We start from the raw sequence: 57,671 nt of genomic DNA, 5'->3' as shown, positions 1-57,671 counted from the left end.
GAACCAGGCATTACATCGACATCCTTCATCAGGACGGAAGAGGCGACCCGCACGCTCATCCAATCGCTTTTGTCACAACGAACGAAAGTGCGTCCTATCTCTTCGAAAGATCTAGACATGTTGACGCCAAGACGGTTAGTGTCGGACAACATCAACATGTTTCATCGAGGTAACCGGCGGCGCGGTTAGCTCAATCGTCTGAGAGCCACGGCTCGGCCGGGGAGGCCCGTCTCCCCAGGTCGGCGTGCCCGCAGACCGTCCTGGCGGGGCCAGCCCGCGCCAGGCCCGTACCGACGTCGGTCCCGGCCAACCCCCGGGCGAGGCGACCGGCGGCCCCTCCGGTGCGGGTCCGACCTCGTCCGCGTCCACCTACCCCCGATCCGACACCCCCACACGCCAGCCCTGACAGGCCGCCAGCCGCAGCACCGGACCCACCATCGTGGATCACACCGGGGTGCGGTCTGCCGCCATGTCACCCGTCGATCCACGCGAGCCCCCACGGGTCGTCGACGTTCATGCCAGACTCGCGAAAGGTGTGTTCGACATGCCAGCTTTTCCTGTGCGAAGCGGCCCGCCACGGCGTCCGCGGCTGCTCGCCCGGCTCGCCACGGGCCGGTCGGGCCGACCGATGAGGATGCTCGCGGCACTGGCCGTCCTGCTCACCGGCTCGGTGCTCGTCGCCGTACCGGCCGGCGCCCGCCCCGTGGACCCCGAGCCAATCGCACCGATCGGTCTCCGATCGGACCGCCAACTACAGGCCCAGGTGCTCACCTGGACGGCCGGCAACAGTACGCAGTCCTACACCTCCGCGCCCACCACGGCGGTCGCGGGACCGGCAACGCTCATCTTCGAGAACAGCGCCGCGACCGGCAACACCACCGGCATGCAGCACACCCTCACGTTCGACACCGGTAACCCGGAGTACAACAACGACGTCAACGTGAACATCCTGGCCGACCCGTTCGATGCCAACCAGGGCCGGTGGACCGTCGACGTGACGCTGACGCCCGGCACCTACCGGTACTTCTGTGCGATCCCCGGGCACGGGATGATGACCGGCACCTTCGTCGTCACCGGCGGCGGCGAGGACACCACCCCGCCGACGGTCGCCGCGCAGGTCACCGGTGAGCAGGACGAGAACGGCGCCTACGTCGGCTCCGCCACGGTGACCCTGTCGGCCACCGACAGCGGATCGGGCGTCGGCCGGATCGAGTACTCGCTGGACGGCGGGGCGTACGGCACCTACTCCGGCCCGGTCACGGTGAGCGCCTACGGGCAGCACACGGTGACGTACCGGGCCACCGACGTGGCGGGCAACACCTCCCCGGTGGGATCGACCGCCTTCGAGGTGGTGCGGCCGTCGAGTCCGGACACCACCGCACCGACGGTGACCGCCGCCGTCACCGGCGAACAGGACGAGAACGACGCGTACGTCGGCACGGCCACCGTCACGCTGAGCGCCACCGACACCGAGTCCGGCGTCGACAAGGTCGAGTACTCGCTGGACGGCGGGCAGTACGCCACCTACACCGCCCCGGTCACGGTCAGCACCGTCGGCCAGCACACGGTGACCTACCGGGCCACCGACGTCGCCGGCAACACCTCACCGGTGCAGTCGGCCGCCTTCCAGGTGGTCGCGCCGCCGAACCCGGACACCACCGCGCCGACGGTGACCGCCGCCGTCACCGGCGAACAGAACGAGGACGACGAGTACCTCGGCATGGCCACCGTCACGTTGACCGCCAGCGACACCGAGTCCGGCGTCGACAAGGTCGAGTACTCGCTGAACGGCCAGGCGTACGCCACCTACACCGCACCGGTGATGGTGCACCAGCCGGGCCAGCACACGGTCAACTACCGGGCCACCGACAAGGCCGGCAACACCTCGGCACCGCAGTCCGTCGCGTTCGAGGTGGCCGACACGTCCACCCCGGACACCACGGCGCCGACCGTGACCGGCGGGGTCACCGGCGACCGCGACGACAACGGCGGCTACCTCGGGTCGGCCACGGTGACCGTCACCGCCACCGACACCGAGTCGGGCGTCGACAAGATCGAATACTCGCTGGACGGCGGGCAGTACGCCGCCTACACCGCGCCGGTGACCGTCAACCAGGCCGGTGAGCACACGGTCAGCTACCGGGCCACCGACAAGGCCGGCAACACCTCGGCACCGCAGTCCGTCACCTTCCGGGTGGTCGCGCGGCCGGACGACAGCACCCCGCCGACCGCGACCGCCGCCGTCGCCGGCAACCGGGACGGCACCGGGGCGTACGTCGGTGCGGCCACGGTCACCGTCACCGCCACCGACGCCGGATCGGGCGTCGACAAGGTCGAGTACTCGCTCGACGGCCAGCCGTACGCCGCCTACACCGCACCGGTGACCGTCAACCAGCCCGGTGAGCACACCGTCAGCTACCGGGCCACCGACGTCGCCGGCAACACCTCCACCCCCGGATCGGTCTCCTTCCGGGTGGTCCAGCCGCCGGCCGCCGACAACACCGCACCCACGGTGACCGCCGCGATCACCGGGCAGCAGGACGGAAGCTGGGCGTACGTCGGCAGCGCCACCATCGTGCTGACCGCCACCGACACCGGCTCCGGCGTCTTCCGGGTCGAGTACGCCCTCGACGGGCGCGGCTACGTCGTCTACTCCGGCCCGCTGACGGTGAACACCCCGGGTGCACACACGGTCAGCTACCGGGCCACCGACCGGGCCGGCAACGTCTCCGGCACCGCGTCGACCACCTTCACGGTGGTGGAGAGCCGACCGCCGGCACCCGCCTGCCTGGTCACCGACACCCGGCCGACGGTCTGGACCGGCACGCTGGACAGCGGTGTCGCCAACCGGGTCGTCGAGGGCCGCTGCTCGATCAACAACCTGATCGAGGACGAGCGGGCCTGGCCCACCCACGCCGAGTTCGTGGACCACGTCACGGCGATCGCCGAGCGGCTGCACGTCCGCGGCCAGCTCCAGCTCAAGGAGAGGAACGCCCTGGTACGCACGGCCCGCGAGTCCGGCGTCGGCAGGTCCGAAGCACAGCAGGGCTACCAGCCGATCCTCGACCGCACCAACGCCTCGTTCAAGCTGTGGGAGCAGGTCGGCGCGGGCGGCTTCCGGCGCAACGCCGACGGGTCGATCACCAGCCGGTCCGTCGACGGGCTCGGCATGCTCTGGTTCCCGGTCCGCAGCTACGGCGACTTCTCGCTGAAGCTCCAGTGGCGCGACGACGCCCCCGGTGACGGTCGGGCCAACAGCGGCGTCTTCGTCCGCTTCCCGCAGGTGCACCAGCACCCGCAGGAGTCCCGCCCCGAGTGGGTGGCCATCAAGTACGGCCACGAGCTGCAGATCTTCGACCGGACCGACGGCGACCAGTACAAGAGCGGCTCCGTGTACGGGTTCGACCGGGTCGACCTCGACGGCGCGCAGGTCACCCCCAAGGGCACCTGGAACGACTACGAGATCCGGGTCGTCGGCCAGCACTACTCGGTGTTCCGGAACGGCGAGCTGATCAACGAGTACGTGAACGTACCGGGCGCGGTCTTCGACCCGCCGCGGGCGGACGACCCGGGCGGCGCCGGGCGCCAGAACGCGACCGGCTACGTCGGCCTGCAGAACCACGGTGCCAGCGACATCGTCAGTTTCCGCAACGTCAGGGTCGCCCCGCTGCCGCTGACAACCCAGTGACGCCGGCCTCGCACGCCGTCCGGTTCCCGCCCACCAGCGCCATCGGTGCTGGCCGAGCGATTGGATAGCACGTTGGACAAGGAAACGAACGACATCGGCGAGGTCGTACTCTCGCCGACCGCCGGCGGGCCCGAGCCCCGCCCGGTGTCGCGGGGCCGGCTCTTCGGCACCAGCGCCGGCCGGGCCGTACTGGTCGCCGCCGTCATGCTGGTGACCTCCGTCGGCGCGGGCGGGCTGGCCCTGGCCGGCGGTACCACCGCCCGGCCGGCCGAGCGGGCGGTCGAGGCGGCCCTCGCCGCCCGGTCGGCGGAACGCCCGGAGGGCTGTGTCACGCCGGACCGCCGGCTGAACCTGTACGCGGTCGAGCTGCCCAAGGACCCGGTGACCAACCAGGTCCGGCTCGGCTACGGCCTCACTCCGCAGACGGCCTCCTACCCGGGGCCGACGATGGAGATGATCGAGGGCGAGTGCCTGGCGATCACCCTGCACAACCAGGTGCCGGCGGCGACCCTGGAGCAGTTGCGCACCGATCCCGCGCATCCGATCGGCGTCTCGCTGCACGTGCACGGGGTCAAGTACACCCAGATGTCCGACGGCACGACGCACAGCAACTCGTTCGTGCCGCCGGGCGGGTCGCGGACGTACATCTGGTTCGCCAAGCCGCGCACCGCGACCTCGCCGGGCACCGCCGGCTACTGGTGGTACCACGACCACGTGGTCGGCGGGCCGCACGGCACCCAGGGCCTGCGCTCCGGGCTCTTCGGCGGCCTCGTGGTTCGCCGGCAGGGCGACGTACGGCCGGACCGCACCTACGTGACCGCCTTCGGCGACCGGCAGACCATCAACCTGCGGCGCAGCGCGGAGGCGGACACCTGTGACCCGGTGAACCCGGTGCCCGGCCCGACCTGCATCGTCGCCAAGATCGGCGAGCGGGTCGAGTTCATCGTGATCGGCCTCGGCGACGACATGCACACGTTCCACGTGCACGGGCACTCCTGGGCGGACACCCGGACCGGCGTGGTCGAGGGCACCAACCGGGCCCTGATCGACTCGATCCCGGTGATCGACAACAAGACGCTCGGCCCGGGTGACACCTTCGGCGTGCAGTTCGTCGCGGGTGACTCGGTGGGACCGGGCCGCTGGATGCTGCACTGCCACATGCAGTTCCACTCCGACCTGGGCATGTCCACCTGGATGCACGTACTCGACGAGAACGGGCAGATGCCGCCGCACGCCGGCAACCACGCGCCGGCCGCGCCGGCCAAGGGCGCGGCGGCGGCACCGGCCGCCGCGCACACCAACCACCGCTGACCGAGGACATCCCGGCCCACCCGACCCCGACCCCTGCCATCGCCTGAAGGACTTCCCGCACCCCCTCACGGAGGAGAGAAATGGCTCACCGACGCCATCTTTTCCCGCTGTCCCGATCGGTCGGGCGGCATCGCCCCGACCCCGTCGCCCTACCGTCCCCCGCGTTCGATTCCGCTTCCCGGCCCCGGCGGCGCGGCGCCGTGCCGTTCCGCCGCACGGTCGCCCTCGTCTCCGGCGCCGTCCTCACGCTCGGCCTGCTCAGCGCGCCGGTCGCCGCCGCCCCGGACGAGAGCGTCGGCGGAGTCGCGCCGGCCTGGGGCGCCAACGCGGTGAACGTCCTGGTCTTCCACGGCCCGGCGGCGTCCCAGGAGGACCCGGTCACCAGGGCCGTCACCACGATCCGGCAGCTCGGCAACGAGAACGGCTTCAACGTCCACGTCTCCAGCGACCCGACGGTCTTCACCGCCGACAACCTGGACCGCTACCGCAGCGTGGTGTTCCTGTCGGCCAACGGGGTGGTGCTGAACGACGCCCAGGAAGCGGCCTTCCAGGCGTACGTCAAGGGGGGTGGCGGGTTCCTCGGCATCCACGACGCGGCCCGCGCGCAGCCCGGCTCCGAGTGGTTCACCGGTCTGATCGGCACCCGTCCGGCGGCGACCCTGCCGAACGCGGAGGAGATCGAGAGCGTCACCGCCAGCGGCAACAACCCGCCGAACGAGATCGTCGAGAACCTGATCGACGGTGCGACCGGGACGAAGTGGCTGACCCGTACCCCGAGCGGCTGGGTGGTGGCCAAGCTCGCCGCCCCGAAGGCGATCGCGCAGTACGCGCTGACCTCGGCGAACGACTTCGCCGGCCGCGACCCGAGGGACTGGACCCTACAGGGGTCGGCCGACGGCGAGAGCTGGACGGACCTGGACCGCCGGACCGGGGAGACCTTCTCGGGACGGTTCCAGACCAAGCAGTACACCTTCACCAACACCCAGCCGTACCAGTACTACCGGCTGAACATCACCGCGAACAGCGGTGAGCCGCTGATCCAGCTCGCCGAGCTGTGGCTGATCGGCCCGGACGCGGGACCGGCGCCGGAGAGCCGGGTGCAGCAGGCCGTCGTCGACCTGGTCGACCGGCAGCACCCGGCGAACAAGGGCCTGCCGCTGAGCTGGACCCGCTCCGACCAGTGGATGAACTGGGACCCGAGCCCGGTCGGCCGGGTGCACACCGTCGCCCAGGTCAAGGAGAACACCTACCAGGCGGGGCTGGGCGGCAACGGCGCGTTCCACCCGATCTCCTGGTGCCGGGACTACGACGGCGGCCGGTCGTTCTACACCGGGATGGGTCGCACCGAGGCCAGCTACACCACCGACACGCGGTTCCGCAGCCACCTGCTCGGCGCGTTGCAGTGGACGACCGGCGTGGTCCGGGGCGACTGCCAGGCGACCATCGCCGCGAACTACCGGGTCGAGCGGCTGACCACCACCAACCAGTCCGGCCAGCTCGACCAGATCGGTGAGCCGCACGGCCTGACCATCGCCCCCGACGGCAAGGTCTTCTACATCGGCAAGGCCGCCTGCGCCACCGGGCCGGTCGCCGACTGGGCCAACCCGAACGTGGGTCTGGGCTGCGGCACCATCCACCAGTGGGACCCGAAGACCAAGCAGGTCAAGCTGCTGACCACGCTCAAGGTGATGGGCAACCGGGGCAGCGGCAGCGAGCTGGTGAAGAACGAGGAGGGCCTGGTCGGCATCACCCTCGACCCGAAGTTCGCGGAGAACGGCTGGTTCTACGCGTACTGGATGCCGCACGAGTCGATCGACCGGGAACGGCGGGTCGGTCAGCGTACGGTCTCCCGGTTCACCTACGACCACGCACAGCAGACGATCGACCAGGGTACCCGCAAGGACCTGCTGCACTGGGACACCCAGATCCACAGCTGCTGCCACGCCGGTGGCGGGATGGCCTTCGACGAGTCCGGCAACCTCTACATCGGCAGCGGTGACAGCAACTCCTCCGGCGGGTCGAACGGCTACTCCGGGAACAACTGGACCCAGGAGTACGCGGGCATCTCGTTCCAGGACGCCCGGCGTACCTCCGGCAACACGAACGACCTGAACGGCAAGATCCTCCGCATCCACCCCGAGGCGGACGGCACCTACACGATCCCGGACGGCAACCTCTTCACCGGCCAGGAGCAGGGCGGCGGCAAGGCCCGCCCGGAGATCTACGTGATGGGCGTCCGCAACATCGCCCGGATCGCCTGGGACCCGGTCAACGACTGGCTCACCGCCGCGTGGGTCGGCCCGGACGCCGGTGCCCCGGACCCGAACCTCGGTCCGGCAAAGTACGAGACCGCCACCATCATCACCTCGGCGGGCAACCACGGCTGGCCGTACTGCATGGGTAACCGGCAGCCGTACCGGGACCGCAGCAACACCGACGCCAACGTGCTGACCGGCTGGTACGACTGCGACAACCCGAAGAACGAATCGCCGCGCAACACCGGTCTGGTCAACCTGCCGCCGGTGCGGGACAACATGATCTGGTACTCGCCGCAGGGTGGCGGACCGGTCTTCCCGAAGCGGACCGACGGCAGCGGGCTGCCGACGTACAAGGCCGAGGACTCGACCTTCACGCAGCCGTACCTGAGCGGTGGCGGGCAGGCCATCATGGACGGTCCGACCTACCAGCGCGAGAACGTCGACGTGAACAGCGGCGTCGCGTGGCCGGCGTACTGGGACAACAAGTGGTTCATCGGTGACCAGTCGAACGCCAACAACCGGATCGCGGTCACCGTGAACCCGGACACGGTCCGGGAGGCGGGTGCGCCGGCCTTCGCCGAGGACCTGCGCGCCATCATCCCGGGCGGCAACGGCACCACCCAGCTCCAGTCCTGGATGGACGCGAAGTTCGGCCCGGACGGCGCGCTCTACATGCTCGACTACGCGGGCGGCTTCTTCAGCCTGCACCAGAACCAGAAGCTGATCCGGATCACGTACCAGGGCGGGCAGGCCACCCCGAACCCGAGCCTGGCCACGGCCCGGTCGGTGACGCCGAGCCAGCCCCGGACCATCGGGTTCTCCGCCGCGAAGGTCGGCGGGGTGGCCTGGGAGTGGGACTTCGGCGACGGTAGCAAGCTGTCGCACCAGGCCCACCCGACGCACACCTACAAGCGGTACGGCACCTTCCAGGCGACGGTGAAGGTGACCTACGCCGACGGTGAGGTCGTGACCGGCAAGGTCGACGTGACCGCGGGCTGTACCGCCGCCGACGCCCGGCCGACCGTCTGGATGCTGGACAGCGACACCGGGGTGGCCAACCGGCAGACCGGTGGCGGCTGCACCATCAACGACCTGATCGACGACGAGACCACCTGGCCGAACCGGGCCTCGTTCGTCACCCACCTCGACGAGGTGCTGGCCGAACTGACCGCGGCACACGTGATCGACAACCGCGAGACGCGGGCGCTGCGCCAGGCCGGTCGGCAGTCCCCGATCGGCGCCACCAGCGGGTACCAGCCGATCTTCGACGGTTCGGCGAAGTCGCTCGCCGGCTGGCGGCAGGCACCCGGCGGGTCGTTCGGACTCCGGCCCGACGGCTCGATCCGCAGCTCCGGCGGCCTCGGCATGCTGTGGTACGCGGACCAGCAGCTCGCCAACTACTCGATCAGGGTGCAGTTCCGGGACATCTCGCCGGACAACGTGCGGGCCAACAGCGGGATCTTCGTCCGGTTCCCGGACCCGAGGACGCCGCTGGAACAGCGTCCGCCGGGCAGTTGCGGGACGGTCGGATCGGCCCGCAGCTCGCAGGCCTGGGTCGCGATCTACTGCGGTCACGAGATCCAGATCTACGACGGCGAGACCGGCGAGCCGCAGAAGACCGGCTCGGTCTACAACTTCGCGCCGAACACTTTGGACAAGGCCGGCGTGACGCCGAAGAACCAGTGGAACGACTACGAGGTGCGGGTGATCGGCCAGCACTACACCATGGTTCGTAACGGTGTGGTGATCGCCGAGTTCGACAACACGCCCGGCAAGCAGTCGTCCCGTGCGGGCGACCCGCCGACCGACCTCCGCCAGTTCCTGAGTGGTTTCGTCGGGTTGCAGAACCACGGCAACAGCGACGTGATCGAGTTCCGCAACGTCAGGGTCCGACAGCTCTGAGCAATTGGGTGCCGGGTACGGGCGTGTGGCCCGTACCCGGCACCGCACCATCCTGAGGTCCGGCGTCCATGTGGGCGCCGGACCTCACCTCGTTACGGCGTCCCTCGCGGATGAGCTATCCGGTCGCCGGGATGGTGCGGTAGAGCAGGTGGTTGTCGCTGGTGCTGGCGAAGAGGTACCCGTACGCCGACGCCAGGCCGGTGACGTTGTAGGCACGACGGAGGTAGGTCCACGAGGCCACCGGTGCCGGCGGACGTAGCCAGAGGTTGTTGTCGGTGGTCGCACCGTACAGGTTGGTGGCGCTGGCGCCGAGTGCCCGTACTCCGACCGCCGACCCGATCTGCCGCCAGTTGATGTCGGCGGGCGTGAGGTCGCGGTCCCAGAGCAGGCCGTCGGAGGTCACCGCGTAGAGCTTGCCGCCGAGGAGGGTCATCGTGGTGACGTTGTAGGCATGTCCGATGGCGGTCCACGGCACGTTCCACGGCTCCAGCCCCCGCACGACCAACTGGTTGCCCGTGGTGGCCGCGTAGAGCTGGGTCGTGGTGCCGGCCAGCGCCCGTACCCCGGACGCCTGACCGATGTGGGTCCAGACGCTGTCCTGCGGCACCGGGTCACGTACCCAGAGCTTGTCGTCGTTGGTGACCGCGTACAGCCGGCCGGCGGCGCTGGCCATCGCGCGTACACCGTTCGCGTGCCCGGCACGCCGGAAGTCGCCGTCGGTGTAGCAGGTGGTGTACGTCGCCGTGAACGCTCCGCTGCCGTTGCCGGGAATGTTGTCGTTCGTACGCAACTGCAACGGCACGATCGTGCTGCCCGTGTTGGTGACCGTGCCGTACTGGCCGATGTAGCTCCAGCCGCCGTTGGCCCTGGCCAGCAGGCTGTACTCGCGGGCACCCGGCAGCGGGTAGGCCGACGACGCGGAGGTGTTGAACCAGCCCTCGGGGCCGTTGGTTCCGGTGAGCCAGACACCGGCCCAGATCGCGCCGCCGCCGGTGAGCTGGACGCTCTGGCCGGGTTCGAGATACGTGCCGGTGGTGACGCCGTAGCTGTTCTCGGGCACGGGCTGCTGGTGCAGGGTGCACAGCCGCTGGCTCGCCGTCACCGGCCCACCCAAGCCGACGACCGCGAGCCCGGCGGCGAGCGTGGCGACCGCGAGGCCGGCCGCCGCGAGCCGGCACCTGTTCCCGAAGTGGACCGACGATCGGTGTGACATCACACTCTCCTCCTGGTCGGTGGGGACGCACCCCGGCCATGCCGTGCTCGGCGCGGGTGGGCTGTCAGGCCCGGTCACGGAACATGTCCGGGCCCGCGCCACCGGCGGTTCTTGGTCACCCGGCCCAGAACGGCAGCGTGCACATCGCGCAAGCACCGGCGTGTCGACGAACCGCCGTCAGCCCAGTTGCAGCCGGCCCGCGACCGCCGTCGCCGCACCCAGCACCGCCGCGGTGGTCCAGAGCGCCCGGCGCGGCCCGTCGGTGCGCAGCAGTGCCGCGACCCCGGCGAGCAGTCCGAGCCCGAGCAGGTACGCCAGGTGCCACATCTCCTGCCCGAGCGGCTGCCGGGGCAGCATCCCCTCGTGCACCGCGAACCACGCCGGCCACAGCGCGAACCAGATCCGGCCGCGTGTCAGGTCCGTCGTGGTGACCGGGTACAGCGCGATCGTGCCGAACCACACCACGAGCACGACCAGCGGCAGCGCGCCCGGCCAGGGCAGCCAGCGGGCCACCGCGATACCCAGCAGCCCGGCACCGAGCACCAGCGCCGGCAACTGGAGGTACTCCAGTGCCGTGCGCTGGTACACCGCCTCGTTGCGCACCACGGTGTGCGGGGTGGCGGAGAAGCCGAGCGCCAGCAGCACAGCGGCGGCGCCGAACCCGCCCACGACCGGGCCGCGCACCAGTCCCAGCATCGCGGCCACCACCCGTTGTCGGTCGTCGACCGGTGCGCCGTCCAGCGGCTCGCGGACCCGGGAACGGAAGGTGGCGGCGGTGACCCGGTTGGCGACCACGATCGTCGCCGGGGCGTAGACGAGGAGCAGGCTCAGGGTGACGAGGAGGTACGCCTGGTTGGCGGGCGGACCGCCCTCGTCGTTGACGAGCACCGCCGTGCCGAACGCCACCATGTACAGCATCGCGACCGGGTACCCGGGATGGCGCACCATCCGGCGCGCCTCCACCGCGCCGAGCCGCCACGCGGCCCGAGTGAGCGGCCCTGTCCCGGGTACGGTCATCGAGCCGCCTCCTTCCCCGCCCGGCCGCCACGCATCGCGGTTTTCAGCCGGTCTGCCGCCAGCCCGCGACCGCCGTCGCCGCACCCAGCACCGCCGCCGTGGTCCAGAGCGCCCGACGCGGCCCGTCGGTGCGCAGCAGCGCCGCGACCCCGGCGAGCAGTCCGAGCCCGAGCAGGTACGCCAGGTGCCACATCTCCTGCCCGAGCGGCTGCCGGGGCAGCATCCCCTCGTCGGTGGCTATCCACACCGGCCACAGTGCGAACCAGGCCGGGTCGGCCACCGTGCCGGTGGTGGAACTCTGGTACGTCGCGATCGTGCCGAGCCACACCACGAGCACGGTCGACGGCAGCGCGCCGGGCCAGGGCAGCCAGCGGGCCACCGCGACGCCCAGCAGGCCGGCACCGAGCACCAACGCCGGCAACTGGAGGTATTCCAGGGCGGTGCGCTGGTACACCACGTCGACGCGCCGCTCGGGGTACGGGGTGGTGAACTCGCCGACCACCAGCAGCAGCCCGGCGGTCGCCAGGCCCACCAGGACCGGCCCCCGCACCAGTCCGAGGATCACGGCCACGGTGCGCTGCCGGTCGTCGACGGGTGTGCTGTCCAGCGGCTCGCGGACCCGGGACCGGAACGTTGCGGCGGCCACCCGGTTGGCGGCCACCAGGGTCGCCGGGGCGTACCCGAGCAGCAGCGCCAGCGCCGCGACGATGTAGCCGAAGTTGGCGGCCGGCCCGGTCTCGCGGCGTACGATCCCGGCCGCCGCGATGGCGGCGACGTACGACAGGGCCACCGGGTACACGGGATGGCGTAGCAGCCGGCGTGCCTCCACGGCGCCGAGCGCCCACGTCGCCGGCCGCCACACCACACTCCTCGCCCCCGTGCCGAGGAGAGTCATGTCCCCGCCTCCGGCACCGCGTCGGTCTCGGCCTCGCCGACCAGCAGCAGGTAGCCGTCCTCCGCCGACGGCTCGACCAGTTCGGCGCCGGGTGGTGGCGAGCCCACCTGTCGCAGTGTGCCGTCACCAGTGCGCCAGGCGAGCCGGGCACCCGGATCGCGCCGGTCGGACCGCCACACCCGGCCGGTCGCGGTGGCGGCCAGCAGCCGTGGGCTGCCGTCGAAGCGGATGCCGCCCTCGTGCAGGACGACCACCCGGGGGCAGAACGCCGTCACGTCCTCGGTCTGGTGCGTGGACACCACCACGCAGCGGTCCTCGGCCAGCGCCGAGATCGTGTCGCGGAACCGCAGCCGCTGCTCGGGATCCAGGCCGACGGTCGGCTCGTCGAGGATCATCAGCCGTGGGTCGCCGAGCAGCGCCTGGGCGATGACCAGGCGCCGCTTCATGCCGCCGGACAACCGCCACACCCGCCGCCGTGCCATCCCGGCCAGGCCGACCACATCCAGCACCCGGCGTACCTCGTCGTGCCGGGCACGGCGGTCGGTCATCTCCTTCAGGATGGCCACGTAGTCGACGTACTCGAAGGTGGTGAAGCCGCTGGGGAAGCCGGTCTGCTGTGGCACGTACCCCAGCCGGCGGCGGATCGCGGCCCGCGCCGACGGGTCCCGGGGATCGCGGCCGAGCAGCTCGACCCGGCCGGTGTCGGGCAGGGCGACGGTGGCCAGGACGCGCAGCAGGGTCGTCTTGCCCGCACCGTTGGGGCCGAGCAGGCCCAGCACGCCGGTACCGACGTCGAGGGTGATCCCGGCCAGGACCCGACGCCGACCGTAGCTCTTGCCCACCGTCGTGAGCTGGATGTCCGTCACCGCACACCTCGGATCCGACGGGCGCCGACCAGGGCGACGACGACCGTACCGACGACGATCACCGAGGAGGCCACCTGCACCGCCGGGGAGAAGGCGCCCAGTACCGACCCGGTGGTGATCCGGGCCGACGCCACGCCGCACATCCAGAGGCCGGCCAGCCCGGCGACCGCCGCCCGGACCCCGACCACCCGTTCCAGGACCATGCCCAGGGTCGCCAGGGCGAGACCGGGCAGCAGCCACAGCCCGGCCCCGGCCGTGCCCGGCAGGACCAGCCCACCCACGACCAGCAGCAGCGCCGTCGTCGGCAGTACCGGCAGGCAACGCAGCAGGACCAGCCGCAACCGGGGGTACGGCGCGGCGGCCACCACCTCGTGCATGGCGAACACCCCCGGCCCGTACGCCAGCGCGACGCCGGTCAGCGGGGCCAGCGGAGCCACGGTGAGGAACCAGGTCGCCGCCCGACCGTCCATGTCCCGCGCGACGATCGCGAAGGCGGCCACCAGCACACAGCCGACCACCCAGGCCCGGCGGGCCGCCGATGCGCCGGTGGCCAGCCGGGCCGCCGACGGCGACAACCCCAGTACGGTCAGCAGCCGCTCGAACGGCGACGTGCGGAGCCGATCCAGCACGTCGACCGTGCCGGTCCAGGCGCGGGCGAGCAACGCGGCGTCGGCGTGCGGCGCGACGGCGGCCCGGCAGGTGGCACAACCGATCAGGTGCTGTTCGACCGAGGCCGCCCGGACCCGGTCGAGGCCACCCCTGGCGTACGCCGCCAGCCAGTCCTCGTCAGTGTGCCATCCGGTCATGACAGCGCCTCCCTCAACAGCATCCGGGCGCGGGCCATCCGGGTCTTGACCGTGCCCTGGGGGATGCGGAGCAGCCGGGCCGCCTCCCTGGTGGTGAGCCCGTCCAGCACCGTCGCCTGCACCACGGCGATCAGGTCCGGCGACAGCCGGTTGAGCGCGGTGGCCACGTCGGCGTACTCCACCCCGAGCAGGACCTGCTCCTCGGCGGAGGCCACCACGGGGTCGGGAACACCGGCCAGCGAGCGGTGCCGGGGCCGCTTCGCGACGAGGTCGACCAGCCGGCGTACCGCGATGCCCCAGAGCCAGGCCGCGACGTCCCCGTCGCCCCGCCACCGGCCGGCACCGCGCCACGCGGCGACGAACGTCTCCTGCAACGCCTCGGCCACCACGTCGTCGTCGGCGCAGCGCCGACGCAACCGCACCTGTAGCCAGGGCGCGTGCCGCGTGTAGAGCGTGGCCAGCGCGTTCCGGTCGCCCTGGGCGATCGACGCGATCAGAGCGGTGTCCTCCACTGGCGTCCTCCCCGCCGATCCGTCCTGAACAGTCTGTCCGCGCCACCGCCCGGCCGGTTCATGAACAACTGTGGATTCCTGGCCGGGCCGGCCTGGAACTCTGCCCCAGGAGCACCTCGCGACAATGGGGACAGCCCCGACAGGCCGCGCGGACGCGTGGGGATGTCACGGGCGGGGACGACACTCGACACCCGGCTCGTGGCGTAGCCGCTGCGGGCCGCCGGATCGGTGACCGCCCTGGTCACGGCGTACTTCGGCGCACGCGTCGTACGGCGGATCACCCGCCTCCGGAGCGCACCGGGGTCGATGCCGCCGGACGGCGCGACCACTTGCCTACCAGGCGTGACTGATCCACTGTGACTGGTGATTGACAGATCGATCGCAGCGGCTTCAAGATCTACTTAGTCCGGCCAGTAGCAACGACCGCCGCCGATCCTGGCGGCGTCGCATCCTGCGTGTCATCCAGCGGTTCGTCGTGCGACGGCCGATCCCGAAAGGGAGAACTGCGCAGAAAGGTTGCAACGCCATGTCAGATCTTCCCGGCCCCCGATGGCGACGCCACGTCTTCGTCACGGCAACGGCCGCCATCGCCGGCATGCTGCTGGTCACCCCGGCCTCGGCGGTCGCGCCGAGCCCGGATTCGGCAGGCTCCGCCTCCGGCGGGCACGTCGACCTCGGCCGGCTCGCGGGTGAGGCGACGAGCGTCGTCGAGGTGCTGCTCGCCGACAGCAACGAGCTGGACCGTCTCGTCGCCACCGGCGTCGACCTCGACCACCACGTGAGTCGTACCGAGAACGGCATCGTGGCGCACGCCGTGGTCACCCCGAACGAGGTCGCCACGCTGCGGGCGAGCGGCTACCGGTTCGGCGCCGTGCTCTTCACGCCCGCCGACTCGGCGCAGCGGATCGCCGAGCGCGAGGCGACGATCGCGGCCCACGTCGCGGAGAACGAGGCGCTCAACGAGAACCAGGCCCGCCGGAGCGGTCAGCCGGTGGCCTCCGATGTGAAGATCATCCGGGCCGACTACTACACCTCCGGCACCGACCAGGTGCTGTCGGTCGAGGCGAAGTGGGCGCAGGGGCAGGATGCCACCGACGCCCTCACCGTCACCCGCGACAGCGGCCCCGGTACGCCGATGGGCTCCGGCGGTACCCAGACCATCTCGCGGTTCGTGGACGCCGGGGTGTACCTCTACCACCGTGGCGCCGCCACCGTCACGGCCCGGCCGAACTACATCCAGATCACCAGCCCGACCGGGGCGGTGACCGTGGCCAAGGTGAACAACTGGCTGCCCATCCCGAAGGACAACCCGGAGGGACCCGGCTACCAGAAGGACTTCGTCGCCAGCTACCTGACCCCGACCGAGCTGTACGACCGGATCCACCAGCTCGCCGACCAGTACCCGAAGTTGGCCGAGATCGTCGAGTTGCCGTACAAGACGAACGGCTACCGGCGTAAGGCGCAGGCGGTACTCGGCACCGCGAACGCGAGCCGGATCGCCGTCGACTCCCGGGCCTGGGGCCACCAGGGCGGCAACGACGTCACTGTCGAACTCGCCGACCCCGGCGCCGCCGGTCGGGCGTTGTCGGTAGGCGTGACCGGCAGCGCGATCCGGGTCAGCCTCGCCACCGACGCCGCCGGCGCGGTGACCAGCACCGCCGCCGAGGTCGTCGCGGCGCTGAACGCCAGCGCCGGATCGCTCGTCGTGGCGTACACCTATCGGGGCAGCGTCGGCGACGGCGTGGTCGCGGCGGGCGCACCGACGGCGCTGACCGACGGGCTGAGCGCACCGGCCAGCGTGTCGCGCGACCCGCACCCGGTGTACGCGATCCGGATCGGCAAGGATCGCAGCACCAAGAAGCTGGGTGTCCTCGCGTACGCCCAGGAACACGCCCGCGAGTGGGTACCGCCGCTGGTCACGATCGAGACCGCCGAGCGGCTGCTGCGCAACTACGGCCACGATCGCAAGACCAGGGACCTGCTCGACAACCTGGACATCTGGATCGCTCCGTCGATCAACCCCGACGGCGGCCACTACTCGTTCTACGACTTCAACTCGCAGCGCAAGAACATGACGAACCACTGCTCGCAGGCCAGCTCGGGCGACGCCCTCGGCCGCAACTCCTGGGGCGTGGACAACAACCGCAACTACACGGAGTACAGCCTCTTCGACGGGTACTCGGGCGCGTCGTCGAGCTGCACCAGTGGCACCTACTCCGGGCCCAGCGAGCTGTCGGAGCCGGAGAACAAGAACCTGAACTGGCTGGCCTCCCGGCCGAACATCAAGTTCTCGATGAACCTGCACTCCTCCGGCAACTACTTCATGTGGTCGCCGGGCGCGTACGCCACGCCGGGCCGGATCTCGGCACCCCGGCCGACCCTCGGTGAGGAGTCGTTCTTCTGGGGCGCCTCGTCCCGGATCCTGACCTCGATCAAGCGGCACCGGAACATGGCGGTCACGCCGGCCCGGACCGGCCCGATCTCCGACGTGCTCTACTCGGCGGCGGGGAACTCCGGCGACATGCTCTGGTACAAGTACGGCATCTACGCCTGGAACTTCGAGGTCGGCACCTCGTTCCAGCCGGAGTGGGCCGAGGCGCACGACGAGACGATGGAGTTCGCCAACGGACTCGTCGAGCTGATGCGGGTGGCGCGGGACTTCGACACCGACCGGAAGCGGCCGAAGAGCGACCTGTCGGTGACCAGCAGCGCCACGCCCGGGATGGTGGACGTCACGTTCGAGGTGAGCGAGCCGGCGGCGGTCTTCTACACGCTGGACGGTCGCAGGCCGACGTACTCGTCCACGCTCTACGGCTCGTCGGGCATCCGTGAGGGCGGCGAGACCCTGACCGTGCCGTACGGGACCAGGATCCACTGGTTCTCGGTCGACGCGGCCGGCAACATCGAGAACAACTACCGTCCCGACGGTCGGGACAAGGACTACCGCAAGGGCGTCGCCGTCCCACCCAGGCGGCACTGACACCCGTCCGGCACCACCCTTCCAGCGGCCGCGGCAGCCTTCGGGGCGCCGCGGCCGTTGGCTGTCCGCCGCCGTCGCATCACTGGCGAGTTCGTTGAGGGCGAAGGCGGCGGTGACGGCGTTCATCACCGCGAAGGCATCGAGCTTGCGGGCTGTCTCGGCGGGGTGGTCGGCGAGTACTGCCAGGACGTGTTCGAGCATGTCGTGCGGCCGGTCCTGCGTCGCCGGGTCAGACGCCTGTGGGTTCGGCGGCCGGGGATCCCGCTCGTCGTAGTAGCTGCCGATGTCGTCGCGGCGTGCGGCAACGTACTCGACGTTCGCCGCCGCCTGCTCGGGTCGATCACCGGCGACGGAGAACATGGCGTGCAGCAGCCGGGTCGAGATGCCAACGCGCCCGGGACGGCGGCGGCCAGAGCCCGGGTACGCGTCACCCGTGCTCAGGCGGTCGGCGGGATGACCGCCTCGATCAGGTGCGGGCCGGGCTCGGCGAGGGCCCGGGTGAACTGCTCGGCGAGTTCCTCCGCGGTGCTGGCCCGACTGCCCGCCACCCCGAACGCGCGGGCGAGCCCGACGAAGTCGATCTCCGGACCGCTGAGGTCGAGCAGCTTGTTGGTGTGCGGGTCCGACGCCCCGGCGCCGAGGTGCTGCCACTCCTCGCGGAGGATCGCGTACGACCGGTTGTTCAGGATCACGTTGGTGACGTTCAGGTTCTCGCGGGCCTGGGTCCAGAGCGCGGAGAGGGTGTAGATGGCGCAGCCGTCGGCCTCCAACGCGATCACCGGCCGGTCCGGTGCGGCGATGGCGGCCCCGATGGCCAGCGGCATGCCCTCGCCCATCGCGCCGCCGCACTGGGCCAGCACGTCGTGGCGCGGTGCTCCGGCGGTCGCGGCCGGCAGTCCGATGCCGGAGCTGATCGTCTCGTCGATCACGATCGCCCGGTCCGGCAGCAGGGCGCCGATCACCGCCGGCCAGGTCTCGACGGTGAGCGGGCCGGTCGGCATCGCCGGTCGGGCCGGCTCGGTCACCTCCGGCCGGCTGTCGGGGGCGAGCAGGTCGGCCAGTGCGGTCAGCGCACCGACCGCGTCCTGGCCGGCCTCGGCGAGTACGTGGGTCTGGGCGCCGTCCGGGACCAGCCGACTTGGTTGGTCCGGGTAGGCGAAGAAGGCCACCGGTGCGGAGGTGCCGGCGACGACCACGTGCCGCGCCCCGTCCAGCTGGCGCAGGACCTGTTCCGGATAGAAGCCGAGTCGCGGGAACGAGGGCAGCCCCGCCCCGTGTTCCACCCGGCTGGCGTAGGTCTCCAGGAAGACCCGGGCACCGCTGGCGGCGGCGATCCGGCTGGCCGCGTACAGCCCGGCGGCCTGTCCCGCCGTTCCACCGATGACCAGCGCCGACTCCTCGCCGCTTCGCAGCACCTGGGCGACCTGGTCGACCAGCGCGGGACTGACCGCCGGTACCGGTCGAGCCGGCACCGTCGGTCGGTCCCCGTCGCCGCCGACGGCGACACCGTCGGCCCAGGACACGTCCGCAGGCATGATCAGGGTGGCGATCTGCCCGGGTGGTTCGAGTGCCTCCGCGAGTGCCGAGATCGCGTCGTGGCGAACTCCGGCGGCGTTCTCGGGTCGGCGGACCGGTCCCCGCAACGAGCGGGCCACGGTCTCGATGTCCGACTCCAGCGGCGGGTCGTACGGCTTGTGGTAGGTCGGGTGGTCGCCGACGATGTTGACGATCGGCGAGTTGGCCCGACGGGCGTTGTGCAGGTTCGACAGGCCGTGCCCGAGGCCCGGCCCGAGGTGCAGCAGCGTCGCGGCGGGCTTGCCCGCGATCCGGGCGTACCCGTCGGCGGCGCCGGTGGCCACGCCCTCGAACAGGCCGAGCACGGCACGCACCCCGGGCACCGCGTCGAGCGCACCGACCAGGTGCAGTTCGGTCGTACCCGGATTGCTGAAGCAGACCTCGACTCCCGCCTCGGCGAGCGTACGCAGTAACGACTCCGCCCCGTTCACCACGCCTCCTCCGCCGCGCCGCCCGCAGACCCGCAGCCTGAGGCGATGGAAGACATCTTCTGAGCAGCAGACTAGTAGTGGTTTGTCAGTACAGGAGGCGGTCTGGGGTTTTCCTCCGCCGTCACCCGGTGGGGCGGCCAGGTCAGCCGGCCGGCCGGACGACCTCCCAGCCGAGCCGGACGACTTCCGGGTCGGGCCGGACCACGACCGGGCGTTCGGATCGATCACGAACGGAGAAGCCCGACCAGCCTCGTGGCGCTTAGCGTGGCCGCGGACCGGAACCACACGAGGAGGCGAACATGCAGGTACAGGTGAATACGATCATGATCGGTGTCAGGGACGTGGCCCGGGCCAGGAAGTTCTACGCCGAGGGTCTGGGCTGCGCGCTCGACAAGGACTACCCCGGCTTCGTGTTGTTGCGCCTCGGCGACGGCTCGTCGGCACTGGCGCTCTACGAATGGGACGCGGTGGCCGGTGACGCGGGTGTCTCGCCCGAGGGGTCGGGATTCCGTGGCGTCTCGTTGCATTCCAACGTTGCTTCCAGGGCCGAGGTGGACGAGATCATGGCGACCGCCGTGGCGGCCGGCGCGACGGTCGTGAAGGAGGCCGCGGCGGCCGAGTGGGGTGGCTACTTCGGCTACTTCGCCGACCCGGACGGCTATCTGTGGAAGGTCGCCACCACCGCCTGATCTGGGCGGACGGCGGCCGGCCAGACACCGCTGCTCACTCAGTCCGGCGCCGGTCAATCCACTGTGGTGCGTGCCCGGCCGAACAGCGCGACCGATCGTTGGTACGGTCCGTTCCGTGTCCACCACGCCAGCCGCCCTCGGCGTCGACTTCGGCACCTCGCACACCGTTGCCGCCGTACGGATGCCGGGTGGCCGGATCGAGTCGCTGCTGTTCGACGCGTCACCGCTGCTGCCCTCTGCGGTGTTCGCGCAGCCGGACGGGCAACTGCTGGTGGGACACGACGCGCTACGCAGTTCCCGGCTCGATCCCGGCCGGTCGGAGCCGAACCCCAAGCGGCACATCGCTGACGGGACGTTGCTGCTGGGCGACGTCGAGACCTCGGTGGAGGATGCCGTACGGGCGGTGCTCGCCCGGGTGGCCCAGACCGCACAGCGCGCCCTCGGCGGCGTACCCAGACCGGTGGTCCTGACCCATCCGGCCAGTTGGGGTGCCGGCCGGCGCGGGGTACTGGCGCAGGCTGCGGCCAATGCGGGGCTCGGCGCGGTCCGGTTGGTGGCCGAGCCGGTCGCCGCGGCGCTCTACTTCACGGAGGTGCTCGGCCACCGGGTGGAGCCGGGCGGCACGCTCGTGGTGTACGACCTCGGGGGCGGCACGTTCGACATCAGTGCGGTGCGGCGGCTGGCCGACGGCGGCTGGGAGGTACGCGCCGCTGCCGGCCTGGACGACGTGGGCGGCGTGGACATCGACGCCGCGATCGTCGGCTGGCTGGCGGCGCACGCCGGTGCCGAGGCGATCGGTACCGGCGCCGGCCTCGTCGAGCGGCGCAGGTGGCAGCAGGTGCAGCAGGAGGCGCGGGCCGCCAAGGAGCAACTCAGCCGGGTCGCCACCGCACCGATCGTCCTGCCGGAGCCGAGCCGCGAGGTCCATCTCACCCGTGCCGAGTTCGACGAGTTGGCCCGGCCGTTGCTGGAGCGGACCGCAGAGCTGACCACGTCGACGTTGTTCGCCAGCGGGGTCACCGCCGACCGGCTGGCCGGGGTCTTCCTGGTCGGTGGCTCCAGCCGGATCCCGCTGGTCGCGACCATGCTGCACCGGGCGCTCGGGGTGGCGCCGACGGTCATCGACCAGCCGGAGCTGGTCGTCGCCCACGGCAGCCTCTGGGCTCCGCCGGCCGAGGGCCAGTCACCGATCGCCCCGGCGCCACCGGTCGAGGCTCGTCCCCCGCAGGCCGCTCCGCCACTGCCACTGCCAGCGCCAGCGGCAGCGGCAGCGGCACCGATGCCGGCCCCAGCCGGGTTGCCGACGGGTCCGGCCGGCCCGGCGGTAGGACAGCCAACCGTGGGCGACCCGGCCGTGGGCAAACGGGACGGGAGCGGGCCCAGCGTGGACGGGCCGACCATGGACGGGCCTGCCGTGGGCGGGCCTGCCGCGTCGCCGCGCCGGGCAGCCGTCGCCTTCGCCGCTGCGGTACTGCTCGGCGCGCTGGTCGGCGCGACGATGACCGCCTACCCGGTACTCGCCGGGTACGACGGTCCGCTGCCGTACTGGTCGGACCGGTACGCCTGGCAACTCCTACCGGTGGCGGGCCTGCTGGCCGGGTTGTGGACCCGGCGGCGGGGAGCCGCGTTCACCGCACAGGCGACCGCCGGTGTCGTCGCCGCGTTCGTCGGGCTGCTGGTGGAACGGAGCGGGCGGAACATCTTCCGCCTGCCGTGGGGTACCCCGGTCGAGTTCTACTACTGGGACCACAATCCGGACGTCTGGTTCCTGGCCCTGGTCGGCGGTTGCCTCGCGGCCGGACTCGCCCTGGAAGCGGTGCTCGCCGCGACCGTACGACTCGGCAACCGTGGCGTGGCCGTCGCGCTCGTCACCGCGGCCGGCATGCTGCCGAGCCTTCTGCTGCTCTGGCTCCTCGACTGGACGTACCGGCCACAGTTCTCCCGGGTGGCGATCGACACGCTCTTCGCGTACCCCTTCGTCCTGTTGCTGGTCTGGCCCGCCGGGTGGCTCGCCCGGCGGCCGTGGCGATGAGGCCGGGGCACGGACGCGCCGGGGTGGGTGGCGGTGCCGGCAACGGTGGAGCGCTACCGTGGCACGGTGACCCGGAACCGCCTGCTCTCCACCGCCGCCGCCCTCCTCGTCGGGGCGCTCGTCGTCGTGTCGCCGGCCAGTCCGGCCCACGCGCACACCGAACTGAGCCGCTCCTCACCGGCGGCCAGCAGCACGGTCAGCAAGGCGGTGACCGCCGTGACGCTCACCTTCAGCGGACTGATCAGGGAACCCGGCACCAGCGTGGCGGTGACCGGGCCGGACAGCGTCTCGTACAGCGACGCCGACGCACAGGTCCTGGACAAGACCATCACACAGAAGGTGAAGCCGCTTCCCGTCGGTGCGATCACGGTCGTCTGGCGTACGGTCTCCACCGACGGTCACACGATCAAGGGCACCTTCACCTTCACCAACAGGTTCGCACCTCCCACCCCCACCGCCGAACCCACCCCGACGCCCGTCCCCACACCGACGGCAGCTTCGACACCCACCGCAGATCCGGCGACGCCACCGGCCCAGTCGCCGGCAGCGGGGGCCGACGACGACGACGGACCCGCCCCAGCCGTCTGGTGGGCGGTGATCGTGGGCGCGGTACTCGTACTCGCCCTGCTTGGCGGGTTGCTGCTGCGGCGCCGCAGGTCGACCGACGCCTCGGCCGGCCCCGGCGGACGGTGAGTTTCTCGGCACCGGAGTAGCAGCGCCGGAGTAGCAGCGGCGGAGTAGCGGCGGCGGCGAGCGCCGTAACCGCCGCACCACGAGCCGGCACCCCGTACGCCAGTAGTCCTGGCGCTCCTGCCGTGCACCCCGAGCCCACCGCGTACCGAACGGTCTGCCGGAACCATCCGCCGCTCCACGACGACAAGTAGTAGAACGTGGAGCGAGAAGCGGAGGAAGTGCACATGCGCAGGTCGGCATCACCCGGCGTACGGGGCTGGGCAGTGAGGTTGGGCGTCACCGTGGTGGCGGTATTCGCCGCGACGGGTTGCGGCGGGACCGACGACACATCGGGGGCCGCGCCCAGCCCGGCCCCGTCGGCGAGCAGCGACAGCGCCACGTTCGCGGTGCGCGACCCGTGGATCAAGGCGGCCGACAAGGGGATGACCGCAGCCTTCGGCACCCTGGTCAACGACACCGGCACCGAGGTCACCATCACCGGCGTGAGCACCGCCGTCTCGCCGATGGAAGTGCACGAGATGACGATGAAAGACGGCAGGATGGTGATGCAGCCGAAGACCGGCGGGATCACGATCAAGGCCGGTGGCAGCCACGTGTTGGAACCCGGCGGCGACCACCTGATGCTGATGGACCTGCGCGAGCCGGTCCGGGCGGGTGACGAACTGACCTTCACGCTCACCTTCGCCGACGGGAAGACCATCGACTTCACGGCGGTGGCCAAGCCGTTCACCGGCGCCGAGGAGAGCTACGACCCGCGTTCGGGCATGCCGATGACCCCCGGCCCCGGGATGACGATGAGCCCGGCGCCGTGACCGACCGCTCCGAAACCGCTGCGGACGGCGTCGCCGGTCGATCGGGAGGTACCCGCGCGGTGAGCCGGCGACGGCTGCTCACCGGCGGTGCGCTGGGCGTCGGCGGCGCCGTCGCCGGTGCGGCGGCGGGTGTCGCCGCGACCGCTGCCGGCCACCGGTCACCGGCGCCGGCTCCCGTCGATCCGGGCGCCGCGACCACCGTCGGTACGGACGTCGTGCCGTTCCACGGTCCCCGGCAGGCCGGCATCGCCACCGACCCGCAGGCGCACGCGGCCTTCGTCGCCTTCACCCTGCACCGGGGAGTCGACCGGGCGGCGCTGGGCCGGCTGATGCGGCTGCTCACCGACGACGCCGTCCGACTGGCCCAGGGCCGGGCCCCGCTGGCCGACACCGAGCCCGAACTCGCCGTACTACCCGCCCGGCTCACCATCACCTTCGGCTTCGGCCCCGACCTGTACGCGGCGGCCGGCCGGGACGACCGCCGCCCACCGTCCGTCACCGAGCTTCCCGTCTTCGGGATCGACCGGCTGCAACCGGCCTGGTCCGGTGGTGACCTGCTGCTCCAGATCTGCGCCGACGACCCGCTGACCGTCACGCACGCCCAGCGGATGCTGGTCAAGGACGCCCGACCGTTCGCGACCGTCCGCTGGGTACAGCGCGGCTTCCGGCGCAGCCGGGGGGCCCAGGCCGACGGGCACACCCAGCGCAACGTCATGGGACAGCTCGACGGCACCGCCAACCCCCGCCCCGGCACCGCCGCCTTCGAACGGTCCGTCTGGACCGGCGACGGCCCGGACTGGCTGCGCGACGGCAGCACCCTGGTGCTACGCCGGATCCGCGCCGAGTTGGAGACCTGGGACAAGCTCGGCCGGACCGACAAGGAACTCGCGGTCGGCCGACGGCTGGACACCGGCGCACCGCTGAGCGGCCGACACGAGCAGGACGAGCCCGACTTCTCCGCCCTCGACGAGGCCGGACTACCGGTCATGCCGGACTTCGCGCACGTGACCCGGGCCAGGGTGATGGACGACCGGCTCAAGATCCTGCGCCGGCCCTACAACTACGACGGGGCACCGGACCCGGCCGGGCGGGCGGACAGCGGCCTCATCTTCGCCGCCTACCAGGCCGACATCACGCGCCAGTACCTACCGATCCAACGCCGGCTCGCCGAACGCGACCTGCTCAACGACTGGATCACCCCGATCGGCTCCGCCGTCTTCGCCATCCCACCCGGCTGCGGACCCGACGGCTGGATCGGCGAACAGGTCCTCGGATGACGGGCGCAGCGCCGAGGAACACGGCAGGACCGCCGGTGCGCCGCATCGGAACGAGGCTGGCGACGCTGGCCCTACTCGGGGTCACCGCCGCCGCGTCCGGCGGGCTGCTCGGCGCCCGCCCAGCGGCGGCGCACGCCCAACTGGTGGGCAGCGACCCCCGGGCCGACTCGACCGTGACCAGGCAACTCGACCAGATCACGCTCACCTTCAACGAACTGGTCCGGGGGAACTTCAGCACCGTCGTCGTCACCGGACCCGACGGCGCACGACACGGCACCGGCCAACCACGAGCGGTCGACAAGCAGGTACACCTGCCGGTCGAGCCGGTGCGGTCCGGCGGCTACCGGGTCGCGTACCGGGTGGTCTCCGCCGACGGGCATCCGATCCAGGGACAGTTCCGGTTCACCGTCACGCTGCCACCCGGCGAGGAGCCGGCTCCCGCCGTTGGGAACACCGACGCCGCCGACGTGGCATCGCCGGTCGCGGCGGCGCCAGAGGACGCCGGTTCCGGCACCGGACGGTGGTGGGCCGGCGCCGCCGGGCTCGGCGCCGTCGGCGTCACGGCCGGGTTTCTCCTGGTACGCCGGCAGCGCCGAGTCCCGGACCGGTGAGCCGGTGGTCCGCCCATCGGGGATCGAGCCGGCGCCCGGGAGACGGAACAGCCGACCCGATCGAGCCGACCCGGACAGGTCACCGCTGGTCGTCCGGGTCGCCGGAACCGGCACCGGCGCCGGCGGTCCTCTCCCTCGGCGGCGCCGCCAAGCCAGCCGCTGCGGCGTGCAGGTGCCGGGCGAGCGCCGGGGTCGCGGGGTGCTCCCGGGTCCCCCGGGCCAGCAGGTGCCGACGGCGGGCCCAGGAGTCATCGAGGTCGCAGACCTCGATGCGGCGGTCCGGATCGACCGCCCGGCGTGGCACGACGGCGAGCCCGACCCCGGCGCCGGCGAGCGCGACCAGCGTGCCCAGCCCGGCGACGGTGGTCCGGTAACGGGCCACCGGGGCGTGCGGGCCGGCGTGCTTCTCGATCCAGCGGCGCAGCGAGGAGTCGGCGTCGAGCCCGACCAGCGGGTGCTCGGCGACCTCGCGGTAGGGCATCCCGGTACGGCCGGCGAGGATCCCGTCGGCCTGGCCGACGACCACCAGCGAGTCGTCCCCGAGGGGTTCGGTGGGCAGCCCGCAGTCGCCGGCTTCGGCGTCCAGCAGTACCCCGAGGTCCGCCGCGCCGTCGGCGAGCGTCCGTACGGTCGTCGGGGTACGGCACTCGGTGGTGGTGACGTCGACGTCGGGATGCTCGCGCAGAAAGCTGACCAGTGCCCGGGGCACCAGCCGGTGCATCGCCGACCCGCCGGCCAGCAAGGTCAGCGGGGGACGCGGGGACCTGCCGTAGCTGGTCACGGCGTTCTCCAGTCGCGCCGTCCGATCGAGGACGTCCCGGGCGTGCCGGGCCAGCGTGGTCCCCGCCGGGGTGGGCCGGACGCCCCGCCGCCCCCGGACCAGCAACTCCACTCCGGCCTGGTGCTCCAGGGCCCGTACCCGGGCGCTCGCCGAGGGAAGGGTCAGGTGCATCCGGCGGGCTCCGGCGGTGATCGACCCCTCCGTGACGACGTGCAGGAAGAGCCGGAGGTCGTCCAGGTCGTACCGCATCGGGCCAGCCTATGGCTCCGCCTCAGGCTGACTACGCCAACCGCGCATTGTGCCGCCGCCGACCCGATCGGGATGCTCGACGAGTGCCCGAGATCGTCCTCGTACTGCTGGCCGGTGTCGCCGCCGGGGCGTTGAACGCCGTGGGCGGCGGGGGTACCTTCGTCGCCCTGCCCGCCCTGGTCGCGGCCGGCCTGCCGCCGGTCACCGCGAACGCCTCGGCCACGGTCGCCCTGCTGCCCGGCGCGGTGGCCGGCGCGTGGGTCTGCCGGCACGAACTGGTACCGGTCGGCGGCGCGTCCGGCCGGGCCCTGACCGCGACGAGCCTGCTCGGCGGGGGTACCGGCGCCGGGCTGCTGCTGGCACTGCCGGCCAGTTCCTTCGACGCGGCGGTACCCTGGCTGCTCGCCTTCGCCACCCTGGTCCTCGCGTTCGGGCGGCGACTGTCCCGGGCGCTGGCCGCCGCGCTCGGCCGCCCGGTCGGCCTGGGTCCCCGGGCGGTGCTCGCCGGCCAGTTCCTGCTGACGGTCTACGGCGGATACTTCGGCGGCGCCGTAGGCATAATGCTGCTGGCGCTGTGGAGCGTCGGCCTCGGGCTGGACGCCTCGGTCGGCAACCCGGTGCGGATGACCCAGGTGGCCGCCGTCTACCTCGCCGCGACCGGACTGTTCGTGATCGCCTCCGACGTACTGCGTACGCCGCTGCCGCTCGGCGTCATGCTGGTCGGCGCGCTGGCCGGCGGCTTCGCCGGGGCCCACCTCGCCCGCCGGCTGCCGGCCCGGCTGCTTCGCGGCGTCGTGCTGACCACCGCCGTGACGATGACCGTCGGCTACGCCCTGCGCGCCTGGTCCGGCTGACCGAGGTGGGCGGCGATGGCGCGGGCGCACGCCAGCGACTCGGTGTGGGTGGTGTCCACCTCCAGGTCGTAGACCACGCCCTGGTGCACCAGTTCCGCCTGCGACGCGGCCATCCCCCGCACCCGGTCGCCCCGGGCTATCTCGCGGCCGGCGGCAACGTCGCGTTGGCACCTGACGCCGACCCACAGCACGGCCAACCCGTCGAGAACCCGCTGCCACTGCTGCTGCGACCCTGCCCCGCCCAGGAACACGTCGTCGATGATGACCCGGGCACCGGCCCGGACCGTCGCGGCGACCCCGGCCATCCAGGCCAGTTGGAGGGCCCGGAACTCCGGTCCGACGACCACCGTGCCGTCGGCGGCGAACTCGATCCCGTCGGCCGAGGTCCGCATCGACGCGGGCATCGCCTCGACCAGCGTGTCGACCCCGGTGGCGAGCCACGGATCCGGCAGCACCGCCTGAAGGCACCGGACGATCCCGGACTTGCCCGAGCTGGACCCGCCGTTCAGCACGATCACCTGAGCCGTCACCGCGTCAGACTAGTACCGGATACCGGTAGCCCGGCCTCGCTGGGACCGGCGGCGGCGATGTCGCGGAGAACGGTCAGACGGTGCCGAGCAGTGCGTCGAGCGGTCGAGGCAGGGTGTCCCGGCCGACCGCCGCCTCGACGAGCAGCCGGGCGTAGCGCAGTTTGCGGCGCGAGCCGCTGCCGAGGAAGCGTCGTAGCTGCGCTTCCGGCTTCCGGTCGCGCCAGGCGGGCTGGCTCTGCAACGACCGGAACGACCCGAGGTCGCCCTGCGAGTCGAAGAGTGCCTCGACTCCGCTGCTGCCCACGGCGCGGATCAGCTCGTCCTCCAGATCGCTGACGCAGACGTAGAACCCGAGCTCCTCCATCCCGGTACGGGTACCGGGTGCGCCGACCTCGGCGGCGACCAGCCCGCGCCGGAATATCTCCTCCTCACCCAGGTCGCACAGGCCGGCAAGGCGTACCCGGCTGCCCAGTGGGCCGAACCTGGTCAGGAAACGGCCGATCGCGTGTGCACCGCCGATCGGCACGATCACGACCCGCTCCGCCGCGAGGTTCCGGGCCCGGCAGAGCGCAGCCGTTTCCAGGGCGATCTGGTCGCTGATGCCCTCGACGAGTACCACGGTGCGGGCGTCGGCGACCTTCGTCAGGGCCTCGGCCGTCGCCTGGATCGGAGCGGTGGGGCCGCTCACGTACCCGTCGAGCGCCCTGCGAGCCAGCTCACGGCGATCGGTGGTGGCCATGGCCGCATCATCGACAATCCGCGACGCGGCCGACAAGCGATTAACCGCACCCGACTGCCGAGTTGGATCCTGTCGGATCGGAGCGTCCACTTGTCCGGGTGATGGCGGGCGGTGAGGAGGACTGCCCACTCCTTGCCCTTTCTAACATATAGCGCACCCGGGGGCTTGCCGCAAGACCCGGGTCGTGCTGCAGAATCGCTGGTCCAAGCCTCCGACAGCAATCACCTCCCGGCCGCGCGACCGCGCGCGACCGCGCTTCGTCGTGCCCGGGAGGCACCTACCACAGGAGAACTGATGACCGTACATTCCGAGCTGTCCTCGGCCGGAACCCCAGCGGCGATCGCGGCGGACGAGCCGCCCGGGCCGGCCGAGACGACCGCGCGGATGTCGCACCGCGAGGTGATCCAGGCGCTCTCCGGCCTGATGCTCGGCATCTTCGTCACGATCCTGGCGTCGACGATCGTCTCCAACGCGCTGCCGCGCATCGTCGCCGACCTCGGCGGTACCCAGTCGGTCTACACCTGGGTGATCACCACCGAACTGCTGGCGATGACCGCGACCGTGCCGCTCTGGGGCAAGCTGGCCGACCTCTACAGCAAGAAGCTGCTCATCCAGCTCTCGCTGGGCCTGTTCGTGGTCGGCTCGCTGATCGCCGGCCTCGCGCCGGACGTCACGCTGCTGCTGGTCAGCCGGGTCGCGCAGGGCGTGGGTGCCGGCGGGATGGGCGCGCTCGCGATGATCGTGATGGCCGCGATGATCCCGCCGCGCGAGCTGGGCCGCTACTCCGGCGTCTTCGGCGGGGTGTTCGGCGTGGCCACCATCGCCGGTCCGCTGATCGGCGGCGTCCTGGTGGACACCTCGTGGCTCGGCTGGCGCTGGTGTTTCCTCATCGGCGTCCCGTTCTCGCTGGCCGCGATCGCGCTGTTGCAGCGGACGCTGCACCTGCCGGTCGTCCGTCGGCCGGTCACCATCGACTGGCCGGGTGCGTTGCTGATCATGGCCGGTGTCTGCGCCCTGCTGGTCTGGTCGAGCCTGGCCGGTCACCACTTCGCGTGGGGCTCGTGGCAGACCGTGGCGTTCGTCGGCGGCGGCCTGCTGCTGCTCGCCCTCGCCGTGTGGACAGAGTCGCGGGCCGTGGACCCGATCGTCCCGCTCGGCCTGTTCCGCAACCGCACGGTCACCCTCGCCGTACTGGCCAGCACGCTGGTCGGGGTGGCGATGTTCGGCGGTACGGTCTTCCTGTCCCAGTACTTCCAGGTGGCGCTCGGCAAGTCGCCGACGGTGGCCGGCCTGATGAGCCTTCCGATGATCTTCGGTGTGCTGGTCTCCTCGACGGTCGCCGGACAACTCATCACCCGATTCGGGCGCTGGAAGGCGTACCTGGTGGTGGGCTCGATCGTGATGACCGGCGGATTCCTGCTGCTGAGCACGATCGACGCGAGGACCGGCATGCTGCCGCTGGCGGCGTACATGCTGGTGCTCGGGATCGGCGTCGGCATGCTCATGCAGAACCTCGTGCTCGCCGCGCAGAACGACGTACCCGCCGCCGAACTCGGTGCGGCCACCTCGGCGGTCACGTTCTTCCGCAGCATGGGCGGCGCGATCGGGGTGAGCGCGCTGGGCGCGGTGCTCGCCGCCCGGGTGACCGCGCTCTCCGCCGACCACTTCGGCCCGACCGCGACCGGGGGCGGCGCCAAGGTACCCGACCTCGAAACGCTGCCCGCGCCGGTCCTCGCCGTGGTCCGCGACATCTACGGCACGGCGACCGCCGACCTGTTCCTGGTGTCCGCGCCGATCGCGTTCCTCGCCGTGCTCGCGGTGCTCCTGATCCGGGAGAAGCCGCTCTCCACCCTCACCGGCGACGAGCGCCTCGCCCGGGAAGCCAGCGGCCACAACTGACCCCACCCCGGAGTTCCCACTGATCCCACCTCGGAGCCACCACATGGACCAGCGGACCACCGCCGTCTTCCACCTGCCCGGCAACCTCGCGGCCAAGGCCGACCCGGCACTGATCGCCGACGACGAGACGCACTTCGCGGCCATGGCGGAGAGCCTGGCGCAGACGTACACCGATCTGTCCGCCCGGCTCGACGCCGCGCGCAAGGCCCCCGCCGGCAAGGGCCGTCAGGCGGTGGACCGGGACCAGGAGGTACGCCGGCTGACCGCGCGGCTGCGTACGCTGCGCCGGTTCAGCCTGGACCTGTGCCTCGGCCGCATGGTCGGCGCGGACGGCAGCGCACCCATCTACATAGGACGCCTCGGCCTCACCGACCGCAGCGGCCGACGGCTGCTGGTCGACTGGCGCTCCCCCGCCGCCGCGCCGTTCTTCGGCGCGACCCACGCCAATTCGATGGGACTGGTCAGCCGTCGCCGGTACCGCTGGACCCGTGGCCGGATCACCGACTACTGGGACGAGGTGTTCACCCCGGAGGGCCTGCGGGGACACGCCGCGCTCGACGACCAGTCCGCCTTCATAGCCAGCCTGGGCGCCAACCGGTCGACCCGGATGCGGGACGTGCTCGGCACCATCCAGGCCGACCAGGACGCGATCATCCGGGCCGGCTCCCAGGGCGCGCTCGTCGTCGACGGCGGTCCGGGTACCGGCAAGACGGTCGTCGCCCTGCACCGCACCGCGTACCTGCTCTACTCCGACCCGCATCTCGGTCAGCGGCGGGGCGGCGTGCTGTTCGTCGGACCGCACGAGCCGTACCTGGCGTACGTCGCCGACGTGCTGCCGAGCCTGGGCGAGGAGGACGTGCAGACGTGCACGCTGCGGGACCTCGTACCCGAGGGCGCCGGGGCGGTCGCCGAAACCTCCCCGGAGGTGGCCGCGCTGAAGTCGTCGGCGGACATGGTGCGGGCGGTCGAGGCGGCCGTACGGTTCTACGAGGAGCCGCCCGCGAAGGGCACGACGGTCGCGACCGAGTGGTCCGACATCCGGTTGAGTGCCGAGGACTGGGCCGAGGCGTTCCAGGCGCCGGATCCGGGTACGCCGCACAACGAGGCGCGCGAGCAGATCTGGGACGCGTTGCTGACGATCCTGCTGGAGCGGTACGACGGCGACGAGCCGGAGGCCCGGTTCCGCGCGTCGATGGAGCGGAACCGGGAACTGCGTGCCGTACTGCACCGCGCCTGGCCGCTGCTCGACGCCCCCGATCTCGTCGCCGACCTCTGGTCGGTCCCCGCCTACCTGCACAGATGCGCTCCGTGGCTGAGTACCGACGAGATCCGCACGCTACAGCGCGCGGACGCCCGGGCATGGACGCTGTCCGACCTGCCGCTGCTGGACGCCGCGCGGCAGCGGCTCGGCGACGCCGGGGCCGCCGAGCGTCGCCGTCGGCACGACGCCGCAGTCGCCGCCGGCCGGGAGCAGATGACCCGGGTCGTCGACGACCTGATCGCCTCCGCCGCCTACGACGACGGCGAGGGCCTGATGACCATGCTGCGCCAGGGGGACCTGCGGGACGCCCTGGCCGACGGCGTCGCACCGCCGCCCGCCGACGACCCGGACCTGCTCGCCGGCCCGTTCGCGCACATCGTGGTGGACGAGGCCCAGGAACTCACCGACGCGGAGTGGCAGATGCTGCTGTCCCGCTGCCCGTCGCGCAGCTTCACCGTCGTCGGCGACCGCGCCCAGGCCCGGCACGGGTTCACCGGGTCGTGGCAGGACCGCCTCCGGCGGGCCGGCCTCGACCGGATCGAGCTGGCCTCGCTGGGCATCAACTACCGGACACCGGCGGAGGTCATGGCGGAGGCGGAACCGGTCATCCGGGCCGTACTCCCGGACGCCAACGTGCCGACCTCCATCCGGAGCAGCGGCATCCCGGTCGGGCACGGCGCCGTCTCGGAGCTGACCTCGGTCCTCGACACCTGGCTCGCCGCACACGCCGAAGGGATCGCCTGCGTCATCGGCGACCCGGCGTTCCGTGCGACGCCCCGCGTCCGGTCGCTGACCCCGGAACTGGCCAAGGGCCTCGAGTTCGACCTGGTCGTCCTGGTCGATCCGGAGCGGTTCGGCGCGGGCGTCGAGGGGGCGGTCGACCGCTACGTCGCGATGACCCGGGCCACCCGGCAACTCGTGATCCTCACCACCTGAGCGGGCCGTCCGACGGCGACGAGGCCGGCGCAGTTCCGCGACACCGACGTCCGGGCCTCCCGGCCCGGCGATCCCGGCGCGGCGGGCCGGCGGACGGGTGACACGCGCGGGCGGAGTCTTCCGGTGGACGTGAAGGTTTCCGCACGTCAGGCACTGGGCACTGCCCCGGTCGAACAGCACCCCGAAGGAGACCCAGCATGGAGATCAGCGGCATCTTCACCGCCCTCGTCATCGGCCTCGTCATCGGCGCCCTCGGCCGGCTCGTCGTACCCGGCAAGCAGAGCATCCCGATCTGGCTCACCCTCGTCATCGGCATCCTCGCCGCCCTGCTCGGCACCATCGTCGCCGGAGCCTTCGGGGTCGCCGAAACCAGCGGACCCGACTGGATCGAACTCGTCCTCCAGGTCGCGTTCGCCGCCGTCGGCGTCAGCGTCGCCGCCGGGGCGTACGGCCGCCGACGCTGACCCCCGCACCCACGGCCCACCGCAACGTCCTGGGAGGAAAGTCCGGGGCGTCGGCGGGACGCCGGCCGGATTCCGACGTAGCGGACGAAATGCACCCGTACCGGCCGGAACCGACCTGCGGGGCGCGCCGCTCGCGGCCGTGGTCACTCGGCCTGCCACCGAGTGACCACGGCTACGAGTCCGGCCGAGCCGGCGCGTCGGCCAACGGGAGGCTGTCCGCCCGACCACGGCTACGAATCCGGCTGAGCCGACGGGTCGGGCGGCGGAGGGACGTTGTTCGCGCGCCGGGCCTGCCAGCGCCACCGGTAGTGCCGCCACACCGCGACGACGACCGCCACCGCGAACAGCAGCGCGACGGCGCCCCGCCACGCACGCTCGAACCACGATCTGTCTTCCCCGAACGCCGCTGTACACGCCGTGATCAGCCACGGTCCGACCCAGGCCCACTCCCAGCCGCGTGGCCGGGAGAACTGCTCGGGCGGATCGGAGAACGCGAGGACGACGGCGAACACGGCACCGATCACGACAACCAGTGGTACTCCGACGTTCCAGACGGCATCCCACGGCGACATGGGCCGATCATGGCACCCGCCATCCAACTTCCCGGAGTAGCCCTCGGTAGCATCTCGTGGACGTACGATCACATCGACGCGGATGATGCCCGTGGATCGGCGGAGGTTCGATGACCGAGCAACCCGTACCCCGAGTGTTCGCCGTACCCGGACAGCCGTCGGCGGACGCCGGCACGGCTCCCGGTGACGCGCCGTTGCCAACACCGGCCGGACCGCCGACGCCGGCCCGGATCACCGAGGCGGCGGCCGGATTCATGCTGTCGAAGCTGCTCTTCGTCGCCACCGAGGTGGACCTGTTCGCCGCCATCCCGCCGGAGGGCGCGACCCCGCAGACGATCGCCGAACGCTGCCGACTGCCGGAGCGCAGCGCGGCGACCCTGCCCTACCTGCTCGCCGCCGCCGGGCTGCTCGAACGCGACGGCGACCGCTACCGCAACGCCCCCGACACCGAGGCATTCCTCAGCGGTCGCGGTCCGCTCGACCTGCGCCCGATCCTGCGCTACTGGGACACGGTGAGCTATGCCAGTTGGAGCCGGGCGGGCACGGCGTTCCGCACCCGCCAGCCCGTACGCGGCGAACTGACCCGTGAACAGACCGAGGCGTACGAGTCGGCGGTGGCGGCGGTGACCACCGAGACGGCCGTCGACCTCGCCCGGGCGTACGACTTCGGCCGGCACCGCAGGCTGCTCGACGTGGGCGGCGGGATCGGCACCTTCGCCCGGCCGATCCTGCGCGGACACCCGCAACTGACCGGCACCCTGCTCGAGTTGCCCGAGGTGGCGTCGATCGTCGGCCCGGATGTCTCGTCCGGCGAGTTCGCCGAGCGGCTCGACGTACGCGGCGCCGACGTCTTCACCGACCGGCTGCCGGACGGCCACGACGCGATCGTGGTGGCCAACTTCCTGCACCTGTTCCCGCCGGAACGCAACCTCACCCTGCTGACCCGGCTGCGCGAGGTCGCCCCGCCGGACGGCCGGCTACTGCTTGTGGACTGGTGGCGGGACGGCCCGACTCCGCACCCGTCGGCCCGGTTCGCCGCCGGGGAGTTCCTGATGATCAGCGGCGGCGACACCTACCGGCCGGACGAGGTGGCGGACTGGCTGACCGCCACCGGCTGGCGGTTCGTCGGTCACCAGCCACTGTCGCCGCCGGCCGGGCTCATCGTCGCCGAGCCCGCCGACCGGGCGAGCCCCGAGGGCTGACCGCGCGCCACGTCCAAGCAGACAGCGACGGCCGACCGGGCACCACATCCGGGGCGGACTCCGACAACACGACCGCACGCCAGATCCGGACGGACTCCGACCAATCACCCCGCACCGGATCCGGACGGACTCCGACCGTTGGCCGGGCACCAGATCCGGGGGCTGGTGGCCCGGCCGGAGGCTCAGCTTTGCCGGTCGGCGCGGCGGGCGCCGGTGACCGTGCTCCGGGGCAGCCGCCCCGCGCGGGAGTGGCCGGTCAGCGTCTCGCCGTGCACGACCACGTCGAAGTCGAGGTTCAGGCGCATCGGACGGGTCACCGACTGCCGCCAGGTCACCCGGGGACCGTCGCAGGCGAGCGCGGCCAGCGGCACCGTCTCCGACGTCGTCGACGCGGTACCGGCCAGCACCCCGCCCGCGTCGCGGAAGACGTAGACGGCGTTCAACGTGCCGATCGGGGTTTTCAGGCTGACATCCCAGGTGCCGAGGATGAGGTGCACGACGGCGTCCCTTCAGATCGTGACGGGGGTACGTCCGGCGGCGCGCCACACGATGCCGCGCCGTTCGTACTCGAACAGGGTCTCGACGGCGTTCGCGACCCGTGGGCCGAACTCGCGTTCCAGGATGTGCAGCCCGAGGTCCAGTCCGGAGGTGACGCCGCCCGCGCTGACCAGGTCCCCGTCGTCGACGACCCGGGCCGGTACCGCGCGTACGCCCGTCGCGTCGAGCACGTCCATGCCGAGCCGGTGCGTCACCGCGTGGCGCCCCTCGATCAGGCCGGCCATGGCCAGGGCGAGCGAGCCGCCGCAGACGGCCGCCACGGTCACTTCCGGATTGTGTAGGGCGGCGCGCAGCAGCGGTCGGGCCGCCGACTCGGCGAACCGGGCCAGCAGCACGGGGATCGTCAGCACGCCCTGGTCGGGGTCGCCGATGGTGGGCCCGCTGGCACCGGGTACGACGACGTAGCCCGGCCGGTCCGGGTCCAGCCTGCCGGTCGCCCGCAGCGTCAGGCCACGGGTGCCGCTGACCACCTCCCCCGGGCCGTCCGCGTGGACGAGTTCCACGGCCATGGCTCCGCCGGCCGCGTCGCTGCCGGCCGCGAGGACCTCGAACGGCGCGACGACGTCGAGTGGGTCGAACCCGTCGAACAACACGATCTGTACCAACATGCCACCGATCCTCGGCCTCGCGGCTCGACGCGACCACTGGCAGGATTGCCATCGTCCGACTGTTTCTTGCCGTGCCTCCTCCGACCCTCGGGAACGTCGCCATGCACACCGTGTTCGTCCTGGCGCTGCCGGACACGATCGCGTTCGATCTCGCCACGCCGATCGAGGTGCTCGGCCGGGTACGGCTGCCGGACGGCACGCCCGGCTACCGGGTACTCGTCTGCGGCACCGCTCCGACGGTCGACGCCGGCCCGCTGCGGCTCGCCGTCACGCACGGCCTCGACGCGCTCGCGGGCGCCGACACCGTGATAGTCCCCGGCCGGTACGACCCGACCTCGCCGGTGCCGATCGCGGCCCTGGACGCGCTGCGGGCAGCCGCAGCCGCCGGCACCCGCATCGCGTCGATCTGCGTCGGCACCTTCACCCTCGCCGCTGCCGGGCTGCTCGACGGCCGGCGGGCCACCACGCACTGGGCCGCCGCCGAGCGGTTACGGGCCGCGTTCCCGGCCGTCCGGGTGGACCCCGAGGTGCTCTACGTCGACAGCGGGCAGTTCGTCACCTCGGCCGGAGCGACCGCCGGCGTGGACATGTGCCTGCACCTGGTACGCCGCGACTACGGCGCCACGATCGCCGCCGACGCGTCGCGGCAGGCCGTGGCCGCACTGCACCGCGACGGCGGGCAGGCCCAGTTCATCGTGCCGCCCGGTCCCCGCACCGCCGAGCTCGGCCTCGGCGCGGTCCTCGAATGGCTACAGGTGCACGCCTACGAGAAACTGACGCTGGCCGACGTGGCCGCCCAGGCCGGGCTCAGCGTGCGTACGCTCAACCGTCGGTTCCACGAGGAGACCGGCCGGACCCCGATGCAGTGGGTCACCGCCGTACGCATCCGTCGGGCGCAGGAACTCCTGGAGGGCACCGACCACGGTGTCGACCGGATCGCGCACCTGGTCGGTTTCGCCTCGCCGGCACACTTCCGCGTCCAGTTCAGACGGCTCAGCGGGGTGGCGCCGCAGACGTACCGCAGCACCTTCCGGCTGCGGGCCCGGACCGCCCAGGACGCCTCCGGGTAGCTCCTGCCCGGCCGCCACCGCCGGGCGGATCGAACTGCCTCGTCGCGCGCCGGGGCGCCGCCTCGACGGTGGTGCCGGAGCGACGTGCCGGCCGAGGGCGCACCGACCGTGCTGGGTCAGCGCCGGTGTCGGCGCGGCGTCGGCGTCTCTCCTCAGTTCGTGCCGTCCTCGACGAGCGGGCCGGGCCGCCGCGGGGCAGCTCCGCAGACTGGGTGCGGGGCTACCGGGTGGAGATCATCAGGTGGATGACCAGCCGTCAGCCCTGGGACAACTCGACGGCGGATCCTGGTGGCAGTCGCCGGGGATGCTCGGTCGATCCGGTACGACGGAGAGGGTGATTCCGGTGGATTCCGGCCTGGTACTGGTGGGCGGGCTGGCGGTGCTGACGCTGCTGTTGGTCGCCCCGCTGATCGCCGCCCTGCGCGGCTACAACCGGCTCGTACGGCTGCGGGCGCAGGTACGGGCGTCGTGGGCGCAGGTCGACGTCCAGCTCAGGCGGCGGCACTCGCTGATCCCGAACCTGGTGGAGACGGTTCGCGGGTACGCCGCACACGAGCGGGCAACGCTGGAGGCGGTGACCGCCGCCCGGGTCGCCGCGATGGCAACACCGGGCAGTACGCCGGAACGGGTCGCCGTCGAGGGTGCGCTGACCCAGGCGCTCGGCCGGTTGTTCGCGGTGGCCGAGGCGTACCCGCACCTGCGGGCCAGCGCGAACTTCGGCGAACTCCAGCGTGAACTCGCCGGCACCGAAGACAAGATCGCGTACGCCCGGCAGTTCTACAACACCGCCGTGCAGTCCCTGAACACCGCGGTGGAGACGCTGCCCACCAACGTCATCGCCGGATTGGGCGGCTTCCGCGCCGAGCGGTACTTCGAGGCGGTCGGCGACGAGCGCGCCGACGTACCGGTGCGGTTCTGAACGCCGGACCGGCACCGGAGACGCGATGAACCCCGTCGACCTGGCCGTCGAGCTGGGACTGCCGGTGGCGAGCCTCGCCGGCTGGACCGTCGTCTACTGGCTCGCCCGGCTGCTCACCCGGCCGGCCACCGTCCCGCCCGCGCCGGCCACGATGGAGTTGCCCGGCCCGGAGTCCCCGGCGGTGGTCAGCCTGCTGGTCAACCGCTGGAGCATCACCGTCGACGCGGCCGAGGCGACGCTGCTCGACCTCGCCGCCCGGGGCTACCTCGAACTGCGGCAGGCCGGACCGGATCCGCGCGAGAGCACCGTGCACCCGACCGGCCGGGTCGACGGCCTCAACAGCTACGAGCGACAGGTCCTCGACCGGGTGACCGAGCGTGCCGTCGGTGGCACGGTGCCGTTGACGGCCCTGGCCTTCGCCGACGAGCGGCGTGCCGCGAACTGGTCGGCCGCGCTGGGACGGGCGGTTGTCGCCGAGGCACGCCAGCGCGGGCTGATCCGGCGCAGGTTTCCCCGGAGCCTGGTCACCGCGCTCGGCGTACTCGGCGGGATCGCCGGGCTGGGCATCGCCGCCGGAGCCCACCACTACCTGTTCCGGGTCGGGGACGCCGACCAGTGGGTCGGGGTGGCCGTCGCCTTCTTCGTCACGACCACGATCCTCGGCGGCATCGCCGGACGGGACATGGGCGAACGGGACACGCCACAGGGCCGGGCCGTCGCCGCCCGCTGGCTCGGCGTACGCGCCTGGCTGGTCGGACACGAGGCATTCGCCGAGCTGCCACCGGCGGCGGTGACGGTCTGGGCCCGGTACCTGTCCTACGGTGCCGCGCTCGGCGTCACCCGGGTCGCCTCCCAGGTCGTCCACCTCGGGCTGGCCGACCGGACCCGCATCTGGTCGGCGTACGGCGGCAGGTGGCGCCAGCTCGACGTCAGCTACCCGCACACCCTCCCCCGGTACGGCCAGTCGCTCGGCTGGCCCGCCGTACGCGCGCTGGGCGCCGTCTGGTTCGGCTGGTCACTCCTCGGCGTCGTCGGACCGGCGCTGGTCCAGGGCGGAAGCACACCGCCGGCCGATCCGGACGACGTGCTCGGATTCCTCTTCGGACAGTGGCTCACCCCGTGGCGGCAGCTCTCCGAGCTGGATCCGGTCACCGCCGGCATCCTGCTGCTCGGGCTCGTGCTGCTCGGCTACGGCGGCTACACGATGATCCGGGTACTCGTCGACCTGTCGACTTCGGGCACGGTCTCCGGCGAGGTGGTCTGGCACCAGATGTGGCGGTTCACCACGTCGGAGAACAGCAGCGAGCGGATACCTGTCAACTACTACCTGGTGCTCGACGACGGCAGGTCGGACCGCACGAGGGCCTGGATCCTGCCCAAGGAGATCGCGGGCAGGTGCGAGCTGGGGGACGTGGTGACGGCACGGGTCCGGCGCTGGACCCGCCGGGTCAAGGACGTCACCGTACTCCGGGCGGGGCGTCCCGCGCCGAGCGTCGTACCGGTGGAGGCCACGACGTCGACCGGCGCCGGCGCCGGCGCGGAGTCGCTGCTGACCGTCGACGAACTCGGCGCGGTGGTGGGCCGGCAGGTGCGCCCGGACCGGACCGGACGGCAGGTCCAGGACAGGCGGTTCGGGCACGCCGACTTCAACGACCTGGCGGGCAGGACGGCGGTCTCGGTAAGCGTCGTACACGGCCGGGCCGGCCGGGTGGTCATGGTGCTCGGCAGGGGAACCGGGCAACCGCTGCCGATGCCGCAGGGCGACGAGGCGTACCTGGCCCAGGACCGGGTGGTGGGCCGCCGGGGCGACGTGGTGGTCATGCTCCAGCCGGGGCAGGGCGTCGCGGCGGACCGGCTGGCCGGGCTGCTGCCGATCGCGCTGGCCCGGGCCGTCGAACAGCACACCGTCCGGCCGCGCTGACTGGCCGGCCGACGCTGTCGGTGGGTGCGGTTACCGTGCGCCCGTGACTGGAACTGATACCGCCCCTGCCGCTTCCCCCACGCTGCCGACCGCCGAGGAGGAGGCCCGGTTCTGGGCCTTGCTGGAGCAGGCGTGGGCCGGACTCGGACCGGAGCCGGCGGCGTTGCGCCGCGCCCTGCTCGACCGCGATCCCGAGGGCGTCGACCTCGACGACCCGTACGCGGTCGACGCCTGGCTCGATCCGCTCCTCGCCGCACTGCGCGAGTTGGGCGCGGGGCTGTCGGCGCCGGAGCTGGTCGCCTTCGACCGGGTCGTCGAGCGGAAGCTCTACGACATCGACCGCGCCGACATCCACGAGGTCACCGACGGTTCCGACGACGGCTTCCTGTACGCGCGCGGCTTCGTCGTCGCCATGGGCCGGGAATACTACGAGGCGGTCCGGCAGAACCCGGCGATGGCCGTGCTCGACGCCGAGTGCGAGGAACTCTGCTACCTGTTCGCGCACCTGCACGAGAAGCGCTTCGGCGACTGGCCGGAGACCGGCTCGGGTATCTCCCGCGAGTCGGTCAGCAACCCGGCCGGCTGGCCCCGCGGCTGACCGCCACGACCGCCGAGCCCCAGCATCTGGCCGGCGACGGTCGTGCCGTAGCTCCGCGGCATCGACCGGGTCAGCCGGAGCCGAAGCAGACGAAGGCGGCGGCGGTCGCTGTCGCCTCGTCGACCCCGTCGCCGAGGCCGGCCTGCGCGGCGGCGAGCGCCTCGGCCGGCCCGGCGCCCTCGGCGAGCCGGCGGTAGAAGGCGGCCATCAGGGTCAGCGCCGTGTTGTCCCGGGCCGGCAGCACGCTGGCCACCACGGTCGCGGTACCGAGCCCGAGCAGCGCGGCGGCGAGTCCCATCAGTTCCTCGCCCGGATGCACTGCCGACAGGCCGGCGTCGCACGCCGAGAGCACCACCACGGACGGCGGTTCGGTCAGCCGTTCCAGGTCGTAGACGGTGAGCGGACCGTCGGCGAGCCGCAGGTGGGAGAACATCGGGTTGTCCGCCCGGAAGGTGCCGTGCGCGGCGATGTGCGCCGACGCCGTCCCGTCGAGGGCGGCCAGCACCGCGTCGGCGGTCGCCTTCGTCCCGACCAGGAGCTGTGCCGGGGCCCGCAGCCCGGCCAACTGCCGGACCTCGGTCTCGGCGTGTGCGAGACCGGGGCCGGCGACCAGCAGCGGCCGGCCACCGTCCGGGTGCCGGCCGGCCCGCCGGGTCGCCGCCGACCAGGCCGCCGCCGACGGCGCGACCGTCACGGGCCGACCGTGACAGGACGGCAGCAGCGCCCACGGCGTCGCGTGCAGCGCACCGACCGGGACCAGAACCCATTCGCCGTCACCGAGCCATGGCCGCAGCGGCGCGAACAGCAGCTCGTCGAGCCGGCCGGCGGCATACCGGGCGGCGTCGGCAGCGGCCTGCCGGGACGCCGGCCGGCCGTGCCGGAGTACGACGCGGCGCAGCGCGAACCGCAGCGCGTCGAGTTCGGCCGTGACCTCGGCGGTGCGGCACAGCCGCCGGGTCCGGGCGCGACCGTCCCGGACCACGACCGCGTGCAGGTCGCCGTCGATCTCGACCAGCTCGACGAGGGTACGCCCACCGAGCTGGTCGAGGTTCCCGTCGAGCCGGTCGACGGCCGGCGCGGTGCCCTGTCCCCGGGCCTGCCAACTACGCCGCCGGATGCGTTCCTCGACGAGGCGCTGCCGTCGCCGGAGCACCGCCTGCCGCTGGTCGGTGACGTCGGCACCGGCCTCGGCACCGAGCCGGCGCAGCTCGGCCAGGTCGGTGGCGAGCGCCTCCTCGTCCGGTGGCCGGGTCGGCGGCAGCCGCAGCGCCAGCCCCTTCCACCGTTCCGCCCACCAGAGCAGCGAGGAAGCCCGCCCGGTACGCAGGGCCAGCCGCAGTCCGGTGGTGGCGAGGTCGGTGGCGTAACCGCCGGCCAAGGCGCGCAGCTCGGTCGCGCCGAGTGCCGCCTGGTGCGCCTCCAGGATCCGGGCACCGGCCAGCAGGGCGCGTCGGGCACCGGCCGGATCGCCGGCGGCGTCCCGGAGCAACGCCTCGGCGTGCCAGGCCCGGGCCCGCAACTCGGCGGTACCGTGCCGGCCGATCCGGCGTACCTCGCGCAGCTCCGCCACCGCCTCGGCGTGCCCGGGTGCCAGTCGGGCGGCGTAGAGCCGGGCGTCCAGGGCGGGGCCGACCCAGCCGGTAATGGCGAGGTCTGCGGCGACCTGTCGGGCGGTACGGCGGTGCCGGGCCGGGCTCGGGTCGTCGGCCGCCCGCAGCGCGACGTACCGGGCCAGGGCGGCCCAGGCCGGCCGGTGCTGCCGACGGAACGACCGGTACGCCGTCGCCGCGTACCCGTCGGCCGCCGCCCGATCGCCGACCGCCAGCGTGATCTCGGCCAGCATCAGCCGTGCCTGCGCCTCGAACAGTCGCATCCGGCTGGCCCGGGCCGCCGACAGCGCTGCCTCGGCGACGCTGCGGGCCTCCGGCAGCAGTCGCGCCCGGAGCAGCAGTTCACCCCGGTCCATCAGGGCGATCGCCGGGCGGGTGGTCGCGGCGAAGTACTCGTCGGCGACGTCGTACCAGCGCATCGCGCCGGGGATGTCGCCGCCGACAGCACGGACGTACCCGAGGTTGTGCCGGACCTGCGCGACGGCGAGGTCCTGCCCGAGCGCCGTGTAGATCCGCTCGGCGGCCACCAGGTCGCTCTCGGCCTGCCGCAGGCTGCCCCGGTAGCTGTGCAACACCCCTCGGTTGGTCAGCGCCCGGGCCTGCCAGAGCTGGTCGTCGGCGCGCCGGAAGACGGCGATCGCGGTGGAGTAACCGGCCATCGCCTCGGCGAACCGGTTGAGCCGGTCGAGGATCAGGGCCCGCTGCATCTGCAGCCGGGCGGCCGGCAGCCCGTCCAGCACCGGGGCGGCCCGGTCGATCTCGCGAAGTGCGGCGGTCGGCCGGCCCGCCTCGGCGAGTACCAGGGCGAGGCTCATCCGGGCCTCGGCCGCCCGCTCGGCGAGCCCGGCGGTGTCGGCCACCCGGACCGCCCGGCGCAGGTGCCGCAGCGCGGCCCCGGCGTCGTGCAGCTCGCGGGCGGCGAGACCGAGCGCGCGTTCGGCGGTCGACTCGGCGGCCCGGTCACCGGCCCGCCGGGCGGTGCGGGCCTCGGCGGCGGCCAGGGCACGGGCCCGGACCGGGTCGGCGGTGACCAGCCGCAGCGCCTCGTCCGCCGGACCGTTCCGAGGCGTGCCGGTCGGGTCACCCACCGGAACATCGTGGCACGGCCGGGGACAGTCGGAAAGCCGTCGTATCAGCGGGCCGACGACGGACGTCCGCCGTAGGACAGTTCTTCGCGCAGTCGTTTCCGCGCGCATCTCATCCCGAATCGAAGGAGTCTGTGATGCCCCCCTCTGAGCACCGGGTCGCCAGCTACCACGACCGTCGGCAGCGCCGCCTGGGCGGCCTGGCGCAACTGCGGTCCGTACCGGCGGCCGACCGGTCCAGGGTCTGGTACGTCAACGACGAACTACTCGTCGTCGACGACGAGCGGCGGCACGTCGAGCGGTACCTGACCGAGCACCGGGCCGAGGTGACCGCGCTCGGCGACGAGGAGGTCGTACCGGGGCTGCGCCGGTACCGTACCCGGGGGCTGGACGTGCCGGGCTCGGTACGCCAGGTACGTGGCGGGCTGCCGAGCGGTGCCGCCGTCGTCGCACCGAACCACGTCTTCCTCAGTACCCCGTTCAACCACGGCGGACCGTTCGGCCCGCCGGTACCGGTCGCCTCGGCGCCGATCGAGACCCGGCGGATCCGGGACGCGGCGGTACCGATGGCGATCGTCGACACCGGCCTGTGGACCGACACCGTGCTGCCGGACGCCTACTACCGGGGCCGCACCGTCGACGTGGAGACGGAGACGGACGTGGACAACGACGGGCTGCTCGACGGCGACGTCGGGCACGCCAACTTCATCGCCGGGGTGGTGGTCCGGCAGACCCGGGCGGTCCGGCTCGACGTGCTGAAGGTGCTCGACACGTTCGGCATCTGCACCGAGGCGGACCTGGTACAGGCCCTCGGCCGACTGGACCCGGACATCCGGGTGGTGAACCTGTCGCTCGGCGGCTTCACCGAGCAGGACCTGCCGCCGGTCGGCCTGGGCGGTGCCCTGGAGACCGCGTTGGCGGTGCCGGACCGGGTGGTGGTGGCCGCCGCCGGCAACGACGGCAACCGGGTCAACCGGTTCTGGCCGGCGGCGTTCGCCGGGGCGGAGCTGCCCTGGAGCAACCGGATCGCCGCGGTCGCCGCACACGACGGCGAGCGGCTCTGCACCTGGAGCAACGCCGGTCCGTGGGTGTCGGTGGCGGCTCGCGGCCAGGACGTGGCCAGCACCTTCATCAACCACCCCGAGTTCTTTCCGACGGGCTGGGCACAGTGGAGCGGCACCTCGTTCGCCACCCCCCGGGTGGCCGCCGAGGTGGTCCGGCAGATCGCCGCCGGGATGTCCGCGCCGGCCGCGCTGCGACACGTCGTCGAGTCCGCCGCCGGCACCTTCGACGGGTACCGGGGTCTGCGGTGAGCGTCCGCGCCGGCGCCTGCCCGGTGCGGACGCCTCCCGACGGATGCTCCAGAGAGGACCGTCGGACACTAGGCTGTCGGGTCATGACGGCCGAGACGGGGTCGCTGCTCGCCGGGGCGGCGGCCGGCGACCGCGGCGCCTGGGACACCATCGTCACCCGGCATGCCGGGCTGGTCTGGGCGGTCGCCCGGAGCCTCGGGCTCAACGCCACCGACGCGGCCGACGTCAGCCAGGTCACCTGGCTGCGGCTGGTCGAGCACCTGGACCGGATCCGCGATCCCGGCGCGCTCGGCGCCTGGCTCGCCACCACCGCACGCCGGGAGGCGGTGACCCTGCTGCGGCAGCGTCGCCCGGTCGCGCCGCTGCACGACGGCACCGACGTGGCCGACGACCGGGCGCCGGAGCCGTGGCAGGGGCTGCTCGACGCCGAGCGCGCCGAGCAGCTCTGGCAGGCGTTCGGGCGGCTGCCGGAGCGCTGCCAGACGGTGCTGCAACTGCTGGTGATCGAGCCGACCGGCAGCTACGCGGCGGTCGCGGAGGAGTTGCGGGTACCGGTCGGCAGCCTCGGCCCGACCAGGTCGCGCTGCCTGGAGACGCTGCGCCGGCAGCTACGGCCCGGCCAGGCGGGAGGAGGTGCCGGCGCATGAGCACCGCCGACGGACCCGACTGGACCGACGCGGAGCTGCTCGCCGGGCTGCGTGCCCTGTTCGCGCCGGCCGACTCGGTACCCGACGCCGTCGTCGACGCGGCCCGCCGCAGCCTCGACTGGCGCACCCTGGACGCCGAACTCGCCACCCTCGCCGAGGAGGTCGCGCCGGCCCTGGCCGGGGTACGCGGCGACGGGGACCGGCTGCTCACCTTCGACGTCGAGGACTGGTCGGTGGAGGTCGAGGTCGCCCAGGCTGGTGAGGCGCGGCGACTCGTCGGGCAGGTGGTGCCGCCGGTTGCGGCAGAAATCGACGTGGAGCAACCGGACGGTACGGTCCGGATCCGAGCCGATGCGCTGGGCCGGTTCGCCGTTGCTGATCTGCCACCTGGTGCGACCAGACTCGTCTGCCGGATACCCGGTATCGGTGATGTCGAGGACCGAATCATCCGGACCGAATGGATGGTGCTCTGAAACGTGAGACCCAGGAGGGGGCAGGCTGCTGCGGCTGCCCCCTCCGACCGACGTCGTGTCCAATCCATCCTTCAAATGCCGGATTCGGCGTGTCCGGCTGGCGAACCGGCATCGCTGGTCAACACTGGCGCCGGCACCACTTCGGACCCCTCCGACGCCCGTGCCCCCTCTCGCATAAGACTGCGAACGAGCCGACGCCCGCCCGTGTCGAGTAGGCGTTGCACTATCGTCCGGCACTTGCTCCGGTGATCCGTGTTGTCATTCACCACGTCGTGTAGGTAGCGGAGCTCCCGGCTCTGCTGCGCCTCGGTCAACCGGTCGAGCCCCTTGAGGTAGTGCTCCACCCGAGTGCGGATGCGGTCAAGCTCCAGTCGTTCTATCAACGGAAGCGCGCTGTTGGACAGCCATTGGGATTGTTGGGTCGAGCTCACGTCGTCGATGGCGGCGTCCAATGCCTTCTGGAGCCGTCCGTAGACGCTGGCCGGCCCGTAGTGGGTCAGCCGTTGGTCGTTCGCCATGAACGAAATCTGCGTACGGAGAAGGGCAGGCCCGGACAGCCCGGCCACGAGCATCAGGGGCAGCCAGTCGACGTCCGGAAGTTGTGTAGCGAGCAGGTGGTAGACGGCGAGGCTGGCCAGCGCGTCGACCGCGATCCGCAGAACCACCCAGTGCAAGGCGTGCCACGAGGGCATCTTCTTCCGAGCGGTCGTAAGGTTGATGACGGAGATCACGGCTGCGATACCGCTAGCGCCGGCAGGTGCCCAAAGCTCGGCTGTCATGTCCGGCTACTCGCCTGCCGCGCCAGGTCGGGCAAGACGATACCGAGGTTCTTCGGAGGACTGTGCCTCCTCCTGGAGAGCGCCCTTGCCGACCAGATTGCGGACAACCGTCGACAACTCGCTAGGAGACATCAGGGCGGCGCTGCTGATCTGACTCTCGTCGTAGCTGACGCCTTCCGTCATGACAGCCAGAACCCTACGCTCGGCTTGATCGAATCCGGCTGGTGTTGTCAGGGACGGCGCCGTTGATGCTGAGTCGAGGACCCGCACCTGGTCGAACATCTTGGCAATAAGCAGAGGAGAGGCGAGCCCGAGGACAAAGAGGGCAAACGCACTGTCGACCAGATTGCCGGAGAAGGCGGCGGTTGCCACTCCGGTGGCAGCGGCGGTCCGCAGGAAGATCGCAAAGAGGATGATTGGTCGATCCCGGCGGTCACGCCACGGCCATTGCCACCGACCCCGAGACTCCGTGGTCGGCCGCATCATGGAATAGCTGTTGAGCGCCTCCGCAACGGCGCTGCCAACCAAGCCCCACGCGGCGGCCGTCAGAAGATCCACACATCAGCTCCCTCCGATCGAGCCGGCACGTCCCGAGGGTGTCACGTGGCAGGGGCACAAGCCACTGTCCGACCGGTCGGATAAGCCTGCGCCTCGGCAGGCTGCTGTATGCCGACCGTCGACCAGGTCGAGCGCCGAATCCGCGCCCGGACCGGCCGGGCGCGGATTCGGCGCGCCGAGGTAATTCCAGATCAGATGCTCTGCCCGACGCTGCGGGCCCACCAGCCGAGGGTACGCGGGTCGAACGCCCAGGCCGGCGGGTAGATGTCCACCTGGCGCAGCACCTCCTTGGCCCAGGTGGTGCAGTCGTTGATCAGGTGTTGGTAGGTCCCGGCGTTCTGCGTGGCCCGTCCTGCGGCCCAGGCGCCGAGGTTGTTCACCGTCCCGGTCGCCATCTCGAACGAGGCGCCGCCGCGTACCGGCATGAAGGACTTCGACTTCTGGAGCTCGGCAAGGGTCTTGCCGGTCGACCCGATACTGGGGGTCGGATTCTTGCCGCCCCGGATGAGCTGCGTCGTCCACTGTGCCCCGGACGCCTCCTCGCCGAGCAGGATCGAGTGGCCCATCGGCGGCACGTCCTGGTCGAGCACATACAGCCGGCCGGTGCCGCCCCGGCCCCGGGCCAGGGCCCGGTTGGTGCGCAGCGACGCGCCCCGGCTGAGCATGCCGCCGAGGAATCCGGCGACGCCACCGGCGGCGGCACCGGCCCAGAGCGCCGTCTGCCAGCCGCCGAGCAGGTCCTGCCCGGCCAGATGGTTCATGGTGACCGTGGTGGCCAGGCTGTCGGCCATGCCGAGCGCGCCGCCCAGCGCGGTCTCCAGGGCGAGCCCGCCGAGCGTGCCGAGACTCGCCGCGGCCGGCGCCAGTGCCAGGCCGGCCCCGGCGGACAGCAGCCCAAACCCGGCACCGAGACCGACCGTGACTCCCCACTGTGCCCAGTCGAACCGGGCGGTGTCGGCATCGGCCCGGGGAATGCCGTACGCCGCGCTGGCGACACCGGCACCGATGAGCAGACCGCCGCCGAGCGCCCCGGCGATCATCAGCGGAGTGGCGGCTCCGGCGGTGAGGATGGTCAACGCCAGCCCGCCGATGATCGCGGCGATGCCGCCGAAGATCGCCGCGAACGCGCCCGAGGACCAGGCGAAGGCGCCGGTCGGGTCGATCAGGTTGATCGGGTCGGCGCCGGCGTACAGGTAGGGGCTGGGGTACTGACCGGCCGGGTCGACACTGATCATCCGGCCGCTGACCGGGTCGTAACAGCGCACACCGAGGTGGTAGAGGCCGGTACCCCGGTCCAGTTCCTGACCGGTGAACAGGTACGGCAGGTCCACCGCCCCCGGCGCCCGGTAGGCCGGGCCGAGCAGTTCGCCGTACGGCTGGTAGTTGAACGCGGCCACCAGGCCGTCGCCGTCCCACATCGCCCGGGTCGAGCCGAGCCGTCCCGCCAGCACGTGTTGCAGTTCGCCGGACCGGTGCACCGCGGTCAGCCCGACCGGGCCGTGCACCAGGAACTCCCGGGCCCGCCGCTGGCGTGGCACGTCGACCGGACCACGCACCAGCGGCTGGCCGTTCTCGCCGGAGACGGTCAACCGCACGCCGTCGGGTCCGGACCGGAACACCCGGTTGCCGGCGGCGTCGTACCGGAAGTCGACCGTGCGGACGTTTCCGGTGTCCACACTGGTCACCAGCCCGGTGACCGGGTCGTAGCGGAGACCCTCCGCCCGCTGGCCGGGCAACCCGGTGACGTTGCCGTCGGCGTCGAACGACACGTCCCCGGAGCGCCCCGCCGCCGGCCTGGTCCGGGCGGTACCGTCCTCCCGGCGGCGCAGCCGGTTGCTGCCCGGGTAGTAGAGGTACCGCTGTTCCCGGTCGCCCTGTTGCCGCGCGAGCACGTTGCCGTTCGGGTCGTACCGGGTCGGTTGCCGGTCGCCGATGCTGGCCGACCCGTTCGGGGTGACGAGGGCACTGCGCAGCCGGCCGAAGTCGTCGTACGCGTACTCGTAGCGGTGCTCGGCGAGGAACGCCGGGTCGTCGACTCCGGTGAACGTGCTGCGTACCCGCATCGCCCGCCCGGTGTGCGAGCCACCGCCGGGCAACTCCGGGCCGAGGTAGTCGGTGCGCTCGACGAGGTGCCGGTCGGCGACGGTGTGCAGCCAGCCGGCGCTGGTGTAGCCGTAGCGCCGGACGAGTTCTCGCGGGTCGCCGGGGCGCAGCGTCTCGGTGTCGACCTGCCCCTCCGGGGTGTACGAGTACGCGGCCACCTCGGTGCGTACCCCTTCGGCGCCGGTCAGCGCGACCCCCGCCACCCGGTTGAACCCGTCGAAGGCGTAGTCGACCCGTACCCCGTCGTCGGGGTGCCGGATGCTGGTGGCGGTACCGGTGAGGTCGTAGCCGTACTCGACGAGCTGCGGCGCTCCGCCGTCGACGCCGGACACGGTGAGCGCGGTGCCCGCCACCCGCCCGAGCGAGTCGTACCGGTAGGTGGTGACGGTGCCGGCCCGGTCGCCGCCGTCCACCGAGGCGACCTCGGTACGCCAGAGCCGGCCGAGCAGCCGCAGGTCGCCGTCGCCGTCGTAGTGGTACCGCAGGTGCCAGCGGGCCGGGCCGGGCAGCCAGTCCGGCTCGTCGACGTGGGCCCGTAGTTCCGGTTCGTTCCACGGTGCCGTGCAGGTGCCCTGTTCGAGCAGGCGGCCGAGCCGGTCGTAGCGGCGGTAGCTGAACTGCCCGTCGTCCGCCTGCTGCGGCATGCACTGGAAGCGCAGCCGGCCGAGGCGGTCGTGCACGGTCCGAGCCGGGCCGGTCTGGTCCGGGCCACGCAGTTCCACCAGGTTGCCGGCCGGGTCGTAGCGCATCGTGGTGACGTACCGGTCGGGTTCGGCCAGTCGGGGGTCGAAGGAGTTCGGCTGCCGGAGCTCGACCGGGTTGCCCCGGGCGTCGTAGCGCATCCGGCTGCGGATCTCGGTGCCGTCCCGGCCGGCCCGGGTGGCGACCACCGCGCCGGTCCTGTCGGTGAGCTGGATCGCCGGTACGCCGTCCGGGTCGACGACGGTGGTCACCCGGTACTGCCCGGCCGGCAGCCCGAAGACCGGGTCGGCCAGGTTCAGCCCGTAGCTGACCCGGCTGGTGTGCCGTTGCGTGGCCGGGATCGCCGGGTTGATCGCCAGCGCCGCGCCCGGCCCGCCCCGCTCGACGGCGCGGCCCAGCGGTGACGCCTCGAACCGGACCCGGCTGAACGGGTAACCGTCGTCGGCCGGGTACGCCCGGGTGAGCGGGCAGTCGGACATCCGGCCGGTGGCCGGGTCGAGCGGGGCCAGCAGGTCCGGCCGGTAGCCGGGCAGGCCGTCGAGTCGTACCGTCTTGGCCGCCAGGTCGGGACGGCCGAGCCGGTCGTAGCCCCACGCCTGGACCAGCACGGTGCCGTCGCCGACCGACTGCGACTGCCGGGCCTGTCCGGCGTTGTCCTGGTAGTTGACGTTGAGCACCGGATCGCCGCAGACCGCCAGCCAGCGCAACGCGACGGCCCGGTCGGTGTGGAAGGCGACCGGCCCGGCCAGCGCCGGGACGCCCCGTCGGCCGCCACGGCCCTTCCCAGTCCGGGGCTTCCCGCTGCCGACCTTCCCACGCCCGTCGAACTTTCCGCCGCCGCCGTTCTTGCCGCCGCCGTCGAACCTTCCGCCGCCGGGCTCTCCGCCGCCGTCCTTTCCGATGCTGGACGGGCCGGTGCGGGGGACGGTGTGGGACAGCACGGTCCGGCCGTCGGCGAGCAGCAGCACCGAGCGGCCGGCGACGACGAGGAACAGGTCGTGCTCCGCGAAGGCCGGCGCCGGGGTCTCGGCCAGCACCGTGCCGTCGGGGTCGAGCAGCAGCCAGCTCCCGTCGATCCACGCCGCCGTGTAGCCGCCGAAGGTGAAGCCGACCGTCCCGGCGGTCTGCCGGGAGCCTTCCAGCGCGACCCGGGCGGCCCAGCCGTCCCGGCCGAGCGGGCCAGTGAAGGTCAGCGTGCCGGTCTCGGGCGTACCGTCGTAGTGCAACCGGCCGCCGGCCGACCGCCACCCGGGGCTCGCCGCCCAACTCCGGGTCCACTCGTCGCCGTGCCGGAAGTCGGCGTACCCGCCGTCGCTGCGGGCGACGATGCCGAGTCCGGCGTCCGGGTCGGCCGGGTCGAACGCGCCGTCCGGCCGGTGCTCCCGCCAGCGGTACTCCACCCCGGCGTCGACCGGCTGGCCGTCCTGGACGCTGAGCACCGGGCGGCGCCGGTGGTCGTACCCGATCCGCCGCACCGAGCCGGTCTGGTCCAGCATCGCCTCCGGCAGCCGGTCGACCGGGTCGTAGACGGTCGCGGTGAGCCGGCCATGCAGCGGCCCGAAGCCGATCGCGTCGACCAGCACCGGCCCGCCCGCTCCACTGTGGAACACCTCGACGGTGATCTCGTCGTCGGGCGCGGCGCCGGTGACGACGTGGTGCAGGTACTCCCACCTGCCGTCGGTGTCCGGTACCGGTACCACCGTCGGCTCGGCCGAACCGACCGTGACCTGCCAGCCGGCGACGGCCGGGTCCGGGACGAAACCGGGCTCGGTCTTCACCCAGCAGGAGAGCAGGAACGGCTGGTCGGCACGGGCCGGGACGAACGAGCGGCGCAGCCCGACCCGCTTCGACCCACCGGGCAGCACCAAGCGGCGCCGGCCGGTGAAGGCGTCCCCGGCGGTGATGTGCTCGGCCGGATCGGTGCCGTCGGGGGTGAGCCGCCAGCCGTCGGTGTCCTCGTACTCCTCGAAGCCGTACCAGCTCACCTCGTCGGCCGACGGGTCGGCGAGACCGCAGACCGCGACCGGAAACCGCCCGGCCCGGTCGTAGACGATCCCGCCCGGGTTGTCCCCGGCGTCGAGGGTGGCCCGGGGCAGTCCGTGCGGCGTCACCGCCAACACCCGGTTGGTCCGCACCCAGCCGCGCTCCGGCCCGGCCCCGCCGGACCAGCGGCGGTGGTCGAACTCGCCGACGTCCGGGCTGCCGTCCCACCGGTACGTCTCCGACCAGCTCCACACCCCCGGCGCGTCCGGCCAGTCGTTCCGGTAGGTGCTCACCGACCGGTCCAGCACAGTGGCGGTCCGGGTGTCGACGGTACGCACCTCGGCGGCGAGGTCGAACAGGTGCCGCTCGACCAGCGCCGGATAGACCTCCCAGGCGAACGTGGTGACGGTGAGCCGCTCGGTGAGCTGACCCGCACTGTTGACGTTGCGTACGCGGGTGCGGTGCTGCTGCCCCCGCCCGTTGTACTCGAACTCGCTGACGTCGCCGATCCAGCCGAACAGCCCGAGCTGCCCCTCGTCGAGTACGGCGGCCAGCTCGACGCCCTTCGCGTCGACGATCGTGAAGCGTCGGCCGGGCCGGTCCACGGTCACCGTGACCGGTGCTGCGAGCGGGAAACCGGCGGTGCTCAGCCGCTGGGTGAGCGCGGCCGGCATCCGCCGGGCGTCCAACTCGGCGGCAAAGGCCGGATCCGCGTCGAACAGGTGCAGCGACTCGGCCGTCTCGGTACGCCGGCGCCGGGTGAAGCTGCCCCGCACCCGGTAGGCCGAGTTGGTGCCGTCGTAGGTGTAGAGGTCGTTGCGGATCCGGCGGACCGGCCGACCGTGCACGTCGACGGCGGTCTGGGTGAAGAGCTGGCCGTTGAGCTTGCCGAAGAACTGCCGGGCGTTGGTGTACTCGCTCGACGTCGGGTACACCACGCCGGGCACGTCCGGGCGGAGGCCGTTGAAGAAGACGCTCTCCAGGTAGCCGTCGGCGTCCGCCGGCTCGCCCCGGTACAGCCGGGTCCGGACGTACTGCGCCACCCGGCCGTACGGGTCGAAGGTGGCGGTGCCGGTGTCGTACTCGACGGTCACCGGGATGACCGAGTAGCCGTCGTCGACGGCGGCCCGGCGTACCGCCCGGTCCCGCAGTTCGGTGTCGACCTGGCCGTCGATGATCCGGTGCAGCCGCAGCGCGTGCGTGTCGTCCAGCGACGGGCCACGGTAGGTGACGCAGACCTCCGGCCCGGCCAGCACCTGTCCGGCCTTCGGCTCCGGCAAGTGGCAGGACTCGCCGTCGAGCACCCGCGCCGGCCGGGGCGTCCCGTCGGCGTCGAAGGTGACCAGGTGGCTGCCGGCGAGCGGGCCGTCCGGGCCGGCGTCCTGCCAGACCAGGTAGTTCGGCGCGCGGTTGGCCACGGTGTGCTGGTCGGCGGCGTTGGGCAGGGTGAGCAGCGGCTCCCAGCCCAGGGTAGGGGTGCGGCGCAGCACCTCCGCGCCGGTGACGAGCACGTCCCCGGAGACGCTGGGCTGCGGCGCCGGGTGCGGCGGGTCGGCGGGGTCGGCGAGGTCGACGCCGAGGGCCCGACCCCACTCGCCGAGGTACGGGTCGTAGCTGATCCGCCGGTACCGCACGGTGCCGTCGTCGTCGCTGATCGCCGCCACCGCCACGTCGGTGCCGTACGCGTAGCTGTAGCGGTTGCCGGTCACCGGCTCCAACAACTCGGTGCGGTGCCACTGCCGGCCGTCGTACCGGAACAGGTGCTGGGCGTTGCCGACCGTGCTGCCGCTGATCCCGACCGCGCCGATCGGGTTCGCCAGGTCGAGCGGCTGGCTGTCGTCGTGCCGCAGCACCGGCCCGAAGGTGAAGTCCCGCCCCCAGGTGACCAGCCGGAAACCGTACTCCACAGTAGAGTTTTGCTCGTCCACCCGGGACACGAAGGAGGCGGCGGCGAAGGTGTCTCCGGTGCCGAGCAGCCCGGCCGGGGTGGTGAACCGCCAGTCGACCTCCAGCGGCTCGTCCAGGACGTCGGAGCGGCGCCAGCCACCGCGCCCGTCCCGGTGTTGCAGGGCCAGCCGGAGCACCTTGCCCGCGCTGTCGTAGCAGCCGAGCAGGCAGGCGTCGGCGGTGGCGGCCAGCGCCAGCCTGTCGGCGCCGAGGGTGCCGAACCGGTGCGCGACCCAGCCGGCCACCGGGTCGTGGTCGACGACCAGCAGCGTCCTGCTGGCCGGGTCGGTGACGGCGACGAAGTCGCGGCCCAGCCGGACCAGCGGGGTGGTCTCCCCCGCCGGCAGGTCCAGCCGGTACGGGTCGAGGCTCCACTCGCCGCTCCGGTACGGGTCCTGCCGGTACAGCCGGACCCGGAACTCGCCGGTCCGGGCGTCGGTGAACGACAGCGCGTAACAGCCCGGTCCGGTCTGCACCTGGAGGGTGTCCTCGCGGACCGCCCACGCGTTCGTGACGCCCCAGCCGTTCCACGCCCCGTTCCAGGTGTACGCCTCCAGCCGCACCTCCCCCGAGGCAGCGCTGTACCAGGTGACGACCGTGTAGCCGGGGCCGTGCCAGACCTGCGGGGTGTAGCCGGCGCCGGGCGACGGCACCGAACGGCTGGTCGCCGTGTTCGGCAGGGCGGCGACGGCGTACTCGTAGCGGACGGTCGCGCCCTGCGGGCGGGTCAGCGCCCGGATCGCGCCGGGATTCGCCCCGGTCCGGTCGCCGTCGTAGCGGATCGTCAACGGCGGGGCCGCCGCCCCGGTGTCGGCGACCTCGGTGACCGCGCTCAGGTACCGCTTGCGGTACGCGCTCCGGTCACCGCGCACGTCGGTGCGGGACACGTCCAGGAACTCGTAGTCCAGGCGCACGCTGTAGAGACCGGGGCCGGCGTCGGTGCGTACCTCGATCCGGTCCAGGTAGCGGCTCTCGTACCGGTCCTGGAACGCCTGGGCGCCGCCCGGCGGGGTCGGGTGCGGCGGGACGACCTCGAACGGCTCCTTCTCCCGGTAGCGCAGGTCGATCCGTTGCCCGTCGGTGTGGCTGATCCCGGTCAGGTAGCAGGCGCGGGTGTATTTCGCACCGGCGGGACCGCCGATCGGCACGTCCTCCCGCTCGTAGGAGAAGTCGAGGCGGTCGCCCTGCGGAGTGACGACCCGGACGAGGTTCCAGGCCAGCGGAAACTGCCGGCCGCCGGGCGCGGTGCCGGAGCCGCGCCAGTTGTCCCACTGCACGCCCCACTCGACCCCGGTCAGGCCGTAGGTGTGCACCGTGCCGTCCTCGCGGACGACCTCCCAGCGGTCGCGGCCCGGGTCGGCCTCGTCGGGGAACCGGCGGATCGCCCAGAACTGGTGGTCGAGCAGTTCGTACTCGTCGGCGGCACCGCTGGCGGCCCGGACGAGCTGGCGCGGGCTGCCGCCGACGACCAGGTACAGGTCGTCGGTGGTGGGGTCGCGCAGCACCTGCTCGCGGGGCAGGCTCCAGCCCACCCCGAGCACCCCGGTCGGCGCGGTGCGGTTGGAGGGTTGGGTCGCCGCCTCGACGTTGCTGCCGTAGAACGCGGTGACCGCGAGGTCGAGGCCGTTCCGGCCACGGAGTGCGACCAGCGGCAACGGCAGGTTCACGTCGCCGCGGAAGAGGTTGAGGCTGTCGGCGACGTCGCCGACGCCACCGGTGGAGAGTTGGGTCAGCCGGACGTCGGGTGCCGACGCGGCCATCGAGTACTGACTCATGATGCGGCTCCTGGTGCGCGCGGAAAGACGGATGGGGGCGCACGGCACCGGGGCCATGGCACGGATCGCCACGGCCCCGGTCGACCGGCGCTACGGGCCGGGGGATGTCCCGGCACCGGTCAGGTGCGGTACTTGATCACGTAGCCGACGTAGGCGTTCAGCGGACGGCTCTCCGGGTCGCCGCCGGCCATCTCATGCTGGTGCTCACCGGCGTCCTGGGTCGACGCCGAGTCGCCGTTCCAGATCGCCTGGGCGCTGCCCGCGACCGGGTACGACGAGTTGTCGTTCGGCACGTGCGACACCTCGTGGGTGTGTGCACCGTCCGTGCTGAGCACGTACGGCACCTTCGGGCGGGCGGTGGCGTACCGCTGCGCGGTGCCGCAGTGGTCCCCGATCTGCCCGCCGGGCGCGGCGGCGGTCCGGTCGGCGGCGTTCGGGTCCCGGCCGGCGCCGTCGTCGACACCGCGCAGGAACCAGCCCCGGTAGTCCGGCAGGTTGAACGTACGGATGCCGTCGCCCCCGCCGTGCAGGGTGCCGACCACCGTGAACAGCTCGGCGTACGTCTCCCGGGACAGCGCCCGGCCGTCGCAGTACAGCCAGCCCTGCTGGGTGAGCTGTGCCACGTCCACCGTGCTGGCGTACGGCAACACCGTGCCGACCACCAGGTCGCCGACCTCCACCGGCGGCTTGGCCTTGGCCGGGGCGCCGTAGGTGCGCGGGCCGCGTCCGGGTCGCCTGGACCGGACGGACTTGTTCTGCTTCATCGGGTTTCCTTTCCGGTCAGGGCGTGAGGTCGCCGCACGCGATGAGGTAGTGCACGTAGATGCTGGTCGGAGTGGTCTCCCGGTCCCCACCGCCGGTGACGGTGTGGGTGTGCTTGCCGGCCGCGCTCGACGGGCTGGAGTCCTCGGTCCAGGCGGCGTAGTGGCTGCCCGCGATCGGGTACCAGGAGTTGCCGGTCGGCAGGTGCGGGACGTCGTGGTGGTGCGTGCCGCTCTTGCTGAGCACGAACTTCTCGTCGGTGCCGACCGGCACCGCCGTCGCGTCGTCCTGCACCGAGCCGACCCGGTTGCCGGTCGCCCCGCCGACCGCCGCCGCGGACCGGTTGTTCGCGTCCGGGTCGACCCCGACGCCGTCGTCCACGCCACGCTGGAAGCGACCCCGGTAGTCCGGCAGGTTGAAGGTCACCACCCCGTCACCGGCACCGTGCACGGTGCCGATCACCTTGAACAGCACGGAGTACCGCTCGCGGGAGACCGCCCGGCCGTCGCAGAGCAGCCAGCCGTCCGGCGGCGGCGAGGACTGGTCCACCACGCTCGCGTACGCCACCACCGAGCCGATCAACGCCGCCATGCCGCACCGCCCTTCCCCGGGCGGCCCGTCGCCGCGCCGTTCCGATCCCGATCGTTGTCGTCGTCGTACCGGTCGTCGTCGTACCGGTCGTCGTCGCCGTACCGGTCGAGGTCGAGGGCGTCGGCGAACTTGATGACGAAGAAGACCGCCTTGTTGACCGGCCGCGTCTCCTTGTTGCCGCCGTCGACGATCTCGTGGGTGTGCCTGCCCGCCTCCGTGGTGGTGGTCGAGCCGTCCCGCCAGATGCCGTAGTGGTCACCGGCGATGGCGTAGGCGTTGTTGTCCTTGGGCACGTGCGGCACGTTGTGCACGTGCTCGCCGCCCTCCTCCGTCTTGAGCGGCCGGGTCACCGGGCGTCCCGACCGGCTGCCGAAGACCGAGCCGGGCTGGTCGCCGGAGAGGCCGCCGGGCGCCGACGGCTCCCGCTCCTTGACGTACGGGTCGCGCCCGCTGGTGTTGTCGACCCCACGCGAGAACCGGCCGCGCAGGTCCGGCAGGTTGAAGTCGTTGCGTCCGCCGCCGTAGTTGGCGCCGATCGCGAGGAACAGGTCGAGGTAGTCCTTCTTCGGCACCGAGGTGCCGTCGCAGTAGAGCCAGCCCTGATCGTGCAGCCA

The 57,671-nt window shown here is 72.5% G+C and carries 42 protein-coding genes (1 of these 42 running past the window's edge); 22 read left to right on the top strand and 20 right to left on the bottom strand.

The annotated features are described in order from the left end of the window. Positions 1 to 544: 544 nt before the first annotated feature. The 3 genes from Pen02_RS15210 (at position 545) to Pen02_RS15200 (ending at position 9,159) form a co-directional block, all read left to right on the top strand. On the top strand, positions 545 to 3,688 hold the full coding sequence (locus tag Pen02_RS15210; protein ID WP_377473684.1) for an OmpL47-type beta-barrel domain-containing protein: 3,144 nt from the start codon (positions 545 to 547) through the stop codon (positions 3,686 to 3,688). Positions 3,689 to 3,760: 72 nt separating this feature from the next. Next, positions 3,761 to 4,999, top strand: a complete 1,239-nt coding sequence (locus tag Pen02_RS15205; protein ID WP_203866648.1) for a multicopper oxidase domain-containing protein — start codon at positions 3,761 to 3,763, stop codon at positions 4,997 to 4,999. A gap of 200 nt (positions 5,000 to 5,199) precedes the next feature. Next, positions 5,200 to 9,159, top strand: coding sequence for a ThuA domain-containing protein (locus Pen02_RS15200; RefSeq protein ID WP_239140713.1), 3,960 nt, complete (start codon positions 5,200 to 5,202; stop codon positions 9,157 to 9,159). Between the two features lie 115 nt (positions 9,160 to 9,274). On the opposite strand, the gene Pen02_RS15195 is transcribed toward Pen02_RS15200, so the two are convergent. From Pen02_RS15195 to Pen02_RS15170, 6 genes are all read right to left on the bottom strand, one after another. After that, on the bottom strand, positions 9,275 to 10,372 hold the full coding sequence (locus Pen02_RS15195) for a hypothetical protein (RefSeq protein ID WP_203866646.1): 1,098 nt from the start codon (positions 10,370 to 10,372) through the stop codon (positions 9,275 to 9,277). A 177-nt stretch (positions 10,373 to 10,549) separates the two neighbouring features. Continuing rightward, complete coding sequence (locus tag Pen02_RS15190; RefSeq protein WP_203866645.1) at positions 10,550 to 11,389, bottom strand: hypothetical protein; 840 nt, start codon at positions 11,387 to 11,389, stop codon at positions 10,550 to 10,552. A 43-nt stretch (positions 11,390 to 11,432) separates the two neighbouring features. Beyond that, positions 11,433 to 12,284: a hypothetical protein gene (locus Pen02_RS15185; protein ID WP_203866644.1), complete on the bottom strand. Its 852-nt coding sequence runs from the start codon at positions 12,282 to 12,284 to the stop codon at positions 11,433 to 11,435. After that, positions 12,281 to 13,150: an ATP-binding cassette domain-containing protein gene (locus tag Pen02_RS15180; RefSeq protein ID WP_203866643.1), complete on the bottom strand. Its 870-nt coding sequence runs from the start codon at positions 13,148 to 13,150 to the stop codon at positions 12,281 to 12,283. The genes Pen02_RS15185 and Pen02_RS15180 overlap by 4 nt, the downstream gene beginning before the upstream one ends. Beyond that, positions 13,147 to 13,956 (bottom strand): zf-HC2 domain-containing protein, encoded by an 810-nt coding sequence (locus tag Pen02_RS42550; protein WP_203866642.1) that lies wholly within the window; start codon positions 13,954 to 13,956, stop codon positions 13,147 to 13,149. Before Pen02_RS42550 ends, Pen02_RS15180 begins: the two co-directional genes overlap by 4 nt. After that, on the bottom strand, positions 13,953 to 14,468 hold the full coding sequence (locus Pen02_RS15170) for an RNA polymerase sigma factor (RefSeq protein ID WP_239140703.1): 516 nt from the start codon (positions 14,466 to 14,468) through the stop codon (positions 13,953 to 13,955). Before Pen02_RS15170 ends, Pen02_RS42550 begins: the two co-directional genes overlap by 4 nt. A gap of 526 nt (positions 14,469 to 14,994) precedes the next feature. Between Pen02_RS15170 and Pen02_RS15165 the strand changes: the two genes are divergently transcribed. Further along, positions 14,995 to 17,448 carry a M14 family zinc carboxypeptidase gene (locus Pen02_RS15165; RefSeq protein WP_203866641.1) on the top strand — a complete coding sequence of 818 codons (2,454 nt, stop codon included), beginning with the start codon at positions 14,995 to 14,997 and terminating at the stop codon, positions 17,446 to 17,448. 437 nt (positions 17,449 to 17,885) lie between these two features. Here Pen02_RS15165 and Pen02_RS15160 read toward each other — a convergent pair whose 3' ends face one another. Next, positions 17,886 to 19,454 (bottom strand): acetolactate synthase large subunit, encoded by a 1,569-nt coding sequence (locus tag Pen02_RS15160; protein WP_239140702.1) that lies wholly within the window; start codon positions 19,452 to 19,454, stop codon positions 17,886 to 17,888. Between the two features lie 299 nt (positions 19,455 to 19,753). On the opposite strand from Pen02_RS15160, the gene Pen02_RS15155 reads away from it, so the two are divergent. From Pen02_RS15155 to Pen02_RS15130, 6 genes are all read left to right on the top strand, one after another. After that, on the top strand, positions 19,754 to 20,143 hold the full coding sequence (locus Pen02_RS15155; protein WP_203866639.1) for a VOC family protein: 390 nt from the start codon (positions 19,754 to 19,756) through the stop codon (positions 20,141 to 20,143). 115 nt (positions 20,144 to 20,258) lie between these two features. Further along, positions 20,259 to 22,175, top strand: coding sequence for an Hsp70 family protein (locus tag Pen02_RS15150; RefSeq protein ID WP_203866638.1), 1,917 nt, complete (start codon positions 20,259 to 20,261; stop codon positions 22,173 to 22,175). 66 nt (positions 22,176 to 22,241) lie between these two features. Continuing rightward, complete coding sequence (locus tag Pen02_RS15145; protein ID WP_203866637.1) at positions 22,242 to 22,868, top strand: copper resistance CopC family protein; 627 nt, start codon at positions 22,242 to 22,244, stop codon at positions 22,866 to 22,868. 224 nt (positions 22,869 to 23,092) lie between these two features. Continuing rightward, complete coding sequence (locus Pen02_RS15140; RefSeq protein WP_203866636.1) at positions 23,093 to 23,680, top strand: copper chaperone PCu(A)C; 588 nt, start codon at positions 23,093 to 23,095, stop codon at positions 23,678 to 23,680. 59 nt (positions 23,681 to 23,739) lie between these two features. Then, positions 23,740 to 24,957 carry a Dyp-type peroxidase gene (locus Pen02_RS15135; protein ID WP_203866635.1) on the top strand — a complete coding sequence of 406 codons (1,218 nt, stop codon included), beginning with the start codon at positions 23,740 to 23,742 and terminating at the stop codon, positions 24,955 to 24,957. Between the two features lie 35 nt (positions 24,958 to 24,992). Continuing rightward, positions 24,993 to 25,568 (top strand): copper resistance CopC family protein, encoded by a 576-nt coding sequence (locus tag Pen02_RS15130; protein ID WP_203866634.1) that lies wholly within the window; start codon positions 24,993 to 24,995, stop codon positions 25,566 to 25,568. 79 nt (positions 25,569 to 25,647) lie between these two features. Here the strand turns inward: Pen02_RS15130 and Pen02_RS15125 are convergent, their stop codons facing one another. Continuing rightward, positions 25,648 to 26,598 carry a LysR family transcriptional regulator gene (locus Pen02_RS15125; RefSeq protein ID WP_203866633.1) on the bottom strand — a complete coding sequence of 317 codons (951 nt, stop codon included), beginning with the start codon at positions 26,596 to 26,598 and terminating at the stop codon, positions 25,648 to 25,650. Positions 26,599 to 26,681: 83 nt separating this feature from the next. Between Pen02_RS15125 and Pen02_RS15120 the strand changes: the two genes are divergently transcribed. After that, on the top strand, positions 26,682 to 27,452 hold the full coding sequence (locus Pen02_RS15120) for a sulfite exporter TauE/SafE family protein (protein WP_203866632.1): 771 nt from the start codon (positions 26,682 to 26,684) through the stop codon (positions 27,450 to 27,452). On the opposite strand, the gene cpt is transcribed toward Pen02_RS15120, so the two are convergent. Both cpt and Pen02_RS15110 read right to left on the bottom strand, forming a co-directional pair. Beyond that, positions 27,425 to 27,982 (bottom strand): chloramphenicol phosphotransferase CPT, encoded by a 558-nt coding sequence (gene cpt / locus Pen02_RS15115; RefSeq protein WP_203866631.1) that lies wholly within the window; start codon positions 27,980 to 27,982, stop codon positions 27,425 to 27,427. The two genes, Pen02_RS15120 and cpt, sit on opposite strands and share 28 nt — an antisense overlap. Positions 27,983 to 28,055: 73 nt before the next feature. Next, positions 28,056 to 28,721: a TOPRIM nucleotidyl transferase/hydrolase domain-containing protein gene (locus Pen02_RS15110; RefSeq protein WP_239140700.1), complete on the bottom strand. Its 666-nt coding sequence runs from the start codon at positions 28,719 to 28,721 to the stop codon at positions 28,056 to 28,058. A gap of 294 nt (positions 28,722 to 29,015) precedes the next feature. Between Pen02_RS15110 and Pen02_RS15105 the strand changes: the two genes are divergently transcribed. The 3 genes from Pen02_RS15105 (at position 29,016) to Pen02_RS15095 (ending at position 33,281) form a co-directional block, all read left to right on the top strand. Further along, a complete protein-coding gene (locus tag Pen02_RS15105; RefSeq protein ID WP_203866630.1) occupies positions 29,016 to 30,620 on the top strand; it encodes an MDR family MFS transporter in 1,605 nt (534 codons plus the stop codon). Between the two features lie 43 nt (positions 30,621 to 30,663). Next, positions 30,664 to 32,817 carry an RNA polymerase recycling motor ATPase HelR gene (helR, locus tag Pen02_RS15100; protein WP_203866629.1) on the top strand — a complete coding sequence of 718 codons (2,154 nt, stop codon included), beginning with the start codon at positions 30,664 to 30,666 and terminating at the stop codon, positions 32,815 to 32,817. 197 nt (positions 32,818 to 33,014) lie between these two features. Then, complete coding sequence (locus Pen02_RS15095; protein WP_203866628.1) at positions 33,015 to 33,281, top strand: GlsB/YeaQ/YmgE family stress response membrane protein; 267 nt, start codon at positions 33,015 to 33,017, stop codon at positions 33,279 to 33,281. A 230-nt stretch (positions 33,282 to 33,511) separates the two neighbouring features. Here the strand turns inward: Pen02_RS15095 and Pen02_RS15090 are convergent, their stop codons facing one another. Next, positions 33,512 to 33,853: a hypothetical protein gene (locus Pen02_RS15090; protein ID WP_203866627.1), complete on the bottom strand. Its 342-nt coding sequence runs from the start codon at positions 33,851 to 33,853 to the stop codon at positions 33,512 to 33,514. A gap of 110 nt (positions 33,854 to 33,963) precedes the next feature. Here Pen02_RS15090 and Pen02_RS15085 point away from each other — a divergent pair, with 110 nt between their 5' ends. Further along, positions 33,964 to 35,055 carry a methyltransferase gene (locus tag Pen02_RS15085; RefSeq protein WP_203866626.1) on the top strand — a complete coding sequence of 364 codons (1,092 nt, stop codon included), beginning with the start codon at positions 33,964 to 33,966 and terminating at the stop codon, positions 35,053 to 35,055. Positions 35,056 to 35,237: 182 nt separating this feature from the next. On the opposite strand, the gene Pen02_RS15080 is transcribed toward Pen02_RS15085, so the two are convergent. Then, the gene (locus Pen02_RS15080; protein WP_203866625.1) at positions 35,238 to 35,552 is read right to left on the bottom strand and encodes a hypothetical protein; all 315 of its coding nucleotides are present in this window, start codon (positions 35,550 to 35,552) and stop codon (positions 35,238 to 35,240) included. A 12-nt stretch (positions 35,553 to 35,564) separates the two neighbouring features. Then, positions 35,565 to 36,221, bottom strand: coding sequence for a DJ-1/PfpI family protein (locus Pen02_RS15075; protein ID WP_203866624.1), 657 nt, complete (start codon positions 36,219 to 36,221; stop codon positions 35,565 to 35,567). Between the two features lie 101 nt (positions 36,222 to 36,322). Here Pen02_RS15075 and Pen02_RS15070 point away from each other — a divergent pair, with 101 nt between their 5' ends. From Pen02_RS15070 to Pen02_RS15055, 4 genes are all read left to right on the top strand, one after another. Continuing rightward, on the top strand, positions 36,323 to 37,291 hold the full coding sequence (locus Pen02_RS15070) for a GlxA family transcriptional regulator (protein ID WP_203866818.1): 969 nt from the start codon (positions 36,323 to 36,325) through the stop codon (positions 37,289 to 37,291). Between the two features lie 343 nt (positions 37,292 to 37,634). Continuing rightward, on the top strand, positions 37,635 to 38,210 hold the full coding sequence (locus tag Pen02_RS15065) for a LemA family protein (RefSeq protein ID WP_239140698.1): 576 nt from the start codon (positions 37,635 to 37,637) through the stop codon (positions 38,208 to 38,210). A 25-nt stretch (positions 38,211 to 38,235) separates the two neighbouring features. Then, complete coding sequence (locus tag Pen02_RS15060) at positions 38,236 to 40,131, top strand: DUF2207 family protein (protein WP_203866623.1); 1,896 nt, start codon at positions 38,236 to 38,238, stop codon at positions 40,129 to 40,131. 43 nt (positions 40,132 to 40,174) lie between these two features. Continuing rightward, positions 40,175 to 40,729, top strand: a complete 555-nt coding sequence (locus Pen02_RS15055; RefSeq protein WP_239140691.1) for a DUF4240 domain-containing protein — start codon at positions 40,175 to 40,177, stop codon at positions 40,727 to 40,729. A 70-nt stretch (positions 40,730 to 40,799) separates the two neighbouring features. Here Pen02_RS15055 and Pen02_RS15050 read toward each other — a convergent pair whose 3' ends face one another. Then, positions 40,800 to 43,154 (bottom strand): CHAT domain-containing protein, encoded by a 2,355-nt coding sequence (locus Pen02_RS15050; RefSeq protein WP_239140793.1) that lies wholly within the window; start codon positions 43,152 to 43,154, stop codon positions 40,800 to 40,802. A gap of 407 nt (positions 43,155 to 43,561) precedes the next feature. Here Pen02_RS15050 and Pen02_RS15045 point away from each other — a divergent pair, with 407 nt between their 5' ends. The 3 genes from Pen02_RS15045 to Pen02_RS15035 all read left to right on the top strand — a co-directional run bounded on the left by Pen02_RS15045 (position 43,562) and on the right by Pen02_RS15035 (position 45,857). After that, a complete protein-coding gene (locus tag Pen02_RS15045) occupies positions 43,562 to 44,737 on the top strand; it encodes a S8 family peptidase (RefSeq protein WP_203866621.1) in 1,176 nt (391 codons plus the stop codon). 83 nt (positions 44,738 to 44,820) lie between these two features. After that, the gene (locus tag Pen02_RS15040) at positions 44,821 to 45,384 is read left to right on the top strand and encodes an RNA polymerase sigma factor (protein WP_203866620.1); all 564 of its coding nucleotides are present in this window, start codon (positions 44,821 to 44,823) and stop codon (positions 45,382 to 45,384) included. After that, a complete protein-coding gene (locus Pen02_RS15035) occupies positions 45,381 to 45,857 on the top strand; it encodes a hypothetical protein (protein WP_203866619.1) in 477 nt (158 codons plus the stop codon). The genes Pen02_RS15040 and Pen02_RS15035 overlap by 4 nt, the downstream gene beginning before the upstream one ends. 71 nt (positions 45,858 to 45,928) lie before the next feature. Here the strand turns inward: Pen02_RS15035 and Pen02_RS15030 are convergent, their stop codons facing one another. The 6 genes from Pen02_RS15030 to Pen02_RS15005 form a co-directional block, all read right to left on the bottom strand. Continuing rightward, positions 45,929 to 46,636, bottom strand: a complete 708-nt coding sequence (locus tag Pen02_RS15030; protein ID WP_203866618.1) for a hypothetical protein — start codon at positions 46,634 to 46,636, stop codon at positions 45,929 to 45,931. A gap of 6 nt (positions 46,637 to 46,642) precedes the next feature. Next, the gene (locus Pen02_RS15025; RefSeq protein ID WP_203866617.1) at positions 46,643 to 47,194 is read right to left on the bottom strand and encodes a hypothetical protein; all 552 of its coding nucleotides are present in this window, start codon (positions 47,192 to 47,194) and stop codon (positions 46,643 to 46,645) included. 191 nt (positions 47,195 to 47,385) lie between these two features. Further along, positions 47,386 to 55,704: an RHS repeat domain-containing protein gene (locus tag Pen02_RS15020; RefSeq protein WP_203866616.1), complete on the bottom strand. Its 8,319-nt coding sequence runs from the start codon at positions 55,702 to 55,704 to the stop codon at positions 47,386 to 47,388. A 119-nt stretch (positions 55,705 to 55,823) separates the two neighbouring features. Continuing rightward, positions 55,824 to 56,468, bottom strand: coding sequence for a phage tail protein (locus tag Pen02_RS15015; RefSeq protein ID WP_203866615.1), 645 nt, complete (start codon positions 56,466 to 56,468; stop codon positions 55,824 to 55,826). A 16-nt stretch (positions 56,469 to 56,484) separates the two neighbouring features. Next, complete coding sequence (locus Pen02_RS15010; RefSeq protein WP_203866614.1) at positions 56,485 to 57,057, bottom strand: phage tail protein; 573 nt, start codon at positions 57,055 to 57,057, stop codon at positions 56,485 to 56,487. Beyond that, positions 57,045 to 57,671, bottom strand: the 3' portion of a protein-coding gene (locus tag Pen02_RS15005; RefSeq protein WP_203866613.1) for a phage tail protein. The gene runs 93 nt beyond the window's last position; the window shows 627 of its 720 coding nt (coding positions 94-720); its start codon lies beyond the right edge, outside the window; the stop codon is at positions 57,045 to 57,047. The genes Pen02_RS15010 and Pen02_RS15005 overlap by 13 nt, the downstream gene beginning before the upstream one ends.

The sequence above is a fragment of the Plantactinospora endophytica genome, from assembly GCF_016862915.1.
GTDB lineage: Bacteria > Actinomycetota > Actinomycetes > Mycobacteriales > Micromonosporaceae > Plantactinospora > Plantactinospora endophytica.
This window is presented reverse-complemented; position numbering and strand designations above follow the sequence as displayed.

What these genes read in the sequence shown, in the direction of transcription:
- Pen02_RS15210 (WP_377473684.1), top strand. Translation starts at nt 545, where the DNA reads ATGCCAGCTTTTCCTGTGCGAAGCGGCCCGCCACGGCGTCCGCGGCTG.
- Pen02_RS15195 (WP_203866646.1), bottom strand. Translation starts at nt 10,372, where the DNA reads ATGTCACACCGATCGTCGGTCCACTTCGGGAACAGGTGCCGGCTCGCG.
- Pen02_RS15190 (WP_203866645.1), bottom strand. Translation starts at nt 11,389, where the DNA reads ATGACCGTACCCGGGACAGGGCCGCTCACTCGGGCCGCGTGGCGGCTC.
- Pen02_RS15185 (WP_203866644.1), bottom strand. Translation starts at nt 12,284, where the DNA reads ATGACTCTCCTCGGCACGGGGGCGAGGAGTGTGGTGTGGCGGCCGGCG.
- Pen02_RS42550 (WP_203866642.1), bottom strand. Translation starts at nt 13,956, where the DNA reads ATGACCGGATGGCACACTGACGAGGACTGGCTGGCGGCGTACGCCAGG.
- Pen02_RS15165 (WP_203866641.1), top strand. Translation starts at nt 14,995, where the DNA reads ATGTCAGATCTTCCCGGCCCCCGATGGCGACGCCACGTCTTCGTCACG.
- Pen02_RS15155 (WP_203866639.1), top strand. Translation starts at nt 19,754, where the DNA reads ATGCAGGTACAGGTGAATACGATCATGATCGGTGTCAGGGACGTGGCC.
- Pen02_RS15140 (WP_203866636.1), top strand. Translation starts at nt 23,093, where the DNA reads ATGCGCAGGTCGGCATCACCCGGCGTACGGGGCTGGGCAGTGAGGTTG.
- Pen02_RS15125 (WP_203866633.1), bottom strand. Translation starts at nt 26,598, where the DNA reads ATGCGGTACGACCTGGACGACCTCCGGCTCTTCCTGCACGTCGTCACG.
- Pen02_RS15110 (WP_239140700.1), bottom strand. Translation starts at nt 28,721, where the DNA reads ATGGCCACCACCGATCGCCGTGAGCTGGCTCGCAGGGCGCTCGACGGG.
- Pen02_RS15105 (WP_203866630.1), top strand. Translation starts at nt 29,016, where the DNA reads ATGACCGTACATTCCGAGCTGTCCTCGGCCGGAACCCCAGCGGCGATC.
- helR (WP_203866629.1), top strand. Translation starts at nt 30,664, where the DNA reads ATGGACCAGCGGACCACCGCCGTCTTCCACCTGCCCGGCAACCTCGCG.
- Pen02_RS15095 (WP_203866628.1), top strand. Translation starts at nt 33,015, where the DNA reads ATGGAGATCAGCGGCATCTTCACCGCCCTCGTCATCGGCCTCGTCATC.
- Pen02_RS15090 (WP_203866627.1), bottom strand. Translation starts at nt 33,853, where the DNA reads ATGTCGCCGTGGGATGCCGTCTGGAACGTCGGAGTACCACTGGTTGTC.
- Pen02_RS15085 (WP_203866626.1), top strand. Translation starts at nt 33,964, where the DNA reads ATGACCGAGCAACCCGTACCCCGAGTGTTCGCCGTACCCGGACAGCCG.
- Pen02_RS15075 (WP_203866624.1), bottom strand. Translation starts at nt 36,221, where the DNA reads ATGTTGGTACAGATCGTGTTGTTCGACGGGTTCGACCCACTCGACGTC.
- Pen02_RS15070 (WP_203866818.1), top strand. Translation starts at nt 36,323, where the DNA reads ATGCACACCGTGTTCGTCCTGGCGCTGCCGGACACGATCGCGTTCGAT.
- Pen02_RS15060 (WP_203866623.1), top strand. Translation starts at nt 38,236, where the DNA reads ATGAACCCCGTCGACCTGGCCGTCGAGCTGGGACTGCCGGTGGCGAGC.
- Pen02_RS15050 (WP_239140793.1), bottom strand. Translation starts at nt 43,154, where the DNA reads ATGAGCCTCGCCCTGGTACTCGCCGAGGCGGGCCGGCCGACCGCCGCA.
- Pen02_RS15045 (WP_203866621.1), top strand. Translation starts at nt 43,562, where the DNA reads ATGCCCCCCTCTGAGCACCGGGTCGCCAGCTACCACGACCGTCGGCAG.
- Pen02_RS15040 (WP_203866620.1), top strand. Translation starts at nt 44,821, where the DNA reads ATGACGGCCGAGACGGGGTCGCTGCTCGCCGGGGCGGCGGCCGGCGAC.
- Pen02_RS15035 (WP_203866619.1), top strand. Translation starts at nt 45,381, where the DNA reads ATGAGCACCGCCGACGGACCCGACTGGACCGACGCGGAGCTGCTCGCC.
- Pen02_RS15030 (WP_203866618.1), bottom strand. Translation starts at nt 46,636, where the DNA reads ATGACAGCCGAGCTTTGGGCACCTGCCGGCGCTAGCGGTATCGCAGCC.
- Pen02_RS15020 (WP_203866616.1), bottom strand. Translation starts at nt 55,704, where the DNA reads ATGAGTCAGTACTCGATGGCCGCGTCGGCACCCGACGTCCGGCTGACC.
- Pen02_RS15015 (WP_203866615.1), bottom strand. Translation starts at nt 56,468, where the DNA reads ATGAAGCAGAACAAGTCCGTCCGGTCCAGGCGACCCGGACGCGGCCCG.
- Pen02_RS15010 (WP_203866614.1), bottom strand. Translation starts at nt 57,057, where the DNA reads ATGGCGGCGTTGATCGGCTCGGTGGTGGCGTACGCGAGCGTGGTGGAC.